Raw genomic sequence first — 57,671 nt, 5'->3', positions numbered from 1 at the left:
ATCGGTCGCCGGGAAAGGTCCTCGACCAGACCCGGGTCCAGACGCGGATTCAGCATGCCGATCAACGTGGCGCCCCTGGACAGCCCGTCCAGTCGCTCGACCGGCGGTGGGTCGATCGCGAACACGATGTCGGCCGCCGTCGCTTCACCGATCACCGCACCGGCCTCCACGTACGCCTCATCGGAGAACGAGGCGGCCAGACCGGCGCCCGGCTCCACCACCACCTCGTAACCCAGCTTGACCAGCTCCACCACGGTGGCAGGCGTCGCCGCCACGCGCGCCTCGCCCGGACGCGACTCCCTGAGCACCCCGATGATCAACGCCGACCTCCATGCAGATGGTTCACCTAATCTGCAATGATGCGACTACTAGATCGAATCCGCCATAAAACCGGAAAATTTCCGGGCGAGTCGTGGTGATGGGAGGCGCGTGTACGGCCTGGACGAGCAGCCGGCCCAGCCCGCCGGACAGGATGAGTACCTTCCAAAGCACTGCGCTTCTCAAAGCGCTGCGCTTGTCAAAGCACTGCGCTTCTCAAGGCATTGGGGCGGGCCGGTCCGGGAAGGTTTCACCGGGGCAATGACCCGAGGGCGCGGCTCCGTGGCACCGCGCCCTCGTCCGGCCACCCGCTACGGCGCGAGCGCCTGCAGTTCGAGGAGGCCGGTGGAGTAGCCGGACCGTGCGGTGATGTTCAGCCGGATCCGCGTCGTGGTGACCGGGGAGAAGGTGACCGCGTTGAAGGTGTCGCCCGCGACGCCGCAGGAGCCGGCGCCAGGCGGGTCCTGCCAGGCCGACCCGGTCCAGTACCGCACCGAGCAGGACGCGGGCAGGTCGATGCCCAGGTCGTCGTCGAACCAGTAGGCCCGCACCCGGTTGAGCGTGACCGGGCCGGGCCAGTCGTACTGGACCCACTGCGCGCCCTGCTGCGGCCAGTTGCCGTAGACGGCGTGGGCCCGGTCGGCCGAGTTCGCGGGGGTGAACCCGTCATTGACGGCGGCGAGGCTCTCCCACGGCGACCGTACGACGTCGAGGCCGTGGCGGTGAGGGCTCTGTTCGCGCCCGAGGCGCCGCCCCTGGTCTGGACGACCTTCTGGATCGTGCCGTCGGCGTTGAAGTACAGCCTGTCCACGGCGACAGAACGCCGGAAATCGCCACCGCCGGGCGCGTCGGCGGTGTGATACACCATGTACCACTGTCCCTTGAACTCCACGACCGCCGCGTGGCTGGTGGTGGAGCTGACCCGGTCGAGGATCACGCCCCGCTGCGTCCAGGGGCCGAGCGGGTTGCTCGCGGTGGCGTAACGCTGGCAGGCGTAGCTCGACGACGTGACGCAGCCGTTGGTGTCGTTGGCGGCGTAGACCATGTAGTAGACGCCGTTGCGCTTGAACATCCACGGCGCCTCCCAGTAGTCGGCCAGCCCGGTCGGAGCGATCACCGGGCCGTCGAGCTCGATCATGTTGGACTTGAGCTTCGCGGCGCGTACCCCCCAGTAGCCGCCCCAGTAGATGTACGCCTGGCCGTCGTCGTCGGTGAAGACGGTCGGGTCGATGTTGAGCGGCGAGGAGTTGGGGGTGCCGTCACTGATCAGCGGGCCGCCCTTGGCGTCCCTGAAAGGGCCGAGGGGGGTGTCGCCGACCGCGACGCCGATGTCCATCCACCCCGGTCCGTTGCCGTTGACCGGGACGTACCAGTAGTACTTCCCGTTCCGCGGCTCCACCTCCCCGGCCCAGGCGTCGGCGCCCGCCCAGGCGAAGTCGGCGACGGACAGCTTCGCCCCGTTGTCGGTCCAGCCGGCCGCGTCGGTGGAGGAGAGCACGTGCCAGTCGCGCATGTAGAAGTTGCCGGCGCCGGGCGCGGCCTCGTCGTGTCCGGCGTAGATGTACATCGTGTCGCCGACCACCAGCGCGGCGGGGTCGGCCGTGTAGATGGTGTCGATGATCGGGTTGGCGGCCCTGGCCCCGCTCGCCAGGACCACCACCAGCAGGGACGCCAGCGCGGCGACGATCGGCAGGCGGCCGTGCCATCGGTGTCTTCTCATGATCGGTTCCTTTCGGTCACGGCCTGCCGGCCGGTCGACTGAACGGGACGCGCGTCCCTACGGGCCGTACGCCTTGACCTCCAGCAGCCCGACCGAGTGGTCGGCGGCGCTCTGCAGCACCACCCGCAGCCGCGTGGTGCTCACGGGTGTGAAGGTCACGGCGTTGTACCGGTCGGCCGCGACGGGGTAGCCGCTCGCGCCGGGGACGTCCACGTACGCGCCGCCGTTCCAGTACTGGAGCCGCCACGAGGCGGGCAGGTCGATGCCCTGATCGTCGTCGAAGAGGTAGACCTGCGCCCGGCCGAGGGTGACCGCCGACGGCCAGGTCAGCTCGGCCCACTGCGTCCCCTGCTGGGGCCAGGTCCCCCAGCGCGGGTTGACCGTGTCGTTCGACGACGGCGGATCGATGCCGTCGTTGAGCGCGGCCACCGACTCCCAGGGCGAGGTGTACGACGCCGAGGGGGTGGCGGAACGGGCCAGGTTGGTGGTGGGCTGCGGGTTCGAGCCGCCCCGGTTGTAGATCCTCATCTCGGTGAGCCCGCTCCTGGCCCCGGGGGCGTGGGTCATGAGCACCCGGACCCGCTGCGCGGTGACCGGGGCGAACCGCACCACGTTGTGGTTGCCCTGCGGGGTGCTCGGCGTCTTCGCCTGGGCGGTGGCGGTGGTCCAGGTGCCGCCGGACAGATACTGGATCTGGTACGACGACGGTGCCCGATAGGTGCCGCTCGCGGGGCGGCTGTCCTTGAAGTACAGCCGGACCTCGTCGAGGGTCTTGGCGCTGCCGAAGTCGACCTCGTACCAGTCCTGGGCGTTGGGCGAGCCGCCCGCGCCCCAGAAGGGCTCGTTGATCGGATATCCGTCGACGGCGGCGGCCGTGGTCGTGCCCGACGCCGTGTAGGAGGCCGAGACCGAGGCCCCTCGGGCGAGATCGGTCAGGTCGGCCGTGAGATCGACGCCCGCCTTGGCCAGCTCGTCCACGACGAGCGGATCGGAGTGCACCACCTGCTGGGGCGCCCGCATGCCGGGGACCGCGGTGTTGTGGAGCACCGACGCGCCCGCGCCGGTGAAGGTGACCGCACCCGTGTCCGGGTTCCAGACGAACGGCACGAGCCGGTCGACGGTCACCACCCGGGCGCCGTCGACGTAGATGGAGTAGCCCTGGGGGACGCCGTCGTACCTGACCACGCCGTCGGACGGGTCGTCCCACACGATCGACAGGTCGGCGTCGCGATAGCGGATGCCGTTGACCGCGAAGTTCGGCCAGCCGATGTCGATCGGCGACAGCTCCACCCTGTTGTCGTTGCGCGGGCGCAGCCCCGCCACGTCCTCGATCAGCGTCCAGTTGCCGCTGCCGAGGATGTTGTGGTGGATCCAGGACCGGTAGGTGATCGACGAGCCGTTCCAGTCGGCCCAGAACTCGTTGGCGTCCGGCCAGCGGGTGTCGCCGCCGACGTACTGCGCCCAGGCGTTCCAGTAGAGCAGCTTCTTGTAGTCGTCCTTGGTGATGTAGGGGCTCGGATAGTTGCGGATGGCCGAGGAGAACAGCCGGAACTGCACGGTCGAGTTGATAGTGGAGAAGTTGTTGCTGCCCGGCCGGCCGGCGGCAGCCGCTGCGGCCTTGTCCTTCTGGTTGGCCGTGTAGAAGGGGAAGACCGGATACTCCGCCGGGTCGGCGAACAGCCGCAGCGCCTCCCGGTAGGTCGCGGTGTCGGGCATGAGCCCGACCGCGTACGGATAGAAGTTGTTGATCTCCTTCCACGGGACGAGCGTGTCGGTGGCCACGTGCCGGTGCTGCAGCACCCGGTCCGTCGGGTTCCACAGCACGTTGACGACCGCGTTCTTCACGCGGGTGGCCAGCGCGCGCATCTCCGCTGCCTTCGCCGCGTTCCCGGCCACGTCGTACGCCTGCGCCGCGGCCAGGGCGCCGCTGTAGACGTACGCCGACTCGGTGCGGTCGAGGTCGCCGCTGCGCCAGTGGAAGGACACCGCGTCGGCGGCGTTGCCCGTCAGCGCACCCCAGTCGTACTCGATCAAGCCGTTGCCGTCGTGGTCGTAGTGACTCAGCTGGCCCTTCACGTCGCCCTCGGCGTACCTCGCGAGGGCCGCCGCGATCGCGGGCCGGCCGCCGTGGATCTGGTAGCTGCGCCAGGCCGCCTCCGCGATGTACTGCGTGTAGCTGTTCGACCAGTTCGCCGGGTCGCCGGGGTTGTCGAGGAACCGGCCTCCCTTGGACACCTGGCCCACCGACAGCCAGTCGCCGTAGGCGTACCGGGGCGTGCGCAGATACTTCAGGTCGTCGATGTGCATCGGCTGGGTGAGCACGATGGCGTTGTTGTAGCCGAGCACGCCCTCGACAGAGGTGGGGAACTGGTAGGTCTGGCCCGGCAGGTTCGCGTCCAGGTTGTTGAACCGCATCAGCCACCATCGGTAGTAGTAGTTCTTCTTGATGGCCGGCTCGGGCGAGTCGAAGTAGGGGACGTTCCGCGCCCACCACAGGTTGTCCGCCCGCACGTGCGTGGCGAAGGCCGTCGCGGCGCTGTAGCCCTTGTACGCGGTGTACTCGCTCAGCGACTCGGGGATCTCGTCGGTCACGAAGCCCATCACGAGCTTGACCGTGGTCGTGGCGCCGGGGGCGATGGTCACCGAGCGGTCGAGCCCGCCGCCGGAGACGGCGAACCCGTCGCCGGTCAGCCGCGGGCGGATGGTGGTCAGGTTGTTGAAGGAGTTCACCGTGCCGGTCAACTCGTCGCCTGCGCCGGAGGCGGCGTACGGCGAGGTGGCCCGCAGTTGCAGGGTCGTGGCGGCGGACCCGGTGTTGGTGATCGCCAGGTTGTCGACGGCCACGTTGTCGTGGGTGATGAACTTCGTCTGCACCACCTTGAGCCCGGCGCCCGTGTGGACGCTGCGGAAATGGCTCGGCCCCTGCCAGCGCTGGGACACCTGCTCGGTGAGATTGCCCGGCGTGATCGACACGGTGAACGCGCTGCGGTCGTCGATGCTCTCGATGTAGGCGACCTTGCCGGCGAAGCCGAGCGTGCCCGGGGTGTGGGTCTTCATGAACAGCGCCCGGCCGCGGGTCATCAGGATGCCGCCGTTGACGTCGGACGGGTCGCTGCCCGAGCGGCCGAGCAGGCGGTCGATCCAGAAGTCCGTGCCCGTGCTCTCGGCGTCGTAGATCGCCTGCATCATGTTCCCCGTGCGGTAGCCGATCGGCGGCGCGGGTACGGCGGGACCGGTGAAGGTCGGGTAGCCGATGGTCTGCGCCGCGGACGCGTCCTGCCGTGGAACCACGAGCGCGCCGATGACGAGGCAGAGCATCACCGCCAGGGTCGACGGTCTCGATCGGAGTCGGGTCTGCGCCGGCATGAACGTCACCTCCTTCGGATGTCGGGTGGGCCGGGGCCCCGCCGGTCGGCGCCGGGAGACCCCTTCGGGGCGGCGTGCTGCCGCGCCTGCACATACCATCCGCTCCGAAAAGGATTTCGGCAACACCTGTTTCCCTGCGAGTGAGGTTCGGCCGTTCCACCCTCGCCGACACCCTGGACAGGCGGGGGCGGAATCGGCGAAGTCGCTGAAACTTTCAGGGAAAGACGCCTCTGCCTTGCGCTATCGGCCATTGAGCAGGGATCACGGCTCGCGGCGGCGCGGCCATGCTCTGTATGCGATCCGCGATCTTCCTCGGCTGAGCCGTACCAGCCGCTGTCGAAAAGGTTTCACCAGGATGGCAGCACAGCGACCCGATGTGATCATCGCACGCGGCCGTCGGCCGATGCCGCGACGCGGCGCCGCTCTCGGGGTGCGCGGGAGCGGCCCCGCGTCCGCCACGGGCTCCCGCCGAGGCTTGACACGGCCGCGACGCGTTTGGCACCGTACCCGCCTGATAGCGATAACACTTCGGGGTCCCCGCACGTCGAGGGTGGTCATGGTGATCCCCCCGCTCTCTCCGCAACCGCCGTCTCCCGCCGTCCCCGGCCGCCTGTCCTGATCTGAGCGCCGGTCGTCCACTCGGCGGGTGGGCGTCGTGGACCCCCGACCGGAGAACGGTCCGAGCCGCAACGGAGGAATCGAATGCACCGACGATTACGCGCGAGCCTCACCGCCGGGGCCGTGGCCGCCTGTCTGGCCGGCACCGCGGCGGCGACCGCGGTCAGCGCGCACGCCGCCTCGGCCGGCTGCCAGGTCACCTACACCATCGGCGCACAGTGGCCCGGCGGCTTCAGCGCCAACGTCACGGTCAAGAACCTCGGCGATCCAGTGACGAGCTGGACCCTGCACTGGACCTTCGGCGCAGGGCAGACCATCGGCCAGGCCTGGAACGCCGACGTCACGCAGAGCGGCGCTGCGGTGACCGCCGCCAACGTGAGCTGGAACGGCTCTCTGGCGACGGGCGGCGCCACCTCGTTCGGATTCAACGGCACGTGGAACGGCTCCGGTAACCCCGTGCCGGCCGGGTTCACGCTCAACGGCGTCGCCTGCACGGGCAGCGCGACCGCCTCCCCGAGCGCGACCCCGTCCACGTCACCGACGGCGTCGCCGTCGCCGAGCCCGTCGGCATCGCCCTCGTCCGGCCCGCCACCGGTGCGGACGGTGCGGGTTTTCTGGCTCAAGCCGTCGGACGTGGCGTACGACCAGCGCTACCCGGACGGCATCGCCGACGTCATGCGGGAGGCGCAGCGCTTCTTCAAGCAGCAGTTGGGCAAGACCTTCACCCTGAACGGCCCGGTCGTCGAGGTCGTCAACGGCGACCGGCCGCGAAGCTGGTACGAGAACACGCCGAGATGCGGCGAGAAGTACTGGTGGGCGGTCTGCAACATGCAGGAGGAACTGCGCCGCAAGTTCGGCCTCGGCGCACCGGACAGCCGTTGGATCAACGTCGGCGAGGTCAGCGCCGAAGGTGACGGCGCCGGTGGCGGCGGCGGCAACGGCTGGGTGATCCTCAGTGGCCACGACGCCGACGGGGCCGCGGGCATCAACGGCCCGATGAATCGATGGTACGGCGGCATGGTGCACGAGCTGGGACACGCGTTCGGCCTGCCCGACGCCACCTCAACCGATGGAACGTGCATGTCGGCCTCCTTCTACGCCTACCCGAACTGCCAGTTCAGTCAGGCGCAGAAGGACAGGATCCTCAACGGCCCCTATGGCGGCTTCCTCTCCTGATCCGCATCCGTGACGGGCGGCGTGACGCGAGCGGTCACGCCGCCCCGCGACCACCGGGCCGAGCACCGGAGATGCCGGTGAACCCCTGGACTCTCACGCCCGTCTCAGATGACATGGGAGGCATCCGGATCATGGCCGCGCTCGTCATGCTCGCCGCCTGCGGTGCGGCGTCCACGGCGGACCCTCTCCCGATCCGATATCAGGCCGACGGCCTTGTGCTCGCCGGCGCGGAACACGGCCCCCAACTCTGCGCCGGCGTCAACCTGTCGATGCCACCCCAGTGCAGCGGGCTCGACATCGCCGGGTGGGACTGGGACATGGTCGAGCACGAAGCTCTGAGGGGTGTGCGCTGGGGCGACTACCACGTGGTCGGCACCTGGGACGGAGAACGGCTCACCCTCACCGAGTCGCCTCGCCCCGCCGAGCGCGGCGAGCCCCCGGCTGACGGCTCTGACTTCACCTCACCCTGCCCCACACCCGCCGGCGGGTGGCACCCCGTCGACCCGGTGAAGGCCACCGATCAGGCGATCGACGCCGCGATCGATCTGGCCGAGAAGCTCCCCGGGTACGCGGGGAGTTGGCTGGACCAGGGCTACCTCGACGAGATCGAAGGCTACGATCCCCGCGATCCGATGGAGGGCTACGCCAACGACCCGAAGCGGCTCGTGCTCAATCTGCGATTCACCGGCGACCCGGCCGTGCACGAGCGCGCGATCCGCGAAGTCTGGGGTGGAGCGCTGTGCCTGAGCCCCGCCCAGCACACCAGGGCGAAGCTGCACGCGATCCAGCGACGGATGGAGAAGGAGATCAAGGGCCTGTACTCCTTGTCGACCGACGAACTGGCGGGTCACGTCGATGCCGGGGTCTGGGTGGTCACTCCGGAACTGCGGCGTCAGGTCGACGAGACGTACGGCGCGGGCCTGGTGGTCCTCCACGGCTTCCTCAAGCCGATCAGTCCATGACCCCTCCCGCCGGCACCAGATCGTCGGTCCGCACCGACGGCAACCCACGAAAGGCGTGCGGCATTCGCGCCGGAGTATGGGGGCGGGATACTCGCCTTATCGAGGCTCCGGGCGTCCGGGCCGACGCTCAGCTCTACCCGGCTCGGGTCGCGCCGATCGAAGCCGGCAAGGAGATCTCGAGCAGCCTAACTGTGCGGTGCGACATCGCTGTGGTCATCAGCAACGACGGCGACCTGGCCGAGCCCGTCCGCATCGTCCGCCGCCAGTTGGGCCTGCCGGTCGGCATCCTTAACCCCTTTCCCGTAACACGGCGCGCACGGGCACTGGAGAGGATATCTCTCCGACATTCTTCAAGCAGATCCGGCCGAGCGAGCTTGTCATTCGTCTCAAGGCTCTGGCTCAGCGGTGCGCACGGCCGACCATCGTTACACTCGCCGGTTTGTCCGCTCCGTCGAGATCCGGCGCGCAAAGTGGCCACTCCTCGAGGTTCCGTGAGAAGGGCGGGGAGCCGCCCCCGCGGGAACGGGGACGGCCCCACTCGGGTCACCGGGTGTCTATGCCCAGGGCCGGCTGACGACCCAGCTCACGTCGTCGGCCCAGTACGACGAGCTGTCGAAGGCGTTCGAGCCTCCGTTGGCGGCGATGTAGACGATGTTGTTGTAGTGCCGCAGGAAACGGGTCGGGTAGTTGTAGGAGGCGAACGACGTGCCCTGGCCGTTCTTGCCGGTCTGCGGGCAGAAGGTGGCGTCGGCCGCGAACAGCGAGCTGCCGTCGTTGGTCTGCCGGTGGAGCCGGTAGTTCTGGTGCCGCAGGTAGTCGCCGGGGTAGTTCCGCGACTCGAACGACACGCACGAGCCGCTGGCCAGACCGCTGTGCACGATCCAGGTGGCGTCGCTCTTGTCGAGGGACGAGCTGGACGAGGTGATCACTGACGTGACGGCGTCGTCGTTCTGGTGCCGGATGTAACGGTCGGTGTAGCCGGGCGTCGTGGCGCGCAGCGAGATCGACGCGCCGGGGGTGAGCGTGCCGTCCTGGACGCCGCCCGACGACGTCGCGTATCCGGCGGCGACGATGTTCGCCTGCACGGCGTTCTCGGTCGCGTCGGACGGGTAGCCGGCCGTCATCACGCCCTCGTAGAAGGTGCCCCTGCCGCCGACGCTGTTGTCGCCGCCGATGCCGAGGATGATGGCCCCTTCCTTCTTCATCGGGTTGTAGCCCGGGACATTGGGGCGCACTCCGTTGTAGAAGGTCGACAGGCCGCCCGACTGCGCGTTGCCGCCCCGGATGGCCCAGTGGTTCGGCTCACCCTTGACGATGGCGGTCAGGAACCGGTGACCGATGCTCGGGTCGCCCGCGTTGTACTTCTGGTTGACGCCGGAGAACAGGCCGTTCTCGAGGTCGGCCATGATCCAGGGGCCGTTGCCCGCGCCGTAGCCCCAGACCTTGTTGTTGCCGAAGTAGATGGCCTCCATCGTGCCGTTGCCGTTGTCACGGCTGTTGGTCTCGGCGTTTCCGTAGTCGAAGCAGCAGCCGCCGTTGTAGTGCGTGCCGTCGAAGATCGCGTACATTCCCTCCGGCTGGTCGCCCTTCGCGACGCCGTTGGTGTTGTTGTTGCGGTAACCGGTGCCGGGGGCCACGTAGACGCCGTACGCCCGGTGACCGCCGACCGTGATCGGCGCCGCCGTCGCGTTCGCGAGGTTGTCGTATCCGCCCGGGGCCGGGCCGGAGAACCCGCCGGGGGGCGCCTGGGTCAGCCGGTTGTTCCGTCCGGACTGGTCGTAAATGATGCTGATGAGACAGGTCGTGCCGGCACAGAACGAATCCTGCGCGGCGGCGTTGGCGACGCCGCCCGCACTCAGCACGCCGATGTCCCGGGTGGCGTTGTCCGAGGAGCGCCGCACCTGGTAGAGCGGGCCGTTGTAGGAGCCGTACAGGGCGCGGGTCGTGCTGTGCGCCGCCACGCACGGCGTCCCGCCCGCGGCGTAGATGTCACACGGCTGCGACGTCGCGGCCTGTGACGGAGTGGAGATGCCGGAGAGTAGACCGGCGACGAGCGCGACGGCCGCGCCCGCGGACAGCAATGTCCTTTCAAGACGCCGGGATCGTAAAGTCATGATCGACCTCTACCTTTCAGGGGGGATGCCGCGAATGACGGAGGTTTCCGGGCATGGAACATCGACCGAAGGAGACCGACGGCCATTTCCACTTACGCACGCGAACGAATGCCCGCCGACCTGCGTCATCCCGGCAGGGACAGAAAGGGATGGCGTTATGTTAACGGCTATGTTAGCGATAACAGTACAGTCCGATAAAACCTCCGGAGACGGGTCGATCGGGGTTGACTGGCTAACTATGGAACGGGATCTCATCTTCCGTCAAGGTGGAACGTCCTGGGTCGTTGCCGTTTCCGGGGTCACTCGGCGAGGTCTCCTGGCCAGTGGGGCCGCCGTGGATGCTTCCTGTTCGTGCGTATTCATCGGATGTGTCGCACCCCTCGATGCGGTGTCGCCGTCGATCATGACGTTGTCGCTGGAAAAACGCGGGTTTCGGAGCGATAACGTCATGATCGATCACTCACCGGGTCCCCAACGCGATAACGGCCACGGCCGCGGAAAACCGATCGCTTACCGGGCGGCGCGTGGTGCCGGCGAGCGGCCGCATGGTCGTGGCTTTTCGCCGGGCTTTCTCCCGGAAGTGTCACCGGCGGCGGGGATGTCTGTCGGACAGGGGCAGCCAGACCCGCATGGTGGCGGGACCCCGGTTGCCCCACCGGTGGTACGGCAGCAGCCGCAGCGTCACCCGCTCCCCCGCCTGCGCGTACGGGCGGGCCGGCCCGTACGGCCAGGCCGAGCCCGTGGCCGGGACGATCTCGGCCGGCACCTCGACCACGTGTCCGTACTCGCGCTCGGCCAGCGGGCCGACCGGCACGGCGATGTCGTCGAGCGGGGGCTCGCCCGCCACCGACTCGGCGCAGTAGACCAGCGGCCCGCGCTCCACCGCGGCGCACCCTCGCAGCGCGTCGATCCGCCGGTCGGGGAACGTCCATCGGGGAGCCATCGGCAGCTCCAGCCGGATCATGTCGCCCGGCCGCCACTCCCCGTCCAGTACGGCATAGCCCGGCTCGGCGGGCCCCCACGAGGCGGACGTCCCCGACCTCTCGGCCGGAACACGGGCGACGCGGGCGCCGGACGCCCAGGCCGGGACCCGGAGGGAGATCCGTCCGCTGCCTCCTTCCACGACCCGTACGGTGACCCCGCCCGACCAGGGGTATCCCGTCTCCACCCGGAGCACCAGACCGCCGTGGCGGATCTCACCGGGGGTGTAGTGATGGAGCCGGACCCCCGTGCCGTCGGCGGTGGCGAGATAGGCGGCCAGGGACGCCAGCGTGCGGGCGATGTTGTTCGGGCAGCACGACACCGCGAACCACGGCGACCGCAGCCCGCCCTCGGCCGCCTGGTTCACCCCCTCCCGGGGGGCGGCGGGCACCCGCACCTGCAGCGGATTGGCGTAGAAGAACGACCGGCCGTCCACCGCGACCCCGGTCGCCAGGATGTTGAACATGACCCGCTCGGCCGCCTCGGCGTACCGGACCTCGCCGGTGGCCAGCAGCAGCCGGTGCGCCAGCATGATCAGGGCGATCCCGGCGCAGGTCTCCGAGTAGGCCCGGTCGGGCGGCAGCTCGAAGTCGTCGCCGAACGACTCGTCGGAGTGGCGCGAGCCCATCCCGCCCGTCAGATGGGTCCTGGTGGCGATCGTCCGCTCCCACTGCGCCTCGACCGCCTTCAGCAGCTCCTGGTCTCCGGTCTCCACGGCCACGTCGACCGCCCCGGACGCCAGGTAGAGCGCGCGTACGGCATGGCCGCGCAGCACCCGCGCCTGCCGTACGGGAACGTCGTCCTGAAAGTAGGCGCGGCCGAACGGGATGTCGGCGAGCGCGGGCAGGCCGCGGCGCTCGACGAACCTGCGGGCCATCTCCAGGTAGCGCTCGGCGCCGGTGCACCGGTAGAGCTCGACGAGCGCCATCTCGATCACGGGATGCCCGCAGGTCTGCGTGCCCGCCATGAACCGGTCGCAGACGTGGTCGGCGGCCCGGCGCGCGACCTCGGTGAGCCGGTCTTCGCCGTGCGTGCGCAGCCTCGCCACGCCCGCCTGGATCAGGTGGCCGTAGCAGTACAGCTCGTGCCCCCACTCGAGGTCGGTGTAGCGCTCGCCGCTCCACCGCGTGTTGAGGTAGCCGTCGCTCTCCTGGGCCCGGGCCACGGTCTCCGCGAGCTCCGGCAGGGCCGGGTGGTCGGCCCAGGCCATGGCCTCGAGCAGCTTGTAGATCTCCGAGTCGCTGAACTCCCTGCCGCGCGGGGGCCGTTCCCCGCGGAAGTTGCCGATCCAGCCCTCCCGTTCCATCCACTCCAGGCAGTGGGCGACGGTGACCTCGCGGTTCAACGCGACGCGGTCGCCCCAGAAGCCCGGGGCCGGCCGCACCGCGTCGAGGCCGAGAGGGGACAGCACTCCGGAGGAGGGCAGGACGGGACTAGCCACGCAGAGCTCCAGACATGAATCCGCGCACGTAGTAGCGCTGAAGGAGGACGAAGAGGATCAGGCAGGGCAGCGCCATGACCATGACGCCGGCCTGCAGCATGCCGTAGTCGACGGCGCCGAACGTGTGCTGCGTCATGCTGACGACCGCGACCGGCAGCGTGAAGTCCGCACCGTCGTTCAGCAGGATGAGCGGGGCGAAGAAGTCGTTCCACGAGGCGAGGAACGCGAACAGTCCCACGGTGATCAGGCCGGGCCGTACGGCGTGCAGCAGGATCCGGCGGAAGGCCTGGAACGTGGCGCAGCCGTCGACCAGGGCGGCCTCCTCCAGCTCGCGCGGCACGGCCTCGAAGGCGTTGCGCATCATGAACAGCGCGAACGGCAACTGGAACATCACGAACACGAGTGCCAGCCCGACCGGGGAGTTCTGCAGGCCGAGGTAGCCGAGCAGGACGTACAGCGGGATGAGGATGGTCGCGTACGGGACCATGAGGATCGCCAGCGTCACCAGGAAGAGCAGGTTCTTTCCGGGGAAGTCGAAGCGGGCGAAGGCGTAGCCGCCGAGCGCGGACACGACCAGGGTGCCGGCCACGGTGATGGCCGAGACCAGCACGCTGTTGGCGGCGTAGGTGGCCAGCCCCTCCCCGTATCGGGCCATCTCCAGGTAGCCGCCGGGATCGGCCAGCGACGACCAGCCGCTCCACACCAGCGGGAAGAGGAACAGCACGGCCAGCGCCGTCATCGTCGTGTAGTACCTCATGGGGACCTCCGCAGGACCTTCATCTGCACCACGTTGAGCGCGACCAGCGCGACCAGCAGTACGGTCGACAGCGCGGCGGCGCCGCCCAGGTCGAAGCGGAAGAACGCCTGCCGGTAGATCACCATGACCATGGAGACCGTGCTGTTGTCGGGCCCGCCGTTGGTGAAGATGAAGAACTGGTCGAAGGCGAGCAGCGAGCCGGTGATACTGAGGATGAGCATCAGCGCGATCGTGGGGCGCAGCAGCGGCAGCGTGATCCGGCGGAAGATCTGCCGGCGGGTCGCGCCGTCGCACCTGGCCGCCTCGTACACCTCGACCGGGATCGACTGCAGGCCGGTGAGCAGGATCAGCATGTTGAATCCGGCGAACCGCCACAGCACCAGCGTGATCGTGGAGAACAGCGCCATGTTCGGCGTGCCGATCCACTTCACCGGCTCGCTGGTGATCCCCAGTGCCCGCAGCATCGGGTCGATCGGGCCGAAGTCGTTGTTCAGCATGCCGTAGAACAGCAGCGAGGCGGCGGCGAACCCGACCGCCCCGGGCAGGAAGAACGCGGTACGGAAGAACCCGACCCCGGGCCTGCGCTCCTGCACGAGCAGCGCCAGCCCGAGCGCGACCGCCGACAGCAGGACCGTGGTGATCACCGTGTACTTCAGCGTGAAGCCGACCGCGTCACGGAAGAGCCTGTTGTCGGCGATGTCGACGTAGTTGTCCGGCGCGTTGAACGTGGCCCCGCCGAGCAGCGGCCAGCGGTTGAGCGACATCCACACGACCAGGATCAGCGGCGCCACGAACAGCACGCCGACGATCAGTGCGGTGGGCGCGGCGTACAGCCAGCCCATGGCCTTCCTGCCGCGCCACCAGGACGGCGCGGCGGCGCCGCACGTCCCGGTGGGTCTCGTGATCGTCACCGTCATTGCCGCAGCGACTCGTCGATCTCGGCGTTGAGCTGCGAGACCTTGGTCGGGTCGCCGAACACGGCCTCGCGGGCCAGCCGCAGCCACGGCCCCTGCGGGTCGTTGTAGGTCTGCCCGAAGCGCGGCGCGTACGGCGTCTGCCCCTTGGCGACCAGCGAGTTGATCAGCACGACCCTGGGGTCGGCCGCCGAGTACTCGTTGTCCGCCAGGTCGGTCCTGGCCACCACGTCCTTGTTCTTGGCCATGACCTCGACCTGCGCCTCGTCCGAGACGGTCCACTCGAGGAACTCCCACGCGGCGTCGGGGTGCGAGCTGGTGGCGGAGATGCCGATCGAGTCGCCGCCGACGAAGGTGGACTCGCCGCCGTCGGGCCCCGCGATGGGCGTGACGCCGATCTTCATGTCGGGCGGCATCGTGCCCAGGGTGGTGGAGGGCATCGGCATGACCCCGATCTCGCCCTTGGGGAAGAAGCCCGTCCAGGTCGGGCCCTGCTCCTCCTTGGCGGAGGACGGGGCGACGCCCTTGGCGTACAGGTCACGGTAAATCTCGAACACGCTCATCATGGGCGGCCGGTGGTTGTACGAGGTGGTGCCCTCGGGGTTCATCACCTCGCCGCCGGCCGCCCAGACGGAGGGCCAGAACGTGAAGACGTAGCAGCCGCCGCAGTTTCCGCCGAAGAAGGTGCCGTGCACCTTGCCGTCCTCGCCGAGCTTCTCCTGGATCACGGTGGCCTGCTCGGCGAACTGCCTGAGGGTCTTCGGCCCCTTCTCCGGGTCCAGGCCGGCCTTGGCGTACAGGTCCTTGTTCCAGAACCAGACCGAAAGGTCGAGCGTGTGCGGCAGCGTGTACCGCCGCCCCTCGTAGGTGCCGAGCTTCATGTGGCTGGGCGCCAGGCCGTCCTTGAACGGCAGCGCGTCGATCCTGTCGGTGATGTCGAGGAAGAGCCCCTGGGAGGTGTAGTTGGGTACGAAGATCACGTCGGAGGCGAACACGTCGGGCAGCTGCCTGGCGCCCGCGGCCGCCGCGATGCGGGGCTGGTAGTTGTCCGTCGGGATGACGGTCAGCTTGACCTGGTTCTTGTGGCTCTTGTTGTAGGCCTCGACCAGGCGCTCGCTCTGCGCCTGGGTGGCGGCCCGGGTCCACATGGTGATGGTGACGGCGGCGCCGTCCTCCTGCTCACCGCCGTCGCCGCCACAGGCGGAGGTCAACGTTAACAATATGGCCAGAGCGGCGGCGGCAGGCCAACGTGGTGACATGACCCTCTCCTCCCGGCATCTCCCCGGCGACGCCTTAGAAAACGAAACTAAAGGTTTTCGTAAACTAAGAGAAAGCCGGGAGACTGTCAACGGTCGGACCCCATGCGGAGAGGGGTCGGAGCCCATCGGATGCTGGCAGAAAAGGTTTTCGACAATGCCTCGTCCTCCGGCCTCAACCTCCGGCCTCAGCCGACCCGGATCGCCTCCAGCAGGAACGCGGTGCCCGGCCGGTCGTGAAGCGGCGGGGCGGGCAGGCCGATCATGGCGAGGGCCCTGCCGGTGAGCCGTACGTCACCGGCCGTCCAGGCCGGCCACCGGTCGACCGGCCCCGACACCACGCCGGGGATCGCCTCGACCCGATAGTCGGCGTCGGGGTTGAGGCCGGGCAGCCGGATCGGCGCGGGCCGCTCGGTCGCCGAGGTCGCCGGCTGCGCATGGGCGAACACGGCCCGGCCGCGCGCGGTCGGGTGCGACGACGCCGTGGACCAGGGCGGCGGGGACGGAGTGATCGGTACGCACCAGTTCGCCGGTGTGCACTTGCCGACGACCGCGGGCATGGATGAAAGTTTCACGGGTTTCCGGCCCGAGGATGGGGTCACCCCCGGCCGGACAGGCGGCCGACGCTCTTGTGCGGGTGTGGGCCCGGCGGCACGACTTGACAGGGTCGTCAGACGTCATGTTCTCTCTGCGCATCGCCGTTCACGAATGACTCGATCACGAGAAATTCTCCGCCGCACCGAATGTTAGCGCTCACATTATCGTCCGATCTCTTCCTCGTTCTCCCCGCAGCCTGAAACACCACCCAGTGCCGGCCACTCCCGTCGTTTCTCCACACCCCAAGGAGAAAAAGATGCACGACAGACCCGTCCACTCGTCCACCAGGAGCGGCGACCACGGCTCCGCACCCTCGCGCCTCGGCCCGCCGTCCCGGACTCTTCTCCACGCCGGCAGGGATGCGAGGCGGATCATCCGCACCTGGAGCCTGTGGCTTGCGGCCGTGCTGCTGGCGGCGGCCGCCGTGGTGACGAGCGTGGGCACGGCGTCGGCGGAGTCGAACGGCGGGGTGCGGGTGATGCCGCTGGGCGACTCGATCACCGAGGGCACCCAGGTGCCGGGCGGATATCGGATCGGACTGTGGCAGCGACTGGCGGCCGGGCGATACACCGTCGACTTCGTCGGGTCGCAGTTCAACGGACCGGGCAACCTGGGCGACCACGACCACGAGGGACACCCCGGCTGGCGGATCGACCAGATCGACGCCAACATCACCCGCTGGCTGCAGACCTACACCCCACGCACCGTGCTCCTGCACATCGGCACCAACGACATCCTGCAGAACTACAACGTGTCCGGGGCACCGCAGCGACTGTCCACACTGATCGATCACATCACCGCCGCAGCACCGAACGCGGAGGTGTTCGTCGCGACGATCATCCCGCTGTCGAACCCCGGCCAGGAGGCCGCCGCACGCAACTTCAACGCGCAGATCCCCGCGATCGTGCAGAACAAGATCAACAGCGGTAAGCGCGTCCACCTCGTCGACATGCACGGCAAACTGACCACCGCCGACCTGATCGACGGCATCCACCCCACCTCCGGCGGCTACGACAAGATGGCCGCCGCCTGGTACGCCGCGCTGCAGTCGGTTCCCGGGAGCATCGGCGCCCCCGGCGGTTCCAGCCCTTCGCCCTCGGGGAGCACGAGCACCCTGAAGGGTGTGGGGTCGGGCCGGTGCCTGGACGTCGCCGGATACTCCCAGACGAACGGGGCGCAGGTGCAGATCTGGGACTGTCACGGCCAGTCCAACCAGCAGTGGACCTCGACGAGCTCGGGTGAGCTGCGCGTGTACGGCAACAAGTGCCTGGACGTCTACGGCGCGGGCACGGCCGACGGCACCGGCGTGACCATCTGGGACTGCAACGGGCAGAACAACCAGAAGTGGCGGTTCAACGCCGACGGCACCATCACCGCCGTGGGCGCGAACAAGTGCCTGGACGTCGCCGAGTACGGCACCGCCAACGGCAGCAAGATCCACATCTGGACCTGCCACGGCGGCACCAACCAGCAGTGGACCCGCGTCTGACCCCACGCCTGACCCCACGGTGAACGGCCCTCGCCGGCACCGCCGACCGACCTCGGCGAGGGTCCACCGATACCCGCTCACCTCGCGGTCGATCACGCCGCTCCGGGCTTCCGCGGCTGGTCACGAGTGTGAGCGAGACGGCCCGGCGGAGTCATATGACTCCGCCGGGCCGTCATCCGTCCGCCCGTCCGGCGACCCCGAACGCACCCGGCCGCTCCCGCCCGCCGGGCCCAGTCGCGACGGGTTCAGCCCCATTCGGATTCAGTCAGCCGACCAGACAGGGCTCGGCCGGGTCGAAAGCGGCACCACCTCATCAAGGTCCGGCTCCAGAACTCTAGGCAGTAGGCGGAGTGCCGGATTATCGTGCAGGCGAGATGAACTGATCGCGGCGAAGATGGCGCGCGGCCGATGCCTGTCCCCTATTTCAGGCCGTCTACCGCGTGGTCGACGACAATCGAAATCAGCTCCGGCAAGAACCATGGTTGAGGACAGGTCGGAATTCCCTCCGGATTCGGCCCGCGGAAGCTTAGTAATCGGTGGTGGTAGGAACGTGCGATGGCGGATTCCGGGAAGCTCGATCGTCCGGCAGATCCGGGTGATGCTGCTGCTCAGGAGGGCCGGGCGCATGGTCATGGGCGGTGACCCGCAGGCTCTGCTCGACATGCTGGAGGCCGAAACGGGCCTGGCCGGCGCGGACTACGGCGCACCGGACTGCCGGCAGCGGCTGCGCGACCACTTCGACCGCCTGTTTCCGACGCCCGCCGCCATGTACGCCATCTCGCTGGTCGGTGCTCTCGGAATGGTGCGCCGGAACGACGAAGGGCTGCGTGTCCTCGAGGTTTTCCTGGATCTACGCAACAGCGACTACCGGGACATCCCCCACCTGCTCGAGAAACTGCGCGAGCGCGTCAGCGGAATACCCGCCGACTTTCAGGTGATCCTCATCCTGGAGCTCGCCGGCTCCCTGGGGGTCGCCGGCCGGAACTCCGACAGCGTCGCGCTGCTGCGGGCCGACCTCGCGCTGGACGTCGAATCGCTCGGTGATCCCGAGGCATGCGTGGCGGATCTCGAAGTGAAGCTGGCGCGACGCCTTCGCGACGTCTCCCCCGACGGGACCGCCGCCTATCTGGGCCTGGTGGCGGCGAGCCTCTCCGATCTCGGGATCGGCAGCACCGGCGTGGCCGCGCTGGAACGGCATCTCGGCCTACGGCCCGGCGACTACCGGTCCTCCGGGGATCTCGAGGCCCGGTTGGGACCATGGCTGCGGAGGCTCACCTCGCCCGTTGCGGGTGTGCTGCTTCTCATGGCGATCGCCGGCGAGCTGGAGGGAATCGACAGGAGCAGGGCCCTCGCCCTGATCGAGTGGTACGTCGGCACCGGCGACTACCGAGACGTGATCGAACTCGGCCGCGTCTGGCGAGACTTCTGCGCGCGTTACCCGGCCGACGTCGGGCTGACGACGTGGCGGGTCTGGAGCGGCATCCTGGTGGAGGACGGCCGTGTCCAGGACGCGCTCGCGCTGATCGAAGCCGACAGCGGGCTCCGGGAGGCGGATCTGGCGAGCCCGGAACGCTTCGGCCCCAAGCTGGAGCACCGGCTGGCTCGCGCTCAGATCGATACCCGAGCCGCCTATGTGCTCTCGCTCGTCCTCGACCTCGGACGGCTCGGTCACGTGGAGCATGGTCACCTCATCGCGGACTGGTACGTGCGCGGCTACGACGATCTTTGGCACGTTCCCGATGGCGGCGATCCCGCCGTACCGCACATGATCCCGCTCCTGGCCTACTGGCTGAGAAACCTGTCCGCCCGTGATCCCGGCTTCTCCTGGCGATTGTGCGAGCAGGCCGTCCGCTACCTGCGGCGAAGTCTTCTCCTCGATGACATGAAGATGGCGGACCGGCGCGAATTCATCGGCTACATCGACGACCTGCGTCGGCAGATCCTCCAGGTGGGCGACCGATGGAGCACGACCGGGACCGTGTCACCGAACGACGAGCCGCGGATTCTCCAGGCGCAACTCTGGGACGCGGAGCTCGGCCAGCGCCGCCTGTTCGAGGAGTTCCTGCTGACCACGGTGGAGCCGATCCCGCCGGCCGAGATCCCGGAGGACCGCTGGCCGCTGAACGAGCCGGAACCGGTGGAGCACGACAGCCACCTGCCCGACCCCGCCTCCTGCCGGGACGAGGACCTGCTCTCCCTTCTGCGGTCGCGGCACGATCGGCGCCGCCCTGCGGAGTCGGCCCGGACGACGTCAGACGAACGCCATCCGCCGCCGGACGAATGGCTCGACGACGCTGCGCGGATAGTCCGCGCCGGCGTCACCGAAGGGCTCCTCGCCGAGACGCTCGGAGACGGCGCGATGCTGGTGCGGGCCGGTTTCCGCGCCGACGGCGCGCTGGTCTGGGCCGCGCTGCGCACCCGGGGCGACGGGACCGTGCGGGTGGCGGCGTCGGGGGTGGGCGATGCCGGCGACGCGACCCGGCTCCACTGGGCGGCCTTCCGCTACGACCTGGGGCTGCTTCTGTCGTCGGCCTGGCAGGGCGGCGACACCGACGCCGCGCGCATGCTCGTCCGTGTTCTCTCGGACGCGGCGGCCGCGATCACGCGGGCACTGGACGCTGTCGCCGCTGGTTCAGACGAGGCGGACCGGGGCCACCGGGCGGAGATCGACCAGGCTCTCGCGCGCCTCGACTCCCCACTGTCGTCGATAGCGGAGGAGGAACGGCTCGGGAGCCGGCTGCGCGGCCTGCTGTCGAGGGACTCTTCCGCGGACCGCCTCGGCGCCGAGATCGCCGGGCTGGGACGGATTCTGGCGCATCACGCCTCCGGCCCCGAGCCGGGGACCGGCCTCGACGAGATCGACCACGTCACCCGCGCCTTCCTGGACGAGGTGGCCGACGTCTGGTCCCTGGACGCCCTGGCCGAGCGGCTGGACCCCGGCGACGACGTCGTGTTCCAGCTCGAGGACGTGCTGCAGTCGGTTCCCGCCGCCCACTATCCGCTCGCGCCCGGCGTACCGCTCTACTCGCGCGTGCGGTCCACGCGCGTCTCGCTCTCCCTGCTCCTGACGATCATGCAGACGCGTCTCGACGCGCGGTTCGCCGTGCCCTCCGCGCGGATGCTGGCGACCTCGTACTTCGATCCGGGCGATCCGGCCGGAAAGTTCGAAAAGTGGCTGCACCGAGGCCAGCGCCGGCTCGCCCGCCGCCACATGATGACCTGTCTCAACGCGGCGCACACTCCTCCCGGAGCCGCGGGCGGGCTGCGGGCGGCCACGGACGGGCGCCACACGTTCCGGACCGTCACCGTGTGCGGGCACGGAAGCTCCCACGAGACGGGCATCGAACTGTCCGACGGGCTCTGGCGAGGTGACGGCTGCGATTGGCGGAACGTCGACCTCCTCCTCCTGGCGAGTTGTTCCGTCGGCAGGCTCGAGCAGACCGAGGACCAGGACGTCGAGGGCCTGTGCGTACGGCTGGCGCTGCACCGCGCCCGGGCCGTGCTCGCCTGCCGGTGGCCGGTGCTCGCCCCTCAGGCGATCGCCTTCGCGAACGAAGTGGTCGCGCAGTACCTGGAACTGAGCCGACAGGCGGGCGACGGTGCGACGGCGGCGACGAACCTGCGGGCACGTGCCGTCAACGCGGCGCGGCACCGCTTTCTCCGGGGCGGCGATGCAAGGGTGGCGGGCGAACCGGCCGGGCTCAACACGGTGGCCGCCTTCGAGCTCTACGGGCTCGGTTGAGGTAGGGCGAATTGAACGTCCCGCACGCGGCCGCGACACCGTATCCCGCCTTCACGTTGCTCTCATTCGACTCGCGCGGCGAGCCCCGCGACCGGCGGGACCTGCTCGCCGGCCTGGTCGAGGCGGTGCGCCGGGACGACGAACCGATCACCGATGTCTTCGTCTTCAGCCATGGCTGGCTGAACGACCGGTCCCAGGCGCTCGAGTCCTACCACGCGTGGGTGCGGGTCATGACGGAGTACTACCTCGTACGGCAGGCGGAGATCCGGCGGCGCCGTCCCGGGTTCCGGCCGCTCCTGATCGGAGTTCACTGGCCGAGCGCGCCCTGGGAGGACCAGCGGACGCTGTCGTCGATCGAGCAGAGGGTCGCGTTCTACACAGAGCTCATCGGGGATCCGTCCGCGGCGGACGAGTTGTGGCCGCTGCTGCTGCGGGCGGAGGCGACCCCCGACCCCGACGTTCTGTCCAGGGCCGACGAGGCCCGCCTGAACCGCCTGGACGAGAGATCGGGCCTGCGTGCCGACAAGGTCGGCGCGGCTCCCGGCGACGATCGTGAATCCTTCGACGCCGCGCGCATCTTCGCCGACTTCAAGACCTTCTGGCGCGGGGCGGGCGCCGGGCCCCTGCGATCGCTGCTGGCCCCGTTGTGGGTGACCGGCTTCTGGAAGATGAAGCGCCGCGCCCTCGACGTCGGGAGCACCGGTGTCCATCGGCTGCTCCGGACCCTGCAGGAGGCGGATCGCGAGAAACGGGTCCGATTCCACCTGATCGGCCACAGTTTCGGCGGCATCGTCTGCGCCAGTGCGCTGCAGGGGCCACCGGACGGCGGGCCGCCGCTCGCGCCCGTGCACTCCCTCACCCTGCTGCAGGGGGCGCTGTCGCTGTGGTCGTTCGCCGGCGTCATCCCCGACAGTGGAAGGTCCGGCTACTTCCACCCGATCACGAAGGGCGAGCTTGTGGCCGGTCCCGTGATCACCACCAGGTCCAGGCACGACCTGGCGCTGCGGTGGTTCTTCCGCGCCGCGGCGAAGGCCGGACACGACAACCGTCTGGGGCGCAGTACGCGGAGGTTACCGCGGTACGGAGCGGCCGGCAGCTACGGACTGGCCGGCCTGGGCGACAGAGCCGTCGACCTGACCGCCCGGCCCGGGCAACTGCGCTACCGGATCGAGCCGGGGCGCTGTCACAACGTGGAGGGCAGCGACGTGATCGTCGGTGGCCTCTCCCTGAACGGCGCGCATTCCAACCTCGTCCATCCCGAATTGGCGGGGCTCGTCTGGGAGGCCGCTACCTCGTCTCCGGACCGGTCATGAATCGCGTCGCTGGACGCCGGAGGATCGTCGACGGCTCCTGCCGATGGCGACCGGGCGGCGCCATCGTGGCACCGCCCGGTCGTCGGCGTGACTACTGGAAGCGGATCCAGGTGGCCGAGAGCGGCACCTGCCCGACGCCCGGCTGCGACCAGTCACAGACGCCGTCGGGGAAGACCGCCCGCAGGCGCTGCCACTGCCCGTCGGTGAAGGTCACCGGGTAGGCCGCGCGGTCCAGCGGTTGCAGCCGGCACTTGAGCACGTCGGAGCTGGTCGGCCCGCCGGCGACCACCCGCGGGTTGCGGTGGTACGGGTACAGCTCGTTGCACCGCGCCGCCGGGTCGAGCGTCAGCTCCTCCACGATGCGCTCCCCGTCGGGGGCGATGCAGCCGTCGGCCAGTCCGTCCGGCCGGGACATGCGGGTCAGCTCGGCGTCGTCCAGGCCCGGACGGGTCGCCGCCAAGGCGGCCCGGGCCGTCAGCCACGCGTCCATGTCCGCCAGCGCCCGCACCTGGGCGGCGTTGGCGGCGGCACCCGGCGAGCTGGTGATGCTGATGTGGTTGTCGGCGTTGCCGTTGGCCTTCACGATGCGCTCCCGCATGGTCCATGACCGGAACCGGTCATGGAAGTCGCCACCGGGGTCGGTGTAACCGCGGGTCTCGATGATCGGGGTCCACCGCAGACCGCCGTCGAACTGGTTGACGCGGCCGGTCGAGTACGCCACCTCGATCGCGTCGACGTTCGCCGAGGTGCGGTGCGGCGTACGGTTGCCCTCGACGTCCAGGCCGCCGATGCGCTCGTTGAGCGTGACGAACTGCTCAGGGCTGATGACGCCCTCCTTGAGCGTCCCCAGTCCGTACTGCACGCCGACCGTGTCGGGGATGATCGGGCGGCCGAAGCCGGTCGTCTCGTCGACGCCGTACACGTTGGAGATGAAATCGGCCATGGCGCAGCGGATGCCGCTCGGGTTGTCGACCGGGTGGTAGCGGTAGGCCGCCGGGACGTGGCCCGGGCAGGTGGCGGGCCAGTCGACGCTGTCGAAGAACTGGTAGCCGCCGCAGGTGTTCGGGCTGGCGAAGCCGGTCACGGCGGTGCGCTGAGCGGTCGAGAGCCCGGCGGCGGCCGCCGCCTGGGTGACGAATCGGCACTCGTGCCCGCTGACCGTCGTCGAACGTTCGTCGGGGTAGCCGATCTGACCGATGACGCCGTCGATGATGCCGGGGTAGCCGTTGGCGATCAGCAGCTGCTGCATGGTGCCGGCCGAGCCGCCCCAGCCCATGGTGAAGTCGGGCACGCCGTACGTCTCGCTGAAGTGCTCCTTGACCATCATGGCGGTCTCGGCCGACGTGACGTCGTTGCAGTTGTTGGCGAACACGTTGAACGTCGAGCTGGCGACGGCGTAGCCGCGGCTCAGCAGCGTGTCGTCCATCACCCCGCCGGTGCTCGTGGCCTGGGTGTATCCGATGCCGCAGGCGCCGCCGAAGGTGTACACCAGCCGGTTGTTCCAGCCGGCGGTCGCCGTCCAGGGGTCGGGCGCCGGAGTGCCCGGCTCGTGGAGCATCGCGATCTCGTACACCGCCCGGTTGATGGTGCCGCGCTCGATCCGCACGATGTACGGGACGGTCTCACCGCTCGTGGTGGTGGTCGTGGCGAGGTTGCCCGGCAGCGGTCCGTCGGGCAGGTCGGCGAAGCCGCCGGCGGTGGTCCGGTATCGGTAGGTCACCTGCGGTTTCGCCACGTGACAGTCCTCGTCGACCGGCCCCAGGTTCCAGGGGCTGCCCGACGCGGTGCAGAAGAGCTTGATGTGCGGTCCGGAGAACACCGGACCCGCTGCGGGGTGGTTGACCAGGGTCAGTGTGGCGGTGGGCCGGCCCTTCCCCTGCCCGTTGGAGCGGACCTCGAGCAGATTGTCGCCCAGGGCCAGCTCGTCCACCAGGCCGAGCAACGTCCGGCCGTCCTCGACCGGACGGAACCGGGCGGTGACATCGCGGCCGTCGACGTTGATCCGCACCTGGTGCGGCGGAACGTTGCGCGGTACGGCGACGCGCACCAGAGCGTCACCACCGCTGATCATGTCGGGCCGGCCGGACACGACCTCCACGTCGAAGGTCTTCTGAGGGGGCGCGGCCGATGAGGTGGGGGTGGCCGAAGCGATCGTGGGCGTCATGGCCGCGATACAGCTGATGACCGCGGTGATCGCGACCTTTAAGCGACGGTGATTCTTCTGCGGCATTGCACTGGAGTTCCCTCCTGCTCGACATCGTCATCAGGGGACCGATGTCTCGAGATCGCCGCCATGAGGCTGGCGTGACGGCATTCGCATGATGAACTCAACTGTTGAGAGTGTCAAGCATCACGCCTCGCCGTACCGGCGGGCACGCCTCGGCCGCACCGGCATCGGAACTCCGCGCATCCGGCGGCCACAAGGAGCGGTCACGAGGAACGGCCACGAGGAGCGGCCACGCCCATGCCGCCGGGCGCCACCCGCCGCGGGCGGCACCCCGATCGACCTGCGGACGAGCGTCATTCAACTTATTCATGACGGGCGTCTAGATTTCCTTGACATTTCAGGTACGTTGGCCGACCATGGCCAACACGAAGCGCGCCGCCACCCACACGGCGAGGACGCGCCCAGTGGATCCGAGGCATCCGCCGCATTGACATCAACTCCCCCCTCCAGGAAGGCCTCGTCAATGAAGAGAATCGCCGTCGCCCTCGGGCTGATCGCGAGTATCGTGATCACCATCGCCGGATGCACGAACTCCGATGCGTCCCCGTCCGGTCAGGCCTCCCCCGGCCAGGCATCCTCCGGCGAGCTTCGCCAGGTCCGGGTCGCCGCCCTGCCCATCACCGAGACCGCCGCGCTGTGGGGCGGCATCAAGGCGGGCATATTCGAAAAGCACGGGCTCAAGGTCGAGGTGCTGCCCGCCCAGGGCGGCGCACAGGCCATTCCCGCTCTGATCAACGGCGACATCGACTTCGCCATCGGTCAGCCGTTCGGTCCGTTCCGCGCCGACCTGCAGGACCTCGGCGTCGTGATGATCGGCAACTACGCGTCGTCCTATCCGGAGGGCGACGACATCAACGCCGTCGTGGCGTCGGCGAAGTCCGGCATCCGCCGGCCCGCCGACCTCGCCGGGCACAAGGTGTCGGTCAACAGCCTGGGCGCGGCCGGCGACGTGACGATCATGGCCGCGGTCGAGAAGGACGGCGGCGACCCCTCCAAGGTCGAGTTCGTCGAGGTCGCCTTCCCCGATGTGCCGGCTCAGCTCGAGGCCGGCAACATCGATGCGGCCTGGGTGCCGGAGCCGTTCGTCACACAGCTGCGCGACCGCGGTGACACGTTCATCGTCGCGCCGTATCAGGCGGTCGTCCCCGGCCTCACGACGCTCACGACGATCACGGCGAAGGCGCGCATGGACGCCGACCCCGCCCTGGTCGCGGACTTCTCCGCGGCCATGAAGGAGACGCTCCAGTGGGCGCAGGACCCCGCCGGTGAGAAGGACGTCCGTCAGGCCATCAAGGACAACCTCAAGCTTCCCGATGCGGTCGCGGACTCGGTGAAGCTCCCGATCTTCAGTTGGGAGATCGACCGCGCGAGTCAGGAGCAGCTCGCCGAGCTCGCCGTGAAGTACGGCGTCCTGACCAAGCTGCCCGACTTCGACCGCCTCGTCCAGCAGCAGTAGCCAACGTGCTCACGCCCTCCCTCCCTCGGCCCGAGAACGGGGAGGGCGTGCCGCCGCCGACCGACCACGGAGTGATATGCCCGTCCGACCCAGCCGACGCCTGCGTTCGCTGCGCAAGGTGCTGCTCGGCGTCACCGGCCTAGTGGGATTTCTCCTCGTCTGGCAGCTGATCCCGACCCTGGGACTGATCAGCCCGGAGTACCTGCCGTACGTCACGGACGTCGCCGTGCGGCTGGTCGACGAGCTGCGCGACCTCGCGTTCTGGCGCAGGCTGGGACTCACCATAACAGCGTGGGCGATCGGCCTCACGGTGGCGACGCTCGCCGCGGTCGTGCTGGGGACGATCGTGGGCCTGGTCCCCTTCCTGCGTCGCGCCACGCACACGACGGTCGAGTTCCTGCGGCCGATCCCGTCGGTCGCCCTCATCCCGCTCGCCGTGCTGATGTTCGGCATCCAGATGCAGTCCGCGCTCGTCATCATCGTCTTCGCGGCCTTCTGGCAGGTGTTCGTGCAGGTGATCTACGGCGTCGCCGACGTCGACGCCGTGGCCCGCGACACCGCCAGAAGCTTCGGTCTCACGCGCCGCGAGCGGCTGTCGCATCTCGTGCTGCCGACCGCGCTCCCCTACCTCATGACCGGTCTGCGTCTCGCCGCTGCGGTCGCGCTCATCCTCGCCATCACCGCCGAGATGGTGATCGGCAACCTCGGGCTCGGGCGCATGATCGAACTTTCCCGCTCCGCCGGAGACGCGGTCGGCATGTACGCCCTCGTCGTGGTCACCGGAATGCTCGGGCTGCTCGTCAACCTCGTCTTCCGCCTCATCGAGCGCCGTTCGCTGGGCTGGCATCAGTCCGTGCGAGGGGAGGAGCTCTCTTGACCACGCACACCCGACCGATCGCCCTCGGACCGCGGGGCCGCCTGGCGTGGCGGCGTATCGTCTCGAGCCTTCTCCACGCCCTCGGCCTGCCGTTCCTGCTCCTGGGCGCCTGGGGCCTGTGGTCGACGTTCTCGGCCAACCGGTTCTTCCCCAGCCCGCTGACGATTCTCGGGGCCCTCGCCGACACGTGGATCGGCCCCGCGTTCGTCGAGGACGTGCTGCCGAGCCTGTACCGGCTCGCCATCGGCATCATCGTGTCGACCGCCGTCGGCATCGCCGCGGGCACCGTCATCGGGCTTTTCCGCTGGCTGCGCGAGCTCCTCGAGCCGCTGCTCGAGTTCTTCCGCGCGATCCCGCCGCCGGTGCTGATCCCGATCGGGATGCTCCTGCTCGGCATCACCGACACGATGAAGGTCGTCGTCATCGTCTCCGGCGCCATCTGGCCGATCCTGCTGAACACGATCGAAGGCGTGCGGGCGACCGACAGCGTCATGACGGAAACCGCGACCTCGTTCCAGATCACCTGGTGGGAGCGGCTGTGGTTCCTCGTCCTGCCCGCCGCCAGCCCGCGCATCATGGCGGGGGTGCGGCAGGGGCTCTCGGTCGCGCTGATCCTGATGGTCATCTCGGAGATGTTCGGCTCGTCCTCCGGGCTCGGCTATCGGATCGCCTACTTCCAGCGGAACTACCTCATCGCCGAGATGTGGAGCGGCATCCTCCTCCTCGGCCTCGTCGGCATCTTCCTCGCCACGGTCTTCGGGCTTGTCGAGCGGCGCGTCCTGCGCTGGTATCACGGAATCAGGGAGGTCGAACGTGCCTGATCGCAGCACCCTTCTGCGGGTCGAGCATCTGCGGAAGGTCTACGAGACCGGCGCGGGCAGCGTCGAGGCGATCGGAGACATCAGCTTCACGATGAACACCGGCGAGCTCGTCTGCATCGTCGGACCGTCGGGATGCGGCAAGACCACGCTCCTGAAGTGCATCGCCGGTCTGCTCCCGCCCACGAGCGGCCTCGTCGAGATGGACGGGGCGCCGGTGACGGGCCCGACCCCCGCCATGGCCCTCGTGTTCCAGGAGTACGGTCGCAGCCTCTACCCGTGGCTGACCGTGCGCGGAAACGTGGACCTCCCACTGCGGCACAAGAAGCTGTCCCGGGCCGAGCGCGACAAGCTCGTCACCGATGCCCTCGAGGCGGTGGGGCTGCGGCACGCGGCGCGCAGCCACCCCTGGCAGCTGTCGGGCGGTATGCAGCAGCGCGTGGCGATCGCGCGCGCCATCGCCTACCAACCCGAAGTGCTGATCATGGACGAGCCGTTCGCGGCCGTCGACGCGCAGACCCGCGCGGACCTGGAGGATCTCGTCCGCGAGCTGCACGCGACCCGCGGGATGTCGATCCTCTTCGTGACGCACGACATCGACGAATCCGTGTACCTGGGTGAGCGCGTGATAGTACTGTCAAGGTCGCCTACGTGGGTGCAGGAGGACCTCACGATCGATCTCGGGCCGGAGCGCGATCAGGTCACGACCCGGGCCCTGCCCCGCTTCACGGAACTGCGGACCCACGTCTATGAGCAGATCCAGCGCGCCAAGCGCGGGGAGGCCTCGGCACCGCGCCCGACGCGGTGACCGCCCAGTCACGGACTCGCCGGGAGGGGAGGGCTGTGCGCAGTCGCCAGCCGAAGCAGTTACTGCTCGCGTTCTTCGGCGAGCACGTCGTCGATGACTTCGCCGGGCCGATCCGCGCGAGCGTGCTGATCAGCGTCCTCGAAGGCGCCGGTGTCGCCGCCCCGGCGACCCGGGCGACCCTCGACCGCCTGGTGAGCAGCGGCATCCTCGAGCGCAGCAGGAAAGGCCGGGAGATCCTGTTCTCTCTGACCGAGCACGGATCGGCGGTGCTGCGCGAGGCGAAGGGCCGCGTCCGCGGCCCGCGGCCCTTCGATCCGCAGGGAGAGGGGTGGACGCTCGTCACGTTCTCGATCCCGGAGGACCAGCGGACGATCCGCCACAGGTTGCGATCGACGCTCACGTGGGAGGGCTTCGCGCCCATTCGCGACGGGCTGTGGCTCGCGCCCGGCGAGGTCGACCTCGTCGCCTCGGTCGAGCCGCTGTGGCGGGACCTGCCCTCCGGCGCCGTCCTCGCCTTCCACGCGCACGAGCTCACCGGGTTTCCCATCGGCGAAAGCGTCCGCGCGGCATGGGACATCGAGGCGATAAGGCGCGAACATCTCGCCTTCATCGAGGTCTGGGGCGACCCGGCCGCCGCGACCCTCGCGCCGAGCGCCCTGACCGTACGGACAATGCTCGTGGCGGATTGGCTCGCGCTCCTGCGGGCCGACCCGAGGCTGCCGCGCGAGTTCATGGACGCGGAGTGGCCGGCTCCGCGATCGTGCGAAATCTACTGGCAGGTACGCGGCGAGCTGGCCGAGGCGTCCGCCGCCGAATTCGCCGCGCTCGTCGCGGCCGGCACCGCGCCCAAACGCCGAAGCGCCACGTCGGGCCGGTCCGTCTCGTCTTCCCGGAAGCGGTCCACACGGGCCCACCCGGGCTGAACCGTTGAGAATGTCAATTATAGAACTTGCGCCTTGCTATGATCGTCATCATGTCCGCCGCTGGGAAGCCGCAGCCGGCCGGAGCCGACCGACTGCGGGACGGCTCGCTCGCCGAGGATCTGGGCTTTCTCCTCGCCCGCGCCAACTCCGTCGCGCTCGCCGCGGCGAACGCCGCCCTCGCTGAGCACGGCTTGAAGGCACGGTCGTACTCCGTCCTCGCACTGGCGGCGGAGCACTCCCCATCGCAGCGGGAACTCGCCGAGTTCCTCCGTCTCGATCCGAGTCAGATCGTCGCCCTCGTCGACGAGCTGGAGAAGCGACGGCTGGTCGAACGGCGCACCCACCCCACCGACCGGCGCGCGAACATCGTGGTCGCGACCGACGCGGGCCGGGATCTCTTCGCCCGTGCGCGGAAGTCCGCGCGTGCGGTGGAGCTGAGCCTGCGGGCCCGCGTGGCGCCCGAGGACCACGAGCGGCTGGCCCAACTGCTCCGGATGCTGGCGTTCCCCGTCTGACGTCGGCGTCGTCCGGCGTCGGCGTCGGCGTCGGCGTCGGCGTCGGCGTCGGCGTCGGCGTCGGCGTCGGCGTCGGCGTCGGCGTCGGCGTCGGCGAAGCCTAACGGGCGAGCTCGTCGAAGACCCTGTCGGCCAGCGTTCTGGCGCCCGGGGCGTAGGCGTGGGCGAGGGTCCGGAACACCTGCTCGGCCCGGATCGCCGGCCATTCCGGCGGCAGGTGCACGGCGGGCAGGTGCGGGTCCCGACGGATGAGCCGGAGCCAGTCGGTGTGCAGGAGCAACTGGCGGGCGAGGTCGTCGGTCACCTCCGGCAGCGGATGCCGGGTGTCCCAGCGGTCGAGGAAGGCCCGGTAGCGCCGGGCGATCTGCTCGGTGTCGAAGGCCTTGCGGACGAGGTCGGCGGACTCGGTGGGCTCGAGCGCCCGCGCCCGCAGCACGGTGACGTGATCGCTCAGGTCGAGATCGCCCAGTTCGAGCGGGGCGAGCATGGCCCCGACGTCCTTGGTGCCGGGAGCGATCCACAGTCCGCTCTGCAGCAGGCCGAACCCGGCCCAGACCAGCCGGGAACGCAGATCATGGCGGATGCTCCGCCGGCTGTCGGGCAGTGAGAACCCGACCAGGGTCCAGGTGCCGTCCCAGTCACGGTTGACCGCGCCGGTCTCCCAGATCCGCCGGCGCCCGTCCTCGAGCACGTCTGCCGCGTGCGGCATGAGCCCGAAGTACATCTTCCGTCCCTGCCGATGCCGGGTGAGCAGGTTGCGCTTGACCATCCGGGCCAGCGTCGAGCGCACCGCCTCCTCGGAGACGTCCAGCCGGGCGAACACGTCGATGATGCTGCCGGAGTAGACGGCGACATCACGCCCCAGCAGGTAGATGCCGAGGAAGCTGAGCATCAGGGACTGCGGGCGCGCGGACGACTCCGCACCGGCCTGGCCGTCCCCTTCGGTGAGCGCCACGGGAAGAGGGTAGTCCCGGCCGAAGATGTTCGGCAAAAATTTGACGAGCGTTACAGAACTGTCCTAGTTTTGACCATGGTGCGTTTCGTACGTCGAAGGGTGAAGTTCATGGATCTGTCCGGCAAGGTGGCCCTCGTCACCGGTGCGGGCCGCGGTCTCGGCCGCGCGTATGCCGAGGCGCTCGCCGCGGCCGGGGCGGCGGTGGTCGTCAACGACGTGAACGCCGAAGCGGCCGCGCAGGTCGCCCGGGCCATCACCGGCGACGGCGGCAGGGCCATCGACGTGGCCGTCCCGGTCGGATCGGCGGAGGCGGCAGATCGGCTGGTCACCACCGCCGTCGAGGAGTTCGGCCGACTGGACGTGCTGGTCACCAACGCGGGCATCCTGCGTGACCGGGTGCTGTGGAAGATGTCGGATGACGACTTCGACACGGTGATCGAGGTGCACCTGCGCGGCACCTTCACCTGCGCCCGGGCGGCCGCCGTTCAGATGCGCGAGCAGGGCACCGGCGGCCGGCTGATCCTCGTCTCTTCACCCGCAGGTCAACGCGGGAACTTCGGTCAGACGAACTACGCGGCCGCCAAGGCGGGGATCGTCGCCATGGCCCGCACCTGGGCGATGGAGCTCGCCAAGGCCGGCGTCACCGTGAACGCCGTGGTCCCGGTGGCGGCCACGGAGATGACCAAGACCATTCCCGCCTTCGCGCCGATCATCGAGGAGGCCGAGCGGACCGGCCGGCCGTTCCCCGACTGGCTGCGCAAGGACGAGGGCATGGGCACGGTCGAGGACGTCGCCTCTCTCATCGTCTTCCTCGCCTCGGACGCGTCGGCGGACGTGACCGGTCAGGCGATCGGCATCGGCGGCGACCGCCTCGCGCTGTGGTCCCATCCCGCGGAGAAGGCCGTCGCGTTCGCCGACGGGGGGTGGACGGCCGACGCCATCGCCGCCTCCTGGAAGTCCGGCGTCGGCGCCGAGCCGGAGACGTACGGGATCCCCGCGCCGGCGGCGCCCAAGACCGCGGGGGCGTGAGCGACACCAATGGGAGAGACGAAGAGAGGAAATCCGGCCATGACGACCAGGGTGAACGGACTCGACGAGATCAAGGCGCTGGCCGGCAGGGACCTCGGCCACAGCGACTGGCTGGAGATCGCCCAGGAGAGGGTGAACACCTTCGCCGACGCGACCGACGACCACCAGTGGATCCACGTCGACCCCGAGCGGGCGAAGGACGGGCCCTTCGGCGCCACGATCGCCCATGGATACCTGACGCTGTCCCTGATCATTCCGCTCTTCAACGAACTGCTCGACATCCAGGGCGTGCGGATGAGCATCAACTACGGCCTGGACAAGGTCCGCTTCCCCGCCCCGGTCAAGGTCGGCAGCAGGATCCGCCTGGCCGGCAGGGTCGCGTCGGTCGACGAGGTCGCCGGGAACGGCGTGCAGATGCTGCTCGACTTCACCGTCGAGATCGAGGGCGCGGACAAGCCCGCCTGCGTCGCCCGGGCGATCTACCGACACTACGCATGAGCCGACGTCCGGCGCGATATCGACGGTCTCGCGATATTGACGGTCTTAATGATCACGCCTAACCTCACCGGCCAGGGAGCGAGGTCCCGGCCCGTTCCCCGATGAGGAGTCGTGTTCGCACTCACCACACCCCCCGACCAGGTCCAGCTCCGCCCCGCGGTGTCGAGGGCCCACCTCTCTTCGTGACAGGAGTCAGTAGCACGATGATGCCGAACGCCGGATTGGGAGGCTGGCCGGCCCGCCGGGCCCAGATGACACCGAACCGCACCGCGTTCGTCTTCGCGGACCGGCCGGTCACCTACGCGGAGGTCCATGAGCGTACGACCAGGCTGGCCTCGCGGCTGCGCGAGGCCGGGGTGAAGACCGGTGACCGCGTCGCCTACCTCGGTCGCAACCACGTGGCCTTCGCCGAGGCCATGTTCGCCACGCACATCCTCGGCGGGATCTTCGTCCCGTTGAACTTCCGCCTGACGGCACCGGAGATCGGCTACATGCTGGATCACTCGGGCCCCGTGGTCCTGATCTACGCGCCCGAGTGCGCCGAGGTGGTCCACGCCCTGCCACGTTCCCCAGGGCTCCGGGAGGTCGTCGCGCTGGAGTCGCCGGCGCCCGGAGAGCGGCATTTCGAGACCTGGCTCGCCCAGGGCGATCCCACGCCCATCGATGTGCCCGTGGCGCTCGACGACCCCGCGCTCATCCTCTACACCTCGGGCACGACCGGGCGTCCCAAGGGCGCCATGCTCACCCACGCCAACCTGGTGTGGAACTGCTTCAACATCATGATCGGCGTCGATGTCGCCAGCGACGAGGTGACGCTGATCAGCGCCCCGCTCTTCCATGTCGCGGCCCTCGACCAGACCCTGCTGCCGACCTTCCTCAAGGGCGGCTGCTCGGTGATCACGCCGTCCTGGAACGTGGACGAGTGTTACGACCTCATCGAGAGGTACGGCATCACCTGGATGTTCGGGGTCACCACGATGTTCGCCGCGTTCGCCCAGTCACCGCGATGGGCCGGGGCGAACCTGTCCTCGTTGCGCAACCTCATGTCCGGAGGAGCGGCGATCCCGGCCGCGCTGATCCGGACCTACCAGGAGCGCGGCCTGGTCTTCTGCCAGGGCTACGGCCTCACCGAGACCGCACCGGGAGCGACCTTCCTCGAGGCGAGCGAGAGCGAGAGAAAGGTGGGCTCGGCGGGTGTGCCGGTGTTCTTCGCCAACGTGCGGGTGGTCCGGCCCGACCTCACCGACGTGGCGGTAGGAGAGCCCGGCGAGGTGCTCGTCCAGGGGCCGAACGTGACCCCGGGGTACTGGCGCGACCCGGAGGCGACGGCCGCCGCGTTCTCCGAGGGCGGCTGGTTCCACTCCGGCGACATCGGCATGCTGGACGACGAGGGGCACCTGTACATCGTCGACCGGGCCAAGGACATGTACATCTCGGGCGGAGAGAACGTCTATCCGGCCGAGGTCGAAGCCGTGATCTTCGAACATCCGGCGGTCGCCGAGACCGCCGTGATCGGCGTGCCGGACGCGGAGTGGGGCGAGGTCGGCCGCGCCTTCGTCGTCCCCCGCCCGGGCGCCGGCGTGACCGGTGACGATCTGCGGGAGTTCCTCCGCCGTCGCCTGGCCAAGTACAAGATCCCGGTCTATTTCGAGTTCATGGACGAGCTGCCGAAAACGGGCTCCGGGAAGATCCGCAAGCCGGAGCTACGCGACCTTCCCCTGCCGGACGGGCGATGAGACGGCCGGGATCGCCACGGGCCCCCGGCGGCCGTCGGAACGGCTCGCTCGCCGGGGGCCCGCCCTCCTCCGCCGCCCGGTGGACACCGGCTCGGGGCCCTACCCGGTGCCGAGCCCGAGCAGGCGTACGGCGTTGTCCTTCAAGATCTTCGCACGTACCTCCGGCTTGATGTCGAGCCTGTCGAAGTCCGAGAGCCAGCGGTCGGGCGTGATCACGGGGTAGTCGGACCCGAACAGCACCTTGTCCTTCAGCAGCGTGTTCGCGTACCGCACCAGTTGCGGCGGGAAGTACTTCGGCGACCACCCCGACAGGTCGATATGGACGTACGGCTTGTGCGTGGCGACCGCCAGCGCCTCGTCCTGCCAGGGGAACGACGGGTGGGCCAGGATGATCCGCAGCTCGGGGAAGTCCACCGCCACGTCGTCGACCAGCATGGGGTTTCCGTACTTGAGCCGGATGCCGCCCCCTCCTGGCACGCCGGCGCCGATGCCGGTCTGGCCGGTGTGGAAGAGCGCGACGGCGCCCAGCTCCTCGATCGCCGCGTACAACGGGTAGGCCACCGGATCGTTGGGCGCGATGCCCTGGATGCTCGGGTGGAACTTGAACCCGCGCACGCCGTACTCCTCGACGAGCCGCCGCGCCTCGCGGACGCCCGCCCTGCCCTTCCAGGGGTCGACGCTGGCGAACGGGATCAGCACGTCGGCGTGCTCGGCGCAGCTCTCCGCGACCTCCTCGTTGGAGATGCGCCGATGCCCCGTGGCGTGCTCGGCGTCGACGGTGAACACCACCGCCGCCATCCTCCGCTCGCGGTAGTAGGCGGCCATCTCCGCGATGGTCGGCTGCCGGTGCCCGTGCGCCTTGAAGTACTCCTCCGAGGCTCCGAACAGCTCCGGGCTGAGCGAACCATGCCCGTCCTTGGAGATCTCGGCATGGGTGTGCACGTCGATCGCGACCAGGTCCGCGACGTTCATGACCGGCACCCTTCGCCACACAGATCCATGAAGTCCACCTCTCATGCGCCAAGCACGACAGGCCCAAACTATGGCACTTTCAGGACGTTCGTCAAAGTTCTGCCGAATATCGATCGCCCGGCCGGCCGCCGGCGCGGCGGAGGCGACGTCCCGCCCGAAAGGCTTCCGTTGAACGGAAGTCGTGTTCCATTCACGTGACCGAATGAAGATCCTCATGGCAACCACGCAAACCGAGCACATGGGGCAGGGTCGTGAGCTTTCCCGTTGAATTCGCCAGAAACCAGTGGTACGTCGCCGCGTACGGCAGCGAGATCACCCGTGATCTCTTCCCCCGCACCATCCTCGGGGAGGCCCTGGTCTTCTACCGGACGCGTGCCGGTCAGGTCATCGCGCTGTCGGACCGCTGCGTGCACCGCCGGTACCCGCTGTCGGAGAGCAACCTCGACGGCGACAACATCGTCTGCGGCTATCACGGGTTCACCTACGACCCGACCGGAACCTGCGTGGCCGTACCGGGCCAGAAGCGGATCCCGCGCACCGCCCGCGTGCCCGCGTACCAGGTGGTGGAGCAGGACTCGTTCGTATGGGTGTGGATCGGAGAGCCGGAGAAGGCCGACCCGAACCTCATCCCCCGCGCGCCCTGGCTCGTCGACCCGAACTACACGACGGTGTACGGCATGGAGCCGCTGCGGGCGCCGTACGGACTCCTCGTGGACAACCTGCTCGACCTGTCGCACGAGACCTACCTGCACGGCGGCTACATCGGCACCCCGGAGGTCGCCGCCACGCCGATCCGCACCACGGTCGACGAGGAGCGGCAGATCGTCTACGTCAGCAGGCACATGGACGATGCCGCCTGCCCGCCGTTCTACGCGGAGTCCACCGGCATCACCGGCCGGATCGTGCGCTGGCAGGACATCGAGTTCCACCCGCCATGCCTCTACCTGCTGCACAGCAGGGTGGCCCCGGTGGGCGTGCTCCCCAGGGAGGACGGCACCGACCCGGACGGCTTCCACGTCGAGGTCGTGTACGCGATCACGCCGGAGACCGAGAACTCCACGCACGACTTCTGGGCCGTCGCCCGTGACTTCGCCCTCGACGACACCCAGGTGTCCGACTTCCTCCGCGAGAGCAACCGGACCGTGGTGCTCCAGGACGTCGTCGCGCTGAACAAGCTCGCCGAGGTGCTCGCCACGGAGCGCGACCGCTATCAGGAACTCAGCATCAACATCGACACCGGCGGCCTCGCCGCGCGGCGGCTCATCGAGGCCCAGATCGCGCAGGGTGCGGGAGCGCGGGGTGAGGGAGCGCGGGCCGAGCAGGGCCGGGTGTCCGTCGGAGGCCGGCCGTGACCGGCCTCAGGGGCCGGCCGGGCTCCGGCACGATCTTCACGATCGAATGGGAGCCCGGCTCCGACACGTTGGTCGGCCTGTGTCACTGCGGTGCTCGCCGGCAGTCGGAGGACCCGATCGAGCTGTGGGCCTGGCTGCTGCGGCACCCGGCGGGCCACGAGTCCGCGCCCGGTCCGGCCCAGGACCGTTCGGGCGCCCCCGCTTCCGGTCTCGCGCCGACCCGTTAGGCCGATCACGTGATGACACAGTCCGCCCCGCACACCACGGCCGGCAGAGGCGTGCCCGAACCCGAGTTCACCGCCGTGGTGCGGGAGAAGAAGACCCTCGCCGAGGGCGTGGCCGGCCTCGCCCTCGCCCGGATCGACGGAGTCCCGCTCCCGCCCTGGCGGCCGGGCGCGCACGTCGATCTCATCCTGGCCGACGGGCTGGTCCGGCAGTACTCGCTCTGCGGAGATCCGGCAGACGGCGATACGTACCGAATCGCCGTACTACGCGAGCAGGAGGGAAGGGGAGGATCGGCCCATGTGCACGACGCGGTGGCCGTCGGGGACCCGATCCGGGTGCGCGGCCCGCGCAACCACTTCGAGCTCAGGCCGGCGCCCTCCTACCTCTTCGTCGCCGGCGGGATCGGCATCACGCCGCTGGTTCCGATGATCGCGGAAGCGGAGGCCGAGGGCTCCGAGTGGCGGCTGCTGTACGGCGGCCGGTCACACCGATCAATGGCGTTCCTGGACACCCTGAGCCGGTACGGCGACCGGGTGCTGATCCACCCCCAGGACGTCCACGGGCTGCTCGATCTCCCCGAGTTCCTCGGCGGTCCCGTCGAGGGCACCCTCGTCTACGGCTGCGGCCCGCAACCGCTTCTCAAGGCGATGGAGGACGCGTGCGCCGCCTGGCCGTACGGCACCCTGCACGTGGAGCGATTCGCGCCAGAACAGCCGATTCACACCGACGGTGACGCGGAGTTCGAGGTGGTGCTCGCACGATCAGGTGTCACCCTCACGGTGGGTCCGGCGCAGACCATCCTCGAGTGCGTCGAAGCGGCCGGTGTCCCGGTGCTCTCCTCCTGCCAGGAGGGCACCTGCGGCACCTGCGAGACCGAGATCATCGAGGGCGTGCCGGACCACCGCGACTCGGTGCTGACCGAGGACGACCGGGCCTCCGGGGAGGTCATGATGATCTGCGTCTCACGCTGCCGGGGCGAGCGGCTCGTGCTCGACCTGTGAGGGATGGGCATCCACGGCGCGCGTCGCTACGCTGCTTCTCAGCGCGGAGCCCGAGCCGAAGCCCGCGTCACCGGGCGTCCCGATCGCGCTGATCGAGTCGGACGATCACCTGATCATGATCGTGAGGAGGGCGGTGTGGCGACGTTTCCCACCGGCGACCGCGTGACGGGCCGCGAGGGCAGACGCACCGTGGGCTCGCGACTGCTCGCCCTGCTCGACGTCTTCACCGCGGACCAGCCGCAGCTGATGCTGTCGGAGATCAGCAGATTGGCCGATGTCCCCCTCAGCACGGCCCATCGGCTGGTCGGCGAGCTGACGGCCTGGGGCGCCCTCGAGCGCGGCGTGGACGGGAAGTATCGGATCGGGCTGAAGCTGTGGGAGCTCGGCTCGCTGGCGCCCCAGGGCCTTCCGCTGCGTGAGGTCGCACTTCCCCTGATGGAGGACCTGTACGAGGCGACGCACGAGAACGTCCAGCTCTCGGTGCGCGAAGGCAGCAGTGTGATCTTCGTCGAGAGGCTGGCCGGCCGCGGCGCCGTGCCCGTCTTGACCCGTGTGGGCGGGCGCTTCGCCATACACGCGACGGGAGGCGGCCTGGTCTTGCTGGCGCATGCTCCGCCCGAGATCCAGGAGCAGGTGCTCGCCGGGCCGTTACAGCGATTCACCCCGATGACGATCACCAACTCGGCCGAGCTTCGCCGGGTCCTGGCCGAGATCCGGCTGAAGGGCTACGCGCTGAGCGACCGCCAGGTGACCGACGACGCGTTCTCCGTGGCGGCCCCCGTCCGTGGCAAGAAGGACGAGGTCGTCGCCGCGCTGTCCCTCGTGGTCGCCTACGACAACGCCGTGCCCGCCCACCTCGTGCCACTGGTCCTGTCCACCGCCCGGAGCATCTCGCGCCTGCTCGGCGCCCCCGGCTCGCAGCACTCCAAGGACGCCCGCTCCCTGGGGAACCGAATGAACGCGGACGAGCGAAGGAGGCCGACGAGACGGCGGTAGGCCGTCCGCCGCGGACCCGCGTCCGTTCACGGCCGGCTCGGGTCTCCCGGTCGCCCTCCCCCGCCCCGTCCGCCCCGGCGACCGGGCCGCGGCGCGCACTCGTGGTCGCTGGAGGTCCGGACCACCAGCTCGGGCTGGAAGACGACGTGCCGATGGCTGTGCTCGTCGCCCTCGAGCGACTCCTCCAAAAGCAGCTCCGCGGCCGTACGGCCGAGCCGGGCACGAGGCTGGCGCACGGAGCTCAGCGGCACCGCGGCGGCCGCGGCGAAGTCGATGTCGTCGTAGCCCACCAGCGCGATGTCCTCCGGCACCCGGATGCCGTGCGCGGTGAGACCCTGCAGCACGCCGAGCGCCAGCAGGTCGTTGGCGCAGAAGACCGCCGTCGGACGCTCGCCCGGGGGAAGGGCCGCGATGTCCTCGGCGGCCTGCCGGCCGGCCGTGACCGACAGGGTCGCCGTCTCGTACGTCTCCAGCCGCGCGTGCGGGGCCCGCTCCGCCAGTGCGGCGGTCGCACCGGCACGCCGGTCGGCCACCTGCCGGATCGACAGCGGGCCGCCGACGTACCGGATCCGCTCATGGCCCCGGTCGGCGAGATGCTCGGCCGCCAGCCGGCCGCCGGCGACGTCGTCGACCGCGACGGAACAGCGGCTCGGATGGCCGGAACCACGGTCGACCAGCACGACGGGGATGCCGTGTGCCACGAACGCGTCGAGGCGCTTGTGCCGGCCGTCGGACACCGGAGTGATGAGCAGCCCCTGGACCCGCTGCTCTTCGAGCATGTCGAGGTAGCGGTGTTCCCGTCGCGCGTCCTCACCGCTGTTGCAGACCACCAGCATCCCGCCGGCGCTCTCGACGACCGCCTCCGCACCACGGATCACGTCGGTGAAGAAGGGATTGGAGACGTCGAGGACCACGATGGCGATGGTCCGGCTGCGACCGGCGCGCAGTTGCCGGGCGGAGTCGTTGCGCACGTAGCCCAGCTTGTCGATCGCGTCGAGCACCCGCCGGCGGGTGGTGGGCGAGACGACGTCGGGCCGGTTGAGCACGTTGCTGACCGTGCCGAGTGACACACCCGCGTACCGCGCCACTTCCTTGATGTTGGCGGATGCCATGTCCCCCTCGACCCGAAGCGTTGGTCTGCGCCGTCTGTGGAAAGTCGCCAGGCGATCCGGCGATCAGCATACATGAAACGATTCATCGAGCAGCCGAGGCGCGAGGCGTACGCGCCTGCGGCCCGCTGCCCGGAAGGGGCGTGCCCTCCGCCACGGGGCTCGCGGCGGAGGGCACGGTCCGGCTCAGGGGAGGTAGACCTTGGGCTGAGGCGGGGTGGCCATGCCGTCGCCGATGAAGAAGCTCGGGTGGGGCGGCTGGTTGTAGGCGGTGTTCTGCCAGGCCAGGGCGACCCGATACTGCGGATCGTGCAGCAGCGTGTGGATCTTGACGCTGGTGACGTGGGGCGTGGAGTAGATCCGCAGGGCCCGGTCGTCACTGGTGGGCCAGATGACCTCCTCGCGCCAGTCGCCCAGGATGTCGCCCGACAGCGACGGGGTGGACTTGGTGCCGTTGTTGGAGTGCACGTTGGAGCCGGTCAGCAGCCGGCTGTCGCCGCCGGTGCCGTACTTGTCGATGTGCGTGCCGTCCAGCAGCTCACGGACCGGGTCGCCGTCCCACCAGGCCAGGAAGTTCGCCGAGGACGGCTTGCGGCCCAGCGTGGCGCCGCTCGGGCTGCGCAGCGAGCCGTCGCGGGCCGACCAGGACTCGGCCCCCGGGCTGCCGGCCCAGATGTCGCCGGAGACGCCGCGGCCGTTGTCGCCGCCGGAGGCGGTGGACCACAGCACCTGCCCGGTGCGTGCGTCGGCGAAGTAGGAGCCGGGCTTGCTTGAGTCCTCATCGACCTTGAAGACCTCCAGCCCGGAACGGCGGGGGTCCAGGTCGCCCACGTGCATGGCGTCGCCGTGCCCGTTGCGGGTGTTCCACAGCGGAGCGCCGTTGTCGTTGATCGCCATCGCGCCGAAGACGATCTCGTCGCGGCCGTCGCCGTCGACGTCGGCCACCGACAGGTTGTGGTTGCCCTGTCCGGCGTACTGGCTGCCCGCGCTGTTGGAGTCGAACGTCCAGCGCTTGGTCAACCGCCCGTCGCGGAAGTCCCAGGCCGCGATGACGGTGCGGGTGTAGTACCCACGCGACATGATCAGGCTGGGCCGCTTTCCGTCGAGGTAGGCGGTGGCGGCCAGGAAGCGGTCGACCCGGTTGCCGTAGTTGTCGCCCCAGGAGGAGACGTTGCCGCGGGGCGGGTCGTAGTCGACCGTGGACATCGCCGCGCCGGTCTGCCCGTTGAACACGGTCAGGTACTCGGGCCCGGACAGGATGTAGCCGCTGGAGTTGCGGTAGTCGGCGCTCGCGTTGCCGATCGTGGTGCCGCGTCCGTCCACGGTGCCGTCGGCGGTCTTCATGGCCACCTCGGCCCTGCCGTCACCGTCGTAGTCGTACACCTGGAACTGGGTGTAGTGCGCCCCGGCGCGGATGTTGCGGCCCAGGTTGATGCGCCACAACCGGGTGCCGTTCAGCTTGATGCCGTCGATGTAGACCGGGTCGGTCACCCCCGACTGGGAGTTGTCCTTGGCGTTGGCCGGGTCCCACTTGAGCACGATGTCGAGCTGCCCGTCGCCGTCCAGGTCTCCCACGCTGGCGTCGTTGGCGCTGTAGCCGCTGCCGGGCGGGCTGATCGGCACGTCCAGATAGCCGTTGCCGAACCGCAGCGAGGCCTCCGAGGCCGGGCCCTCGCTGCCGCCGTCGACCGGCCGCACCGTGTAGGAGGCGTCGGCAGAGGCGCCCGAGTCCAGGTAGTTGGTCGAGTTCGTCACCGTGGCGATCCGGGCGCCGCCCCGGTAGACGTTGAACGACGTGCTGCGCGTGTCCGTGCCCAGCAGCCGCCACGACACCAGATTGCCGCTGCCCGAGCGGACGCTGATCAGGCCCCGGTTCAGATCCTCCATCTGCTTGGCGTCGCCCGGCACCGGCGTGGGGCTGCTGGTGGGCGAGGGGCTGGGGGAAGGAGTCGGGGTCGGGGTCGGCGTGGGAGTCGGCGTGGGCGTGGGAGTCGGAGTCGGCGTGGGCGTGGAGGTGCCGCCGTCGCAGACCGTCCCGTTGAGCGCGAAGGAGGTCGGCGCCGGGTTGGCGCCGTTCCAGGAGGCGTTGAACCCGAAGCCGGCGTCGCCGCCGGGGGGGATGGCGGCGTTGTAGCCCGCGTCGGTCACGGTGACGTCGGCGCCGCTCTGGCCGTGCGTGCCGTTCCACAGCTGCGTGATCTGCTGACCGGCGCCGAAGGTCCAGGTCAGCCGCCAGCCGTTCACCGCGTCGCCGAGGTTGTGGATGGTCACGTTGGCGCCGAAGCCACCCGGCCACTGATTGGTGATCTCATAGCCGACCCGGCACGCCACCGCCGCCGACGCGGGCGACTGAACGGCGACCCCGCCCAGGATCACCGCTGACGCGGCACCGCCGATCAGCGCACGGCTCCGCACTAATCGTGTGAAACGTTTCATTAACACGCCCCAATCAGATGTGGGTTCCTACGGGTCGTTCGGGGATCGTCTGGCCAGGATCCCGGTCCTCGCGCCACGGGTCGGACGCTGCATGAGCGACGGTCACATCACTGCCGCAAAGTGGTTCAGACGGTAAAAATCGCCGATCGCCCCGTCAACTCCGCGACGGTCGAGACGAGAATGCCATGGATAACCGGGCAAGTGATCGCGCAGCTCAGCGCGGCCACGATCCCCATTGCGGGGAACAATGGGGGATGAAAATTTCACACCTCCCACCAGATGTGGGCGCAACTTTTGGGATAGTGGCGAAAGTTCCTCAGCAGGTGAGCGTATCGGTGATATGCCAATGACTTTCGGTGCGCCATTCCCGGCCGCGGCGGACGGCCCGCCCCCATTTCGCGAAACCGGCCGTTCATCCGGCGGCCATCCGGCGGTCTGAAGCGGGTTCCTACCGGATCGCGGGCAGGCGGGACTCGGCGCGGTCCCAGGCGGTCTCCCCGCCCCGGGGACGGTAGGTACGCAGCGGTGCGCTGCGCCGGACGAGGTCGCGGATGTCGTCCACCTCGCCGCGGGCGCGTGCCTGCACCAGGCCGTTGCCCAGGGCGGCCGCCTCGACCGGTCCGGCGACCACGGGCAGCCCCGTGGCGTCGGCCGTCATCTGGCACAGCGTGGCGTTGCGCGCCCCGCCGCCCACGACGTGGACGACCTCGACGTCCCGGCCGCTGAGCCGTACGGCCTGCCGGAGGGTGCGGCGGTAGGCGAGGGCGAGGCTCTCCAGCACACACCGCACGGTCGCCTCCCGGCCGTCGGGCGGGCGCTGGCCGGTGCGCTCGCAGTACCCGGCGATCCTGCCCGGCATGTCGCCCGGCGGCAGGAAGACCGGGTCGTCGGGGTCGATCACGGCGGCGAACGGCCGCGCCCGCGCCGCAGCGGCCAGCAGCCCGGTGAGATCGGCCTCGCCCCAGGCGCGCAGGCACTCCTGGAGGATCCACAGGCCCATGACGTTGCGCAGGTAGCGGGTGGTGCCGTCGAGCCCGCCCTCGTTGGTGAAGTTGGCCAGCCGGCTCTCCTTGGTGAGCACGGGCGCGGGCAGTTCCAGGCCCACCAGCGACCAGGTGCCGGACGAGATGTAGGCGAACCGGTCGCCGTCGGCGGGCACGGCGGCCACGGCGGAGGCGGTGTCGTGCGAGGCGACCGCCGTCACCTCCGCGCCGCCCGGCGGCCCGAGGTCGGCGGCCACCTCGGGCCGCAGCGTCCCGATGGGCGTGCCCGGCGCGCGGAGCGGGGGCAGGATGCCCGGCGGCAGGCCCAGCGTCCGCGCCAGATCGCTTGACCAGGTCCGCGCGCGGACGTCGTACAGGCCGGTGGTGGAGGCGTTGGTGGCCTCGGCCCCGACGGCGCCGGTCAGCCAGTACGAGATCAGGTCGGGGATCAGCAGCATCGTACGCGCCCGGTCGAGGGCGGGCTCGGCGAGCAGCTGGTAGACGGTGTTGAACGGCAGGAACTGCAGGCCGCCGACCTGGTAGAGCCGGTCGGCGCCGAGCCTGGCCGAGACGTCCTCCATGATCCCGGCCGTACGGCGGTCGCGGTAGTGGACGGGGTTGCCGATGAGGCGCCCGTCGCCGTCGAGCAGGCCGTAGTCGACCGCCCAGGAGTCGACGCCCACGGACTCGACCGGCCCCGCGGCCCGCAGCCCGTCGAGGATCTCCCGGTAGAGGGCGAGCACGTCCCAGTGGAGCGTGCCGTTCACCCGGACCGGACGGTTGGGGAAGCGGTGCGCCTCCGTGATCCGCGCCCGCCCGTCCTCGACCCGCACGACCATGACCCGGCCGCTGGACGCGCCGAGATCGACGGCCGCGTGCGCGCTCACGCGCCCTCCCGTTCCGCCGCCTGGGCGCGGCCGGCGGTCGACTCCCGCACGACGAGCTCGGGCTGGAACATGACCTGCTGGTGCACGTGCGTCTCGGGGTGATCGCATTCGTCGAGGAGCAGCTCGGTCGCGATCCGGCCGAGCCGGTGGGTCGGCTGGCGGATCGAGCTGAGCGACACGGCGGACGCGGCGGCGAAGTCGATGTCGTCGTACCCGATGAGCGCCACGTCGCCCGGGACGCGTACGCCCGCCCGCAGCAGCTCGCGCAGGAACCCCACGGCGAGCAGGTCGTTGGCGCAGAACACCGCGTCGGGCAGGCCGGAGGCCAGCAGCGAGGCGGCGGCCCGCTGCCCCTCCCTGGCCGTCATGGCGGGCGCCTCGACGACCTCGATCGCGGTCTCCGGGTCGAGCCCGGCGGCGGCCACGGCCCGCTCGGCGCCCCTCCCCCGCTCGGCGCACTGGCGGATCGAGCGCGGGCCGCTGACGTAGCCGATCCGCCGCGCGCCGAGGGACAGCAGGTGGCCGATGGCCATCTGACCGCCCGCGAAGTCGTTGACGGCCACCGAGCACTCGTCGGGACGGTGCGCCGGATGGTCGACGAGGACGACGCCGATGCCACGCTCGCGCAGCGCGTCGAGCCGGGCCCGGTCGTCGTCCGACGGCGTGATCAGCACGCCGCGCACGCGCTGCTCGGCGAACACGAGCAGGTTGCGCTCCTCCTTGTCCCGCGCGCCCGCCGAGTTGCCGAAGATCACCGCGTAGCCGAGCTCGCTGGCCGCCTCCTCGACGCCGGCCGCGACGTCGGTGAAGAACGGGTTCCCGATGTCGATGACCGACAGGCCGATCGTCCGGCTCTGCCCGGCGCGCAGCGTCGAGGCCGATCCGTGCCGTACGAAGCCCAGCTCCCGGATGGCGCGCAGGACACGCTCACGGGTCTCCGGGGCCACCCGCTCCGGCCGGTTGAGCACGTTCGAGATGGTCCCGGGTGACACGCCGGCGCGGGCGGCGACCTCCCGGATGCTGACGGTCCCCACTGTTCTCCCCGGCCTCTCGGTCGCCGCTCCGATCCGGATCGGATTAAAACGTCTTACTCCCAGATGGCCAGACACTACCGCAGATCTCCTGACAGGAGCGGTGGAGCGGCGCCCCGGCATGGGTGGCCCATGGGGGACATCCGCGTCATCCACCATTGACAAGCGCTGATCGCCGGGCGTAACGTCCCGGGCGACTCGTACTAAAACGTTTTCATCGAGCATCGTGGCGCGCGCCATGCCCTGAGGAGCGTGACCTGTGGAGCGAGTCTGCTTCCTGCTGCGGGTCCGGCCGGACCGGCTGGAGGAGTACCGGGAGCGGCACCGCGCGGTGTGGCCCGAGATGCGGGCGGCGCTGCGCGAGACCGGCTGGCGCAACTACTCGCTGTTCCTGCGGGACGACGGGCTGCTCGTGGGCTATCTGGAGACCCACGACTTCGCGGCCGCCAGGGCGGCGATGGCCGAGCTCGAGGTCAACGCCCGATGGCAGGCGGAGATGGCGCCGTTCTTCGAACGGCTCGACGGTCGTCCCGACGAGGGCATGGTCGCCCTCCGCGAAGTTTTCCACCTTGACTGAATCGGGGATCTGATGAGGGACGACATCAAGGCGGCGTTACGCGGGCAGCGCATCGAGACGCCGTCCTGGGCGTACGGCAACAGCGGCACCAGGTTCAAGGTGTTCGCTCAGGCGGGCGTGCCCCGCGACCCGTACGAGAAGATCGCCGATGCCGCCCAGGTGCACGCGTTCACCGGGGTCGCGCCGACCGTCGCCCTGCACATCCCATGGGACAGGGTCGACGACTACGCGGGGCTCGCCCGGCACGCCGCCGCTCTCGGGGTCGGCATCGGCGCGATCAACTCCAATGTCTTCCAGGACGACGACTACAGGCTCGGCAGCGTCACCAACCCCGATCCGGCGGTGCGGCGCAAGGCGCTCGGTCACCTGCTGGAGTGCGTGGACATCATGGACGCCACCGGGTCGACGACCCTGAAGCTGTGGTTCTCCGACGGGACCAACTACCCGGGGCAGGACGACATCCGCGCCCGCCAGGACCGGCTCGCCGAGGCGCTCGCCGCCGTGTACGACCGGCTGGGCGAGGGTCAGCGGTTCCTGCTGGAGTACAAGCTCTTCGAGCCGGCCTTCTACATGACCGACGTCCCCGACTGGGGAACGGCGTTCGCCCACTGCGTCAGGCTCGGTCCGAAGGCCCAGGTCGTCGTGGACACCGGCCATCACGCTCCGGGCACGAACATCGAGTTCATCGTGGCGTTCCTGCTGCGCGAGGGCAGGCTCGGCGGCTTCGACTTCAACTCCCGCTTCTACGCCGACGACGACCTGATGGTGGGCGCGGCCGACCCGTTCCAGCTCTTCCGGATCATGTACGAGGTGGTGCGCGGCGGGGGTCTGCGGTCCGAGATCGCGTTCATGCTCGACCAGTGCCACAACATCGAGCCGAAGATCGCCGGTCAGATCCGCTCGGTGATGAACGTCCAGGAGGCCACCGCCAAGGCGCTGCTCGTGGACGCCGCGGCGCTGGCCGCCGCGCAGGCGGAGGGCGACGTGCTCGGCGCCAACGCCGTGCTCATGGACGCCTACGACACCGACGTGCGGCCGCTGCTCGCCTCGCTCCGCGAGGAGATGGGCCTGGATCCCGATCCGATGCGGGCCTACGCCCGGTCCGGCTACTTCGAGCGGATCCGGGACGAGCGGGTGGGCGGCACCCAGGCCGGTTGGGGCGCCTGACCCCACGATCACCACCATAGGGGGAAATGTCATGACCACGCCGGTCGAGCAGCTGCTCGAACGCGCCCACCTGCTGGGATCCGATCCCCGCAACACGAACTTCGCCGGGGGCAACGTCTCGGCCAAGGTCACGGCGGTGGACCCGGTCACCGGGTCAGACGTGGAGCTGATGTGGGTGAAGGGGTCGGGCGGCGACCTCGGCACGCTCACCGAGGCCGGCCTGGCCGTGCTCCGGCTCGACCGGCTGCGCGCGCTGAAGGGCGTCTACCCGGGCGCGGACCGCGAGGACGAGATGGTCGCGATGTTCGACTTCTGCGCGTTCGGCAGGCAAGGGGCGGCTCCGTCGATCGACACCGCGATGCACGGCCTGGTCGACGCCGCGCACGTCGACCACCTCCACCCCGACGCGGGGATCGCCATCGCGACCGCGGCCGACGGAGCGGAGCTGACCCGGCGCGTCTACGGCGACCGGGTCGTCTGGGTGCCCTGGCGGCGGCCCGGTTTCCAGCTCGGCCTCGACATCGCCGCGATCAAGGACGCCGATCCCCGGGCCGTCGGCTGCGTCCTCGGCGGGCACGGCATCACCGCCTGGGGCGAGACCTCGGCCGAATGCGCGGACAACTCGCTGTGGATCATCCGTACCGCCGAGGCGTACATCGCCGAACACGGCAGGCCCGAGCCGTTCGGGCCCGTGCTGCCGGGCTACGCGCCGCTGCCGGAACCGGCCAGGCACGAGCGGGCGGCGGCGCTGTTCCCCGTGCTGCGCGGCCTGTGCTCGACCGACGCCCGGCAGGTCGGCCACTACACCGACGGCCCCGAGGTGCTCGACTTCCTGTCGCGCGAGCGGCACCCGGAGCTGGCCGCGCGCGGGACGTCGTGCCCCGACCACTTCCTGCGTACCAAGATCGCACCGATGGTGGTGGACCTGCCCGCCGAAGCGCCGCTGGAGGACGTGGTCGCCCGCCTGGGCGAGCTGCACGCGGCCTACCGGAAGTCGTACCACGCCTACTACGAGCGGCACGCCGCCCCGGACTCGCCGCCGATGCGCGGCGCCGACCCGGCGATCGTGCTGGTGCCGGGCGTCGGCATGTTCTCCTTCGGCCGGGACGGGCGGACGGCCCGCGTGGCGGGCGAGTTCTACGTCAACGCGATCAACGTGATGCGCGGCGCCGAGGCGCTGTCGGTCTATGCGCCGATCGAGGAGTCGGAGCGGTTCCGCATCGAATACTGGGACCTGGAGGAGGCCAAGCTGCGCCGCATGCCGGCGCCCGGGCCGCTGGCCGCCCGGGTCGCGCTGGTCACCGGGGGCGGCTCGGGCATCGGCGCGGCCACCGCGCGCCGTCTGGCCGCCGAGGGCGCCTGCGTGGTGGTCGCCGACCGCGACCCGGCCGCCGCAGAGAAGGTGGCCGCCGAGATCGGGGCCCGTGCCCACCGGCCCGCCGACGCCGCCGTGGCCGTCCTGGCCGACGTCACCGACGAGATCCAGGTGGCCCGGGCCGTACGGCGGGCCGTGCTGGCCTTCGGCGGGGTGGACGTGGTGGTCAACAACGCGGGTCTTTCGCTGTCGCGCCCGCTGCTGGAGACCACGGTGGACGACTGGGACCTGCAGCACGACGTGATGGCCCGCGGCTCGTTCCTGGTCTCGCGGGAGAGCGCCCGCGTCATGATCGATCAGGGCCTCGGCGGTGACATCGTCTACATCTGCTCCAAGAACGCCGTATTCGCGGGGCCGGACAACGTCGCGTACGGCGCGGCCAAGGCCGACCAGGCCCACCAGGTGCGGCTGCTCGCGGCCGAGCTCGGCGGGCACGGCATCCGGGTCAACGGCGTCAACCCCGACGGGGTGGTCCGCGGCTCCGGCATCTTCGCCTCCGGCTGGGGTGCCAGGCGGGCGGCGGTCTACGGCGTGCCGGAGGAGGAGCTCGGCGAGTTCTACGCGCGGCGCACGCTGCTGAAGCGGGAGGTGCTGCCCGAGCACGTGGCGGCGGCCGTGTTCGTGCTCACCGGCGGCGACCTGTCCCGCACCACCGGCCTGCACATCCCCGTCGACGCGGGCGTTGCCGCCGCCTTTCCGCGCTGAGTCGCCCGCCCCCGCCGCGTCCGGTGGCGCCTCGCCGGAGCGGCGGGTGCGTCCGGGCCGGGCCCGGTGTCGGCACCGGCATCGGCTGGCGCGTTCTCCGCCGATAGGGGTTACATCCCGATTTCCTGTGAATTACCGCCTCCTGTCATCTGCCTGCTGCGTCGGGGAATCTTGGGCCTTGTGGAATCGGGAGAAGAACGTTTTAATCCCGATAACGCGTCGTGCGCACCGACGACGGACCGCTTCGCGATTTCGCACCACCGATCGTTCCCCACCCGCATCCACAGGGCAGGTAGAAGCACCGGTGAAATCTCACGTTCATACGTACACATCCGGCCGGGACATCGGCACGCGATGACCGGCTGGTCTATCCGGACCTACGTATTCTGCGACGAGCTGCTGTGGGCGGCCCGGCTGAATCTCCTCTGGATCGCGTTCACCCTGCTGGGCGGCGTGATCCTGGGCATCGGCCCGGCCACGGTCGCGGCGTACGCCGTGGCGAGACGGCACGCGATGGGTGAATCGTTTCACACCCGGCGGGAGTTCGCCGCGGTCTACCGCAGGGAGTTCGCACGCGGCTCGCTCCTGGTGCTTCCACTGGTGGCGGCCGGCGTCATCCTGGCCGCCGACTATCTGTACTTCACGGCCACCGAGGCGGCGGCGCTCCGGCTGACGACCTACACGGCCCTGGTCGCGCTGGTCGTGGTGGCCGCCCACCTGCTGCCGATGTACGTGCACTACGACCTGCGTCCCCTCGCGTGCCTGCCCAGGGCGTCGCTGTTCGCGCTCGCCCACCCCGCAGGCTCGGTCCTGCTGCTGTTCTGCCTGATGTCGGTGACGGTGGCGGCCGCGTCGTTCCCGGTCCTCGCGCTCACGCTCGCCGTGGGCGGCTGGATCCAGCTGAACACCTGGCTCTGCCTGCGCTTCTTCGCGGAGAACGAGGCACGTCTGAGCTCGAAAGGCAACCGATGAACACCATCCCCCACCGGCTGCTCGCCGGCGCGGTAGCGATAACAGCCGCCTTCGTCACGGCCGCCTGCTCCGCGGGCGACGAGCCGGGCCCGGGCAACGAGCTGACCGTGATGGCCCCCCTCTTCGGCACGGCTCCCGACCCCGGCGGCGAGATGCAGCAGGCGGTCGAGAAGCTGGCCGGGAAGAAACTGAAGATCACCTGGGTGCCCAACGCGGAGTACGGCGACAAGACCAACGTCACGCTGGCCTCGGACCGGATCCCCGACCTCATGGTGATCCAGGATCAGAAGAGCCCGTCCTTCGTGAAGGCCGCGGAGGCCGGAGCGTTCTGGGACCTCACCGACAAGCTGGACAAGTACCCCAACCTGAAGCCCAGGAACGAGCAGACGCGGCTCAACTCCTCGACCAACGGCAGGAACTTCGGCGTTTACCGGGTCCGCCCGCTGCTCCGCTCGGCCGTACTGCTGCGCAAGGACTGGCTGGACCGGCTCGGCCTGGATCTGCCCAAGACCACCGACGACCTCTACGAGGTCGCCAGGGCCTTCACCGAGAAGGACCCCGACGGCAACGGCAAGAAGGACACCTACGGACTCATCATCCCGAAGTGGCCGACCCCGGTCTTCAACGCCTCCAGCCCGTACAACGCCGTCGACGTCTGGTTCGGCGCCCCGAACGGCTTCGGCATGCGCGACGGCAGGCTCGTCCCCGAGTTCGACACCCCGGAGTTCTTCGCGGCCAACCGCTACCTCAAGAAGATGATCGACGAGGGCCTGGTCAACCCCGACTACGCCACGCTCGACACGGGCAAGTGGAACGACCCGTTCGTCCAGGGCAAGGGCGGCATCATCATCGACGTCAACGTCCGGGCGACACAGCTGTACGGCCTGCTGAGGGAGAAGTATCCGGACGACTACACCGGCATGCTCGCGATGACCGGCAACCTCTCCCGTCCCGACGGGCAGAAGTTCTCCCTGCCCTTCCTCGGCTACAACGGCATCATCGCGATCTCCAAGCAGCGCATCAGAACCGAGGAGCAGCTCGACGACACCCTCAGGGCCCTCGACCGGCTGGCGTCCGAAGACGGGGCGATCCTGCTCACCAACGGCATCGAGGGACGCAACTTCAAGGTCGAGGACGGCTATGCCGTACTGATCAATGAGGACGACCCCGCGGTCAAGACCATCAACAACGACGTCGACTGGGGCTTCATCCAGCTGGGCACCACGGCCAGCGTCGGCGTGGGCGGCGACGCCTACGAGCGCAAGCCGGCGAGCGAGGCCGAGCGGGACAACCTGCGGCTGCGCAAGGAGCTGGAGGAGCTCGACCTGCGGACCGCCGTGCACGACCCCACACTGCCCTATGTCTCGCCCACGCTGACGGCCAAGGGCGCGACCCTGCACCCGATCGTCAGCGACGCCCGGATCAAGTACCTGGCGGGCGAGATCACCGAGGGGCAGCTCAAGGACGAGATCAAGCGCTGGTACGACAGCGGGGGCGGCCAGGTCGTCGCCGAGTTCCAGGAGATGGTCACCAGGGGCGGCAGCTGATCGCGCGACGAAAGGAGGCCGCTGTGGCCACCGACCTGGCGCCGCCTCCCGTGACGGCGTCTCCCGCCCCGGCGCGCGGGAAGCGGCTGTCGCCGCGCACCGCGCTGCTACGCTACCGCTGGCTCTACCTGATGCTCGTGCCGGGTCTCGCCTACTTCGCGATCTTCAAGTACCTGCCGATGCGCGGCCTGACCATCGCCTTCCAGGACTTCGTCCCGTTCCTCGGGTACGGCGGCAGCGAGTGGGTGGGCGTCAAGCACTTCGAGGAGCTGTTCACCGGGCCCGACTTCGGCCGGCTGCTCGGCAACACGCTGATCCTCGCGGTGCTGACGGTCTTCTTCGCCTTCCCTGCCCCCATCGTCGTCGCGCTGTTGCTGAACGAGCTGCGGCTGAACGTGCTCAAGCGCACGATCCAGTCGCTGATCTACATCCCGCACTTCCTGTCCTGGACGATCGTCGCGTCCCTGACGTACCTGCTGTTCTCGGTGGACTACGGGGTGATCGCGAACTGGATCCACGGCATCGTCGGCGGCGCCAAGGTCGACTACGTCGCCCAGGCCGACTGGTTCCGGCCCATCATCGTGATGCAGACGCTGTGGAAGTCGACCGGCTGGGGCACGATCATCTACCTGGCGGCGCTCGCCGGGGTGAACCCCGTCCTGTACGAGGCGGCCCGCATCGACGGCGCGGGACGGTGGCGGCAGTTCTGGCATGTCACGCTGCCCGCGATCCGGCCCACCATCGTGGTCATGGCCATCCTCACCTCGGGCCACCTGCTGGACTCCAGCTTCGAGCAGATCTGGCTGATGACCAACTCGCTGAACCGGTCGGTCGCCGACGTGTTCGACACCTTCGTCTACTACATCGGCATCACCCAGGGCGGCTACAGCTACGCCACGGCGGTGGGCCTGTTCAAGGGGGTCGCCGGCGTCCTGCTGATCTTCGGGTGCAACTGGCTGGCCAAGCGCCTCGGTCAGCGCGGACTGTTCTAGGGGGCCCGGGATGTCCACATCGGTGCGGAACCACGGCTCCCTCGGCAGCCGGGTCTTCGACGTACTCAACATCATCCTACTCGTGGGGCTGGCACTGGTCACGGTCCTGCCGCTGCTCTACGTCCTGGCCGCGTCGTTCGCCTCGGAGTCGGAGATCGCCTCACGGCCGTTCTTCCTGTGGCCGGAGCGCGTCGTCACCGGCACCTACGAGTACATCTTCGGGACCGGCACCTTCGTCAGGGCGCTCCTCACCACCATCGGCGTGACGGCGGTGGGCACGGTGGTCCAGGTCATGCTCACGTTCACCATGGCCTATCCGCTGGCCAAGCGGTACCTGCCCGGCCGTGCGCTGGTGCTGAACCTGGTCATCTTCACGATCGTCTTCAGCGGCGGCATGATCCCGACCTACCTGGTCGTCCGCGACCTGGGACTGCTCGACAGCTACTGGTCGCTGATCCTTCCGCTGGCGATCAACCCGTTCTACCTGATCATCGTCAAGAGCTTCTTCCAGGAGCTGCCCCAGGCGCTGGAGGAGGCGGCCCGCATCGACGGCTGCAGCGAGCTCGGCGTCTTCTGGAAGGTCGTCATGCCGCTGTCCAAGCCGATCATCGCGACGTTCTCGCTGTTCTACGCGGTGGGGATCTGGAACGACTACATGTCGCCGCTGCTGTACATCGACGACAACAGGAAGTGGACGCTCCAGGTGATCGTCCGCCAGCTGACCGGGGCGGACGCGGAGAACGCCCTGTCCCAGCTCGACTCGGTCATGTTCCCCGTGGAGGGCATGAAGTTCGACGTCGTCGTCATCGCCACCCTGCCGATCCTGTTCTTCTACCCCTTCCTGCAGAAGCACTTCGCCAAGGGCGTCCTGATCGGCTCGGTCAAGGAGTGACCGGGGTCGCCGCCCCACCTGGAGGTTCAGATGAAAGCCACCCGACCGGAGGACCCGGCCGCCGCCGACGCCGTACCCGCGGTGCGGCTGACCTGGCTCGAGGGCAGGCCGGTCGACTCCGCCGTCTCCACCTGGGGCACGCCCTGGCCCCGGGGGGTCGTCCCGGCGGGGCAGGCGTTCACGCTCGGCGACGGAACCCCCGTGCAGAGCTGGCCGCTGGCCTACTGGCCGGACGGGTCGCTGAAGTGGACCGCCCACGCGATCGCGGCGGACGTGCCCGCCGAGTCCTACACCCTCCGCGGGGGCACGCCGGCCGTGCCCGCCACACCGGTGACCGTCGAGGAGCACACGGACCACGTGGACGTGGACACCGGCGTGATCAGGGCGCGCATCCGCAGGGGCGGCGCCGAGCTGATCGCCCATATCCGGCGCGGCGGCGTGGAGATCGCCCGCCGGGGACGGCTGGTCAGCCTCAGGCAGGCGGAGATCGACGAGTCCGAGGAGGCGAGGACCCCCCTGGAGCGCCGTGAGAGCGACATCGAACAGGTCGTCGTCGAGCAGGCCGGGCCGGTGCGCGCCGTGATCAGGATCGAGGGCCGCCAGACCGGGGAGCAGGGCGTGTCCTGGCTCCCGTTCACCGTGCGGCTCTACTTCTACGCGGGCGCGGAGTCCATCCGCATGCTGCACAGCTTCGTGTACGACCGGGACGGCCGGCGCGACTTCATCGCGGGGCTCGGCGTACGGTTCCGCGTGCCGATGCGGGACGCGGCCCACGACCGGCACGTCCGCTTCGTCGGCGCGGACCACGGCATGTTCGCCGAGGCCGTGCAGGGGATCACCGGGCTACGCCGCGACCCGGGAGCGGCGGTGCGGGCCGCCCAGATCGCGGGCACCCGGCTGCCCGACCCCGCCACCTGGAACCGGCGGGTCGCCGACCGCCTGCGGTACGTCCCCGAATGGGGCGACCATTCGCTCAGCCAGCCGTCGTCGCGGGGCTTCACGCTGAAGAAGCGGACGAAGCAGGGCTGCGGCTGGATCCCCGTCGACCAGGGCGGGCGCGCCGCCGGGCTGGGCTATGTGGGCGGCGTCAGCGGCGGCCTGGCCTTCGGACTGCGCGACTTCTGGCGGCTCCACCCGACCGGGCTCGACATCCGCGGCGCCCACACCGACGAGGCCGAGATCACCGTCTGGCTCTGGTCGCCCGACGCCGGGCCGATGGACATGCGCCCCTACCACGACGGCATGGGCCAGGACACCTACCCCGAGCAGCTCGACGGGCTCGACATCACCTACGAGGACCACGAACCCGGCTTCGACACGCCGTACGGCATCGCCCGCACCCACGAACTCACGTTCTGGGCGATGGCCGCCACTCCCCCGGCCGACCGCCTGGCGGCCATGGCCGACCGGCTCCGGACTCCCCCGCAGCTGGTCAACCCGGTCGAGCACCTGGTGTCCGCGCGGGTGTTCGGCGGCCTGTTCTCGCCCGTCGACCGCTCGAACCCGGCCAGGGCCGCGATCGAGGATCACCTGGACTTCCTCTTCGACCACTACCGGAGGCAGGTCGAGCAGCGTCACTGGTACGGCTTCTGGGACTACGGCGACATCATGCACACCTTCGACGAGGACCGGAAGGTGTGGCGGTACGACATCGGCGGCTACGCGTGGGACAACTCCGAGCTGTCGCCCGATCTGTGGCTCTGGTACGCCTTCCTGCGCTCGGGACGCGCGGACGTCTTCCGCTTCGCCGAGGCCATGACCCGGCACACCGGCGAGGTGGACGTCTACCACCTCGGCCCCTGGGCGGGCCTCGGCACGCGGCACGGCGTGCAGCACTGGTCCGACAGCGCCAAGCAGCTGCGCATCTCCACCGCGATCTACCGCCGGTTCCACTACTACCTCACCGCCGACGAACGCACGGGCGACCTCATGCGGGCGCTGGTCGACTCCGACCGGACCTTCCTGACGCTCGACCCGCTGCGGAAGATCCGCACCGAGCCGTACGCACCCGACCCGCACGCGCCGGCCATCGGCCTCGGCGCCGACTGGAGTGGCCTGGCCGCCGCCTGGCTCACCGAATGGGAGCGCGGCGGCGACCCCGTCGCCGAGCGGAGGCTCAAGGCCACGATGCGGACGATCGCGGCGATGCCCAACGGCTTCGTCACCGGCGAGGGCCGGTACGACCCGGACACCGGCGAGTTCGCCCCCGCCGGGCGGGAGGTGTCGGTCTCCCATCTGTCGGCCATGTTCGGCCAGGTCGAGATCTGCGCCGAGCTCATCGACCTGGTGGACATGCCGGAGTTCGAGAGGGCGTGGCTGCGGTACTGCCGGCTGTTCAACGGCACGGCGGCCGAGCAGGCCGCGGAGACCGGCGCCTCCTTCGGCGACCTCATCCTCAGGCAGGGCCACTCCCGGCTCACCGCGTACGCAGCGGCCCGGCTCGGGCGTGACGATCTGGCCTCCCGGGCGTGGCAGGAGTTCTACACCGGCGACGGCTACGGGCCGGATCTGCCGTGGCGGGCCGAGCGGGTCACCTCGACGCTCAACCCGACGGAGCAGGCCGCCTGGGTGTCCACCAACATCACCGCGTTGTACGGCCTGGCCGCCATCCAGAATCTCGCCCTGATCGGCGACCGGATCACCGCTCCCTGACGTGGCGTCCGGCTCGGCGCGGCCTGGCGTCCGGCTCGGCGCGGGAACCCGCGGCGTCGGCCGGGGTGCGAAACGTTACGGCCTTATCGGGCGAACGTTACGCGCGGCGAAAGCTTGACAGTGCGAACCGCCCCGTCTACTGTCAGCGATCAATCGCGATTTTCGGTCCCGTCATAATGTTAGCGCTAACAACATAGCCCGTCCTGTTCTGCGATGGTCGCCACGGCTGCCACGAGCCGGCGCGGACAGAGGCGACACCCGCGACCCATCGCATCTGGAGCTCGTAATGCCCTTATCCCCCCGCTCCCCTCTCCCCGTCGCACGCCCCCCGATCCCCGGGACCACCGCCCGGTCCAGAAGCATTTCGGTCATGACCGTCGGCGCGCTCCTGTGCGCCGGTCTCGTGTCCACCGGCGGTGTGGCGAACGCGGCCGATGAATGGTCGCCCAGATCGTCGTACACCTCGACCGACAGCGGCGCCGGCACCTACACCGTGCCGCTCCTCCGCTCCGACGTGCCGGACATCAGCGTGGAACGCGTCCCGGCCGCCGAGAACAAGGAGAACCGCGACGTCTACTACATGGTCAGCACGACGATGCATCTGAGCCCGGGTGCGCCGATCATGAAATCGTACGACCTCGTCAACTGGGAGATCGTCAACTACGTGTTCGGCCGGGCGGACATCGGAGACTCGTTCTCGCTGCGCAACGGTCAGAACTCCTACGGCCAGGGCCAATGGGCGTCGTCCCTGCGCTACCACGACGGCAGGTACTACGTCGTCTTCAACACGAACAACCTCGGCGGCGCCTACCTCTACAGCACCGACGACATCGAGAACGGGGCGTGGCGGCGCACGCCTCTCGGCCGTGGCCTGCACGACCCCTCGCTCTTCTTCGACGTCGACGGCACGCCGTACATCTTCTACGGCTCCGGCGGCACGAGCGCGGTGCGTCTCAACGCCGACCTGACCGCCATCGAGCAGGACTACCCGAACATCTTCACAGCCGGCGACTACGCCGGCCGGCCGTTCATCGGCGGACTGTTCGAGGGCGCCCAGTTCTACCACATCGACGGGTACTACTACGCGGTCATCATCACCTGGCCGCCCGGCCAGGGGCGCCAGGTCGTCATGCTCCGCTCGAAGGAACTGCTCGGACGCCACACCTCCGAGGGGGGCGTGAACACCTACGAGGC

Annotated in this window: 43 protein-coding genes (2 of these 43 running past the window's edge); 27 read left to right on the top strand and 16 right to left on the bottom strand. The window is 69.7% G+C overall.

The window, feature by feature from the left end; genetic code table 11:
• The 3 genes from AP234_RS13335 to AP234_RS13325 all read right to left on the bottom strand — a co-directional run.
• A protein-coding gene (locus AP234_RS13335; RefSeq protein ID WP_055479930.1) for a Re/Si-specific NAD(P)(+) transhydrogenase subunit alpha crosses the window boundary here: on the bottom strand, positions 1-320 show its beginning. Its footprint begins 1,216 nt before the window's first position; the window shows 320 of its 1,536 coding nt (coding positions 1-320); it begins with the start codon at positions 318-320; its stop codon lies beyond the left edge, outside the window.
• A 371-nt stretch (positions 321-691) separates the two neighbouring features.
• Positions 692-2,038 (bottom strand): glycoside hydrolase family 43 protein, encoded by a 1,347-nt coding sequence (locus AP234_RS13330; protein ID WP_235558154.1) that lies wholly within the window; start codon positions 2,036-2,038, stop codon positions 692-694.
• A gap of 57 nt (positions 2,039-2,095) precedes the next feature.
• Positions 2,096-5,404: a discoidin domain-containing protein gene (locus tag AP234_RS13325; RefSeq protein ID WP_083502062.1), complete on the bottom strand. Its 3,309-nt coding sequence runs from the start codon at positions 5,402-5,404 to the stop codon at positions 2,096-2,098.
• 702 nt (positions 5,405-6,106) lie between these two features.
• On the opposite strand from AP234_RS13325, the gene AP234_RS13320 reads away from it, so the two are divergent.
• Positions 6,107-7,198: a cellulose-binding domain-containing protein gene (locus AP234_RS13320; protein WP_055479929.1), complete on the top strand. Its 1,092-nt coding sequence runs from the start codon at positions 6,107-6,109 to the stop codon at positions 7,196-7,198.
• Between the two features lie 77 nt (positions 7,199-7,275).
• On the top strand, positions 7,276-8,160 hold the full coding sequence (locus AP234_RS13315) for a hypothetical protein (RefSeq protein WP_055479928.1): 885 nt from the start codon (positions 7,276-7,278) through the stop codon (positions 8,158-8,160).
• Between the two features lie 554 nt (positions 8,161-8,714).
• Here AP234_RS13315 and AP234_RS13310 read toward each other — a convergent pair.
• The 6 genes from AP234_RS13310 to AP234_RS13285 form a co-directional block, all read right to left on the bottom strand.
• The gene (locus tag AP234_RS13310) at positions 8,715-10,274 is read right to left on the bottom strand and encodes an alpha-L-arabinofuranosidase B (RefSeq protein WP_055479927.1); all 1,560 of its coding nucleotides are present in this window, start codon (positions 10,272-10,274) and stop codon (positions 8,715-8,717) included.
• Between the two features lie 583 nt (positions 10,275-10,857).
• Complete coding sequence (locus tag AP234_RS13305) at positions 10,858-12,696, bottom strand: beta-L-arabinofuranosidase domain-containing protein (RefSeq protein ID WP_055479926.1); 1,839 nt, start codon at positions 12,694-12,696, stop codon at positions 10,858-10,860.
• Positions 12,689-13,453 (bottom strand): carbohydrate ABC transporter permease, encoded by a 765-nt coding sequence (locus tag AP234_RS13300; protein WP_200926500.1) that lies wholly within the window; start codon positions 13,451-13,453, stop codon positions 12,689-12,691. The genes AP234_RS13305 and AP234_RS13300 overlap by 8 nt, the downstream gene beginning before the upstream one ends.
• The gene (locus AP234_RS13295; RefSeq protein ID WP_055479925.1) at positions 13,450-14,370 is read right to left on the bottom strand and encodes a carbohydrate ABC transporter permease; all 921 of its coding nucleotides are present in this window, start codon (positions 14,368-14,370) and stop codon (positions 13,450-13,452) included. Before AP234_RS13295 ends, AP234_RS13300 begins: the two co-directional genes overlap by 4 nt.
• The gene (locus AP234_RS13290; RefSeq protein ID WP_235558153.1) at positions 14,367-15,578 is read right to left on the bottom strand and encodes an ABC transporter substrate-binding protein; all 1,212 of its coding nucleotides are present in this window, start codon (positions 15,576-15,578) and stop codon (positions 14,367-14,369) included. Before AP234_RS13290 ends, AP234_RS13295 begins: the two co-directional genes overlap by 4 nt.
• A gap of 233 nt (positions 15,579-15,811) precedes the next feature.
• Positions 15,812-16,183 carry a GH36 C-terminal domain-containing protein gene (locus AP234_RS13285; RefSeq protein WP_055479923.1) on the bottom strand — a complete coding sequence of 124 codons (372 nt, stop codon included), beginning with the start codon at positions 16,181-16,183 and terminating at the stop codon, positions 15,812-15,814.
• Between the two features lie 293 nt (positions 16,184-16,476).
• Between AP234_RS13285 and AP234_RS13280 the strand changes: the two genes are divergently transcribed.
• From AP234_RS13280 to AP234_RS13270, 3 genes are all read left to right on the top strand, one after another.
• The gene (locus tag AP234_RS13280; RefSeq protein WP_152990394.1) at positions 16,477-17,709 is read left to right on the top strand and encodes an RICIN domain-containing protein; all 1,233 of its coding nucleotides are present in this window, start codon (positions 16,477-16,479) and stop codon (positions 17,707-17,709) included.
• 550 nt (positions 17,710-18,259) lie between these two features.
• Positions 18,260-21,451 (top strand): hypothetical protein, encoded by a 3,192-nt coding sequence (locus AP234_RS13275; RefSeq protein ID WP_055479922.1) that lies wholly within the window; start codon positions 18,260-18,262, stop codon positions 21,449-21,451.
• Positions 21,452-21,462: 11 nt separating this feature from the next.
• Entirely contained in the window at positions 21,463-22,764 is a 1,302-nt protein-coding gene (locus AP234_RS13270; protein WP_055479921.1) for a hypothetical protein, read from the top strand.
• 91 nt (positions 22,765-22,855) lie between these two features.
• On the opposite strand, the gene AP234_RS13265 is transcribed toward AP234_RS13270, so the two are convergent.
• Positions 22,856-24,928 carry a DUF6351 family protein gene (locus AP234_RS13265; protein WP_152990393.1) on the bottom strand — a complete coding sequence of 691 codons (2,073 nt, stop codon included), beginning with the start codon at positions 24,926-24,928 and terminating at the stop codon, positions 22,856-22,858.
• Positions 24,929-25,454: 526 nt separating this feature from the next.
• Between AP234_RS13265 and AP234_RS13260 the strand changes: the two genes are divergently transcribed.
• The 6 genes from AP234_RS13260 (at position 25,455) to AP234_RS13235 (ending at position 30,388) form a co-directional block, all read left to right on the top strand.
• Positions 25,455-26,447: an ABC transporter substrate-binding protein gene (locus AP234_RS13260; RefSeq protein ID WP_055479919.1), complete on the top strand. Its 993-nt coding sequence runs from the start codon at positions 25,455-25,457 to the stop codon at positions 26,445-26,447.
• Between the two features lie 76 nt (positions 26,448-26,523).
• Positions 26,524-27,324 (top strand): ABC transporter permease, encoded by an 801-nt coding sequence (locus AP234_RS13255; protein ID WP_055479918.1) that lies wholly within the window; start codon positions 26,524-26,526, stop codon positions 27,322-27,324.
• On the top strand, positions 27,321-28,145 hold the full coding sequence (locus AP234_RS13250) for an ABC transporter permease (protein WP_083502061.1): 825 nt from the start codon (positions 27,321-27,323) through the stop codon (positions 28,143-28,145). Before AP234_RS13255 ends, AP234_RS13250 begins: the two co-directional genes overlap by 4 nt.
• On the top strand, positions 28,138-28,950 hold the full coding sequence (locus AP234_RS13245) for an ABC transporter ATP-binding protein (protein WP_055479917.1): 813 nt from the start codon (positions 28,138-28,140) through the stop codon (positions 28,948-28,950). The genes AP234_RS13250 and AP234_RS13245 overlap by 8 nt, the downstream gene beginning before the upstream one ends.
• A gap of 35 nt (positions 28,951-28,985) precedes the next feature.
• The gene (locus AP234_RS13240) at positions 28,986-29,873 is read left to right on the top strand and encodes a PaaX family transcriptional regulator C-terminal domain-containing protein (protein ID WP_055479916.1); all 888 of its coding nucleotides are present in this window, start codon (positions 28,986-28,988) and stop codon (positions 29,871-29,873) included.
• 50 nt (positions 29,874-29,923) lie between these two features.
• Positions 29,924-30,388 (top strand): MarR family transcriptional regulator, encoded by a 465-nt coding sequence (locus AP234_RS13235; RefSeq protein ID WP_055480087.1) that lies wholly within the window; start codon positions 29,924-29,926, stop codon positions 30,386-30,388.
• A gap of 100 nt (positions 30,389-30,488) precedes the next feature.
• On the opposite strand, the gene AP234_RS13230 is transcribed toward AP234_RS13235, so the two are convergent.
• Entirely contained in the window at positions 30,489-31,343 is an 855-nt protein-coding gene (locus tag AP234_RS13230; protein ID WP_235558152.1) for a PaaX family transcriptional regulator C-terminal domain-containing protein, read from the bottom strand.
• Between the two features lie 108 nt (positions 31,344-31,451).
• Between AP234_RS13230 and AP234_RS13225 the strand changes: the two genes are divergently transcribed.
• The 3 genes from AP234_RS13225 to AP234_RS13215 all read left to right on the top strand — a co-directional run bounded on the left by AP234_RS13225 (position 31,452) and on the right by AP234_RS13215 (position 34,606).
• Positions 31,452-32,372, top strand: coding sequence for an SDR family oxidoreductase (locus AP234_RS13225; RefSeq protein ID WP_055480085.1), 921 nt, complete (start codon positions 31,452-31,454; stop codon positions 32,370-32,372).
• Positions 32,373-32,411: 39 nt separating this feature from the next.
• Positions 32,412-32,870 (top strand): MaoC family dehydratase, encoded by a 459-nt coding sequence (locus AP234_RS13220; RefSeq protein ID WP_055479915.1) that lies wholly within the window; start codon positions 32,412-32,414, stop codon positions 32,868-32,870.
• 203 nt (positions 32,871-33,073) lie between these two features.
• Positions 33,074-34,606 carry an acyl-CoA synthetase gene (locus AP234_RS13215; protein WP_235558151.1) on the top strand — a complete coding sequence of 511 codons (1,533 nt, stop codon included), beginning with the start codon at positions 33,074-33,076 and terminating at the stop codon, positions 34,604-34,606.
• Positions 34,607-34,705: 99 nt separating this feature from the next.
• On the opposite strand, the gene AP234_RS13210 is transcribed toward AP234_RS13215, so the two are convergent.
• The gene (locus AP234_RS13210; protein ID WP_055480083.1) at positions 34,706-35,578 is read right to left on the bottom strand and encodes an amidohydrolase family protein; all 873 of its coding nucleotides are present in this window, start codon (positions 35,576-35,578) and stop codon (positions 34,706-34,708) included.
• Between the two features lie 251 nt (positions 35,579-35,829).
• Here AP234_RS13210 and AP234_RS13205 point away from each other — a divergent pair, with 251 nt between their 5' ends.
• From AP234_RS13205 to AP234_RS13190, 4 genes are all read left to right on the top strand, one after another.
• Positions 35,830-36,930: a Rieske 2Fe-2S domain-containing protein gene (locus tag AP234_RS13205; protein ID WP_055479914.1), complete on the top strand. Its 1,101-nt coding sequence runs from the start codon at positions 35,830-35,832 to the stop codon at positions 36,928-36,930.
• Complete coding sequence (locus AP234_RS13200; RefSeq protein ID WP_055479913.1) at positions 36,927-37,157, top strand: hypothetical protein; 231 nt, start codon at positions 36,927-36,929, stop codon at positions 37,155-37,157. Before AP234_RS13205 ends, AP234_RS13200 begins: the two co-directional genes overlap by 4 nt.
• 12 nt (positions 37,158-37,169) lie before the next feature.
• Entirely contained in the window at positions 37,170-38,156 is a 987-nt protein-coding gene (locus AP234_RS13195) for a 2Fe-2S iron-sulfur cluster-binding protein (RefSeq protein WP_083502060.1), read from the top strand.
• A 135-nt stretch (positions 38,157-38,291) separates the two neighbouring features.
• Positions 38,292-39,152, top strand: coding sequence for an IclR family transcriptional regulator (locus tag AP234_RS13190; RefSeq protein WP_063842887.1), 861 nt, complete (start codon positions 38,292-38,294; stop codon positions 39,150-39,152).
• Positions 39,153-39,178: 26 nt separating this feature from the next.
• Here AP234_RS13190 and AP234_RS13185 read toward each other — a convergent pair whose 3' ends face one another.
• The 4 genes from AP234_RS13185 to AP234_RS13170 form a co-directional block, all read right to left on the bottom strand.
• On the bottom strand, positions 39,179-40,264 hold the full coding sequence (locus AP234_RS13185) for a LacI family DNA-binding transcriptional regulator (protein WP_063842886.1): 1,086 nt from the start codon (positions 40,262-40,264) through the stop codon (positions 39,179-39,181).
• Between the two features lie 183 nt (positions 40,265-40,447).
• The gene (locus AP234_RS13180; RefSeq protein ID WP_055479911.1) at positions 40,448-42,697 is read right to left on the bottom strand and encodes a cellulose binding domain-containing protein; all 2,250 of its coding nucleotides are present in this window, start codon (positions 42,695-42,697) and stop codon (positions 40,448-40,450) included.
• A 448-nt stretch (positions 42,698-43,145) separates the two neighbouring features.
• On the bottom strand, positions 43,146-44,567 hold the full coding sequence (locus AP234_RS13175) for a rhamnulokinase (protein WP_055479910.1): 1,422 nt from the start codon (positions 44,565-44,567) through the stop codon (positions 43,146-43,148).
• Positions 44,564-45,601 (bottom strand): substrate-binding domain-containing protein, encoded by a 1,038-nt coding sequence (locus tag AP234_RS13170; RefSeq protein WP_055479909.1) that lies wholly within the window; start codon positions 45,599-45,601, stop codon positions 44,564-44,566. Before AP234_RS13170 ends, AP234_RS13175 begins: the two co-directional genes overlap by 4 nt.
• Positions 45,602-45,857: 256 nt before the next feature.
• Here AP234_RS13170 and AP234_RS13165 point away from each other — a divergent pair, with 256 nt between their 5' ends.
• From AP234_RS13165 to AP234_RS13125, 9 genes are all read left to right on the top strand, one after another.
• Positions 45,858-46,175, top strand: a complete 318-nt coding sequence (locus tag AP234_RS13165; protein WP_055479908.1) for an L-rhamnose mutarotase — start codon at positions 45,858-45,860, stop codon at positions 46,173-46,175.
• A 12-nt stretch (positions 46,176-46,187) separates the two neighbouring features.
• Entirely contained in the window at positions 46,188-47,342 is a 1,155-nt protein-coding gene (gene rhaI / locus AP234_RS13160; protein WP_055479907.1) for an L-rhamnose isomerase, read from the top strand.
• A gap of 31 nt (positions 47,343-47,373) precedes the next feature.
• Entirely contained in the window at positions 47,374-49,422 is a 2,049-nt protein-coding gene (locus AP234_RS13155) for a bifunctional rhamnulose-1-phosphate aldolase/short-chain dehydrogenase (protein ID WP_055479906.1), read from the top strand.
• A 354-nt stretch (positions 49,423-49,776) separates the two neighbouring features.
• Entirely contained in the window at positions 49,777-50,394 is a 618-nt protein-coding gene (locus tag AP234_RS13150; protein ID WP_055479905.1) for a DUF624 domain-containing protein, read from the top strand.
• Positions 50,391-51,941 carry an extracellular solute-binding protein gene (locus AP234_RS13145; RefSeq protein WP_055479904.1) on the top strand — a complete coding sequence of 517 codons (1,551 nt, stop codon included), beginning with the start codon at positions 50,391-50,393 and terminating at the stop codon, positions 51,939-51,941. The genes AP234_RS13150 and AP234_RS13145 overlap by 4 nt, the downstream gene beginning before the upstream one ends.
• A 23-nt stretch (positions 51,942-51,964) precedes the next feature.
• On the top strand, positions 51,965-52,933 hold the full coding sequence (locus AP234_RS13140; RefSeq protein ID WP_055479903.1) for an ABC transporter permease subunit: 969 nt from the start codon (positions 51,965-51,967) through the stop codon (positions 52,931-52,933).
• A gap of 10 nt (positions 52,934-52,943) precedes the next feature.
• Positions 52,944-53,825 carry a carbohydrate ABC transporter permease gene (locus AP234_RS13135; protein ID WP_235558150.1) on the top strand — a complete coding sequence of 294 codons (882 nt, stop codon included), beginning with the start codon at positions 52,944-52,946 and terminating at the stop codon, positions 53,823-53,825.
• Between the two features lie 30 nt (positions 53,826-53,855).
• A complete protein-coding gene (locus AP234_RS13130; protein WP_200926499.1) occupies positions 53,856-56,477 on the top strand; it encodes a Tat pathway signal sequence domain protein in 2,622 nt (873 codons plus the stop codon).
• A 370-nt stretch (positions 56,478-56,847) separates the two neighbouring features.
• Positions 56,848-57,671: the 5' end (the start) of a family 43 glycosylhydrolase gene (locus AP234_RS13125; RefSeq protein ID WP_055479900.1), read on the top strand. Its footprint extends 2,056 nt past the window's final position; the window shows 824 of its 2,880 coding nt (coding positions 1-824); the start codon lies at positions 56,848-56,850; its stop codon lies beyond the right edge, outside the window.

It is taken from the genome of Sphaerimonospora mesophila, assembly GCF_001417795.1.
Classification (GTDB): domain Bacteria; phylum Actinomycetota; class Actinomycetes; order Streptosporangiales; family Streptosporangiaceae; genus Sphaerimonospora; species Sphaerimonospora mesophila.
This window is presented reverse-complemented; position numbering and strand designations above follow the sequence as displayed.

Excerpts from the sequence above, each read along its gene's own strand:
- AP234_RS13150 (WP_055479905.1), top strand. The coding sequence starts at position 49,777 with ATGACCGGCTGGTCTATCCGGACCTACGTATTCTGCGACGAGCTGCTG.
- AP234_RS13325 (WP_083502062.1), bottom strand. The coding sequence starts at position 5,404 with ATGCCGGCGCAGACCCGACTCCGATCGAGACCGTCGACCCTGGCGGTG.
- AP234_RS13320 (WP_055479929.1), top strand. The coding sequence starts at position 6,107 with ATGCACCGACGATTACGCGCGAGCCTCACCGCCGGGGCCGTGGCCGCC.
- AP234_RS13185 (WP_063842886.1), bottom strand. The coding sequence starts at position 40,264 with ATGGCATCCGCCAACATCAAGGAAGTGGCGCGGTACGCGGGTGTGTCA.
- AP234_RS13255 (WP_055479918.1), top strand. The coding sequence starts at position 26,524 with ATGCCCGTCCGACCCAGCCGACGCCTGCGTTCGCTGCGCAAGGTGCTG.
- AP234_RS13295 (WP_055479925.1), bottom strand. The coding sequence starts at position 14,370 with ATGACGGTGACGATCACGAGACCCACCGGGACGTGCGGCGCCGCCGCG.
- AP234_RS13215 (WP_235558151.1), top strand. The coding sequence starts at position 33,074 with ATGATGCCGAACGCCGGATTGGGAGGCTGGCCGGCCCGCCGGGCCCAG.
- AP234_RS13220 (WP_055479915.1), top strand. The coding sequence starts at position 32,412 with ATGACGACCAGGGTGAACGGACTCGACGAGATCAAGGCGCTGGCCGGC.
- AP234_RS13330 (WP_235558154.1), bottom strand. The coding sequence starts at position 2,038 with ATGAGAAGACACCGATGGCACGGCCGCCTGCCGATCGTCGCCGCGCTG.
- AP234_RS13210 (WP_055480083.1), bottom strand. The coding sequence starts at position 35,578 with ATGAACGTCGCGGACCTGGTCGCGATCGACGTGCACACCCATGCCGAG.
- AP234_RS13155 (WP_055479906.1), top strand. The coding sequence starts at position 47,374 with ATGACCACGCCGGTCGAGCAGCTGCTCGAACGCGCCCACCTGCTGGGA.
- AP234_RS13285 (WP_055479923.1), bottom strand. The coding sequence starts at position 16,183 with ATGCCCGCGGTCGTCGGCAAGTGCACACCGGCGAACTGGTGCGTACCG.
- AP234_RS13280 (WP_152990394.1), top strand. The coding sequence starts at position 16,477 with ATGCACGACAGACCCGTCCACTCGTCCACCAGGAGCGGCGACCACGGC.
- AP234_RS13300 (WP_200926500.1), bottom strand. The coding sequence starts at position 13,453 with ATGAGGTACTACACGACGATGACGGCGCTGGCCGTGCTGTTCCTCTTC.
- AP234_RS13145 (WP_055479904.1), top strand. The coding sequence starts at position 50,391 with ATGAACACCATCCCCCACCGGCTGCTCGCCGGCGCGGTAGCGATAACA.
- AP234_RS13180 (WP_055479911.1), bottom strand. The coding sequence starts at position 42,697 with ATGAAACGTTTCACACGATTAGTGCGGAGCCGTGCGCTGATCGGCGGT.
- AP234_RS13225 (WP_055480085.1), top strand. The coding sequence starts at position 31,452 with ATGGATCTGTCCGGCAAGGTGGCCCTCGTCACCGGTGCGGGCCGCGGT.
- AP234_RS13310 (WP_055479927.1), bottom strand. The coding sequence starts at position 10,274 with ATGACTTTACGATCCCGGCGTCTTGAAAGGACATTGCTGTCCGCGGGC.
- AP234_RS13260 (WP_055479919.1), top strand. The coding sequence starts at position 25,455 with ATGAAGAGAATCGCCGTCGCCCTCGGGCTGATCGCGAGTATCGTGATC.
- rhaI (WP_055479907.1), top strand. The coding sequence starts at position 46,188 with ATGAGGGACGACATCAAGGCGGCGTTACGCGGGCAGCGCATCGAGACG.
- AP234_RS13265 (WP_152990393.1), bottom strand. The coding sequence starts at position 24,928 with ATGACGCCCACGATCGCTTCGGCCACCCCCACCTCATCGGCCGCGCCC.
- AP234_RS13135 (WP_235558150.1), top strand. The coding sequence starts at position 52,944 with ATGTCCACATCGGTGCGGAACCACGGCTCCCTCGGCAGCCGGGTCTTC.
- AP234_RS13195 (WP_083502060.1), top strand. The coding sequence starts at position 37,170 with ATGACACAGTCCGCCCCGCACACCACGGCCGGCAGAGGCGTGCCCGAA.
- AP234_RS13130 (WP_200926499.1), top strand. The coding sequence starts at position 53,856 with ATGAAAGCCACCCGACCGGAGGACCCGGCCGCCGCCGACGCCGTACCC.
- AP234_RS13235 (WP_055480087.1), top strand. The coding sequence starts at position 29,924 with ATGTCCGCCGCTGGGAAGCCGCAGCCGGCCGGAGCCGACCGACTGCGG.